This is a genomic window from Nocardioides sp. 616 (genome assembly GCF_002930065.1).
Taxonomy (GTDB): domain Bacteria; phylum Actinomycetota; class Actinomycetes; order Propionibacteriales; family Nocardioidaceae; genus Nocardioides; species Nocardioides houyundeii.
The window spans coordinates 35,021-89,335 of the sequence record NZ_POAG01000018.1; the positions used below are offsets into that span (position 1 = coordinate 35,021).

Here is a 54,315-nt window from a genome sequence, read left to right on the forward strand (position 1 = left end):
CGATGCTCTCGGCGATGGCGCGCTCGGCGGTGAGCCGGGGGAGGTTGGTGGTGACGAAGAACTGCGCCGCCGCGACCTTGCCCTCGTAGAACGCCTTGTCCGACGGCTTGACGTCGCCGCTCAGCTTGGCCAGCGCCACCTCGGCCTGGCGCAGCAGCAGCCAGGCGCAGACGACGTCGCCCAGCACCATCAGCAGGCGGGTGGTGTTGAGGCCCACCTTGTAGATGTTGCGCAGGTCGCCGCCCTCGGCGGAGGCGTCGGCCGACATCAGGTCGTTGATCATGTGACCGACGATGGCGTTGGCGTCCTCGAGCGCGGTGGCCAGCAGGGCGCGCTCGTTCTTCAGGCGACCGTTGCCCGCCTCGGACTTGACGAAGCTCTCGATCTCGCCGGCCAGGTGGCCCAGGGCGCGGCCCTGGTCCTTGACGATCTTGCGGAAGAAGAAGTCCTGGCCCTGGATCGCCGTGGTGCCCTCGTAGAGGGTGTCGATCTTGGCGTCGCGGACGTACTGCTCGACGGGGTACTCCTGCAGGAAGCCGGAGCCGCCGAAGATCTGCAGCGACTCGGTGCCCAGCAGCACCCACGAGCGCTCGGAGCCGTAGCCCTTGACGATCGGGAGCAGCAGGTCGTTGACCGCCGCGGCGAGCTTGTCGTGCTCGCCGTTGTGCTCGGCGATCATGATCTGGTCCTGCCAGGTGGCGGTGTAGATCACCAGGGCGCGCATGGCCTCGGCGAACGACTTCTGCACCATCAGCGAGCGACGCACGTCGGGGTGGTGGGTGATCGTGACGCGGGGGGCGGTCTTGTCGGCCGACTGGGTGAGGTCGGCGCCCTGCACGCGCTCCTTGGCGTACTCCAGCGCGTTGAGGTAGCCGGTGGACAGGGTCGCGATGGCCTTGGTGCCCACCATCATCCGGGCGTTCTCGATGACGTCGAACATCTGCGCGATGCCGTTGTGCACCTCGCCGAGCAGCCAGCCCTTCGCGGGCTCGCCGCCACCGACCTGCGGGTCGCCGAAGGTGACCTCGCAGGTGTTGGAGACCTTGATGCCCATCTTGTGCTCGACGTTGGTGACGTAGACGCCGTTGCGCTCGCCGGTCAGCTCGCCGGTCTCGTGGTCGAAGTGGTGCTTGGGCATCCAGAAGAGCGAGAGGCCCTTGGTGCCCGGGCCGCCGACGCCCTCGACGCCCTCGGGGCGAGCGAGCACCAGGTGCATGATGTTCTCGTTGAGGTCGGACTCGGCCGAGGTGATGAAGCGCTTGACCCCGGTGATGTTCCAGGAGCCGTCCTCGTTGGGGGTGGCCTTGGAGCGGCCCGCGCCCACGTCGGAGCCGGCGTCGGGCTCGGTGAGCACCATGGTGCAGCCCCACTCGCGCTCGACCATGATCTGGGCGACGCGCTTGTCGCGCTCGTTGCCGTTGGCGTAGACGACGCCCGCGAACGGGGCGCCGGCGGCGTACATGTGGACCGGGGCGTTGGAGCCGAGCACCATCTCGCACATCGCCCAGTTGAGGCTGGAGGGGGCGGGGGTGCCGCCGAGCTCCTCACGGATCTGGAGACGCCAGAACTCGGCGTCGATCCAGGCCCGGTAGCTCTTCTTGAACGACTCCGGCACAGGGGCGGTGTGGGTCTTGGGGTCGAAGACCGGCGGGTTGCGGTCGCTGTCCTCGTAGGACGCGGCAATCTCCTCGCGAGCGAGGCGGTCGACCTCGGCCAGCACCTCGCGGGCAGTGTCGGCGTCCACCTCGGCGAACGGACCCTGGCCCAGGACCTCGTCGCGACCGAAGACCTCGAAGAGGTTGAACTCGATGTCGCGCAGGTTGCTCTTGTAGTGGCTCACGGACCCACCTGTCTGTTTCGGAGTGACCGGTTCCGGACGGAAGACCAGTCCTTGCGTTTTGGATCGTGTCGGTGCGGGTAGACGGGCCAGGACCTGTCGGCCTACGCACGTGACTGGCGCGTAGCACGCGCGTGCTACCCGCCAGTAACCGTAATGGTGCCTTGCCGCCCGCCTGTCGCGCAAGCAGACGTGTCAGTGATCTATGCAACGAGGCGCAATCCTACCTTTTCCAGCGAAGTCGCTGCGGCGAAGACCCAAGTGCACTAGTTCGGTCGACTCGTCTGACAAACTGGGCCCATGCGAGTCTCTGCCAAGTCCGATTACGCCCTGCGAGCGCTGATCGAGCTGGCACGGAGCAACGACGGCCCGGTCAGCGCCGAGGAGCTGGGTCGCCGCCAGGAGATCCCGCACGGGTTCCTCCAGGCGATCCTGGCCGACCTGCGTCGGGCGGGGGTCGTGGTCTCCCAGCGGGGACAGTCCGGTGGCTGGCGGATGGCGCGCGCCGCCGAGGAGGTCTCGGTGGCCGACGTGATCCGCGCCGTCGACGGGCCGCTGGTCTCGGTCTACGGGCTCCGTCCCGAGTCCGTCTCCTACAACGAGAAGGCCGCGGTGCTCCAGCACGTGTGGATCGCCGCCCGGCACTCGCTGCGCGACGTCTTCGAGCACGTCTCGATCGCGGCGCTCGCGACAGGCGCGCTGCCCGAAGAGGTCACCTCGCGCACCTCCGACGAAGACGCCTGGCAGCCGCACTGAGCGTGCTGGACCTCCCGGCTCGGTGCCTCAGCGTTGGGGCGCGGCCGCGTGCTTCGCGACCCACTCCACCAGCGGGCGCAGGGTCCGCCAGTCGGTGCGGACCCGCTCGACCAGGTCGGGGCCGATGGCGTCGGCCTCGAACCCGTAGTCCCGGCCCACGATGATCTGCTTGTGCCGGAGCAGCTCGATCCGGGGATGGTCGGCGTCGTAGCCGCGCGGTGAGGTCTTGAGGCGCTCCCCGCCGACCTCCCAGCCGCTCTTCTCGTACTTCTTCAGCAGTCGCTCCAGCGCCGGGCCGGTCTCGTCGTCCGCCATCGCGTCGCGGATCGCGGCTAGCCGTGGGCCGCTGGCGTCGTAGAAGCCCGCGCCCGCCCGGGTGCCCCGTGGTGAGAGCTCGAAGTACCACCCGGTCGCCGGGCCGGCGGCGACGAACGCGCCCTGATGCGTCTTGTACGGCGTCTTGTCCTTGCTGAACCGCACGTCGCGGTAGGGCCGGAACACCTTCGCCGCCCCGAACTCCGGCTCCAGGGCCGCCATCAGCGCATCCATCGGGCCACGCACCGCCTCGGCGTACACCTGCTTGTGGGCCTCCCAGAAGGAGCGGGTGTTGTCGACCTCGAGGTCGTCGTAGAAGTCGAGGGCAGCGACGGGGAATCCGGTGAAGCTCACGCAACGACGCTAACCGACCATCGTGTGACGCTCACAAGCCGGGCGACTGTCGGAGGAGGCCCGTAAGAATTGCTTGGCATGGCAGATCGGGACGAGCAAGGTCTTCGGGGTCCCGCCCTCGGGCAGATCACGCCACGCAACCTGGTCCAACAGCGGGAGACGTCGCCTCGACCAGACACCTCCTAGGGATCAGGCTCCATAGGACTCATGCATGCCCCCTGGTACACCTGGTAGTCGGCGTCCGGTGACTCCGAGGGTGACGGACAGGAAGCCTCGACCGGGCCTGGTGCGCCGCAACCAGTTCCGCTGTCTACCGACCACCCGCTGGCTTCACGTACGACCAAGTAGGAACCGGTTTCCGCGCTTGCCCCCTTCGTCACGGAAACGAGTACCTGGTCGTCTGAGTTTCCAGGCTCAGTGGCGGTGATCGCGAGGGCCGTGCCAATCTCGTCAGCAAACTCCAATACAGCGTTCTCAGGGTTCGCGGCCTTCTCGAACTCGCGATCCGGACCTACGTAGCGATCCCAAACCGGTACCGGTGGGCATTCGTTCGTAGGGTCTACTCCAGGATCAGACGCAGAGGAAGGGGCGTCGGACTGTCCACAGCCTGCTACTCCCAGTATGAGCGTCGCAGCTGCTAAGGAAACACCCCGGCCTAGACGCCTCAGCATTGGACGTTGGCTGCCCGTGATCGTGGCAACAAGTCGCATTGCAGCACTCCTAATTGCGGCCACGTGTCGAAGAATTCGAGCGTATCGCGGCTGATGTAATCAGCGATAGGTAGATCGTGTGTTGCTCCGCGGCGGGTCCATCAATCTGAAGTTGCGAATTGTTCAAGACATACTCTTTCGACCGATTGCGGACCTGCACGAGGTATCTACCTGCAGCCTGTCACCCCACCGGTGCCCAGAGCTGCTCGTCGCCGTCCTCGCTCAGCACGGTCAGGTTGAGGACGTCGCCCGCGCACTGGAGTGCAGAGACGAAGCCGCGTCCGGTGCCGGTCGAGCGGTACGCCACCGCCACCTCGCCGCCGGGCCGCCACGTCAGCACCTGCGTCGGCTCGCCACGGGCCGGGGCGGCGGCGAAGTAGACCGCGCTGCCGCACGGGGTCAGGGTGCCGGTCGCCGCGACTCCCAGCTCGGTCACGGTGCCCTCGTCCAGGGCCAGGACGTGTCCCCGGCTCACCTGGCGCTCGTCGCGCACCTCCGACCACACCGCCCCGGACCCGGTCGCCGCCACCTCCCAGCCCCGGCACGGGGTCGCCTCCTCGACGGGGACGACCCGGCCGTCGACCAGGAGCCCCGGGGTGCGGCAGGAGGTGGGGCGACGGTCGTCGAAGGTGAGCATGGCGGTACCGGCCGCGGAGATCGTGACCTGCGAGAAGCCCTCGCCGGTGCCTGCGCAGTGGTCGAGCCGCGCCCGGCCGGAAGGCAGGTCGCGCAGGGCCAGGCAATAGGCGCCACGTGGGCCGGTGGCCGGGTAGCGGAGCTCGTCGCCCTCCATCGCCCAAGCGCCGCCGGCGGCCGGGACCGGGCTCCGCACCTCGGTCCGGTCCCCGCTGGCCAGGTCGACGACGGTCCCTGCGGTCGGGCCGGTCTCCGCCGGTGGCGGGGAGACCACGACGGCCCGGGCGTCGTCCAGCAGCACCTGGGAGATGAGGCGGTCGCGGGGTGCGCGGACCACGATCTCCTGGGGAGCCGCTCCGGCTGCCGTGCGGCGCAGCGTCGCCCGGCGTCCGTCGGGGGACACCACGGCTTGCCACCCGCTGCTCACCACCACGGTGGACGTCGGCGCCTCGCCGGTCGGGCGCCAGTCCAGCGGTGTCGCCGGGCCCGAGGTGGTCTGCGACTTGGGGGAGGCCTGGGTGGACTCGCCTGTCCGGGTGTCGCCGGGGGAGTCCTGGGTGCAGGCCGAGAGGGTCAGGACCAGTCCGAGCGCAGCGCCCTGGACGGCGTACCGGGGGAGCATCAGACGCCGAGGTTGTGCTGGAAGTGGGCCTGGTTGGCGCGGTACTGCTGGTAAGCCGAGTGCCACTGGTTGCGGTCGATGAAGGGCTCCGAGGGGTCGAAGCGCTGCTGGTTCCACGGCTCGAAGTAGCCCAGCTGGGGGTCGCCGTCACCGGTGCGCTTGAAGCCGCGGCCCACCTGGAAGTGGCCCGAGGCGTCGTCGTCGAGGTAGGGGTAGAAGCGCTTCTCCAGCACCGGGTGCAGCACCACCGGCGCGCGGTAGTCCTCGATGTGGCGCATCATCAGCCGGAACCACTGACGGAACGTGAAGTCGTCGATATCAAGCACGACGTAGTCGTCGGCGTAGGCCTTGCGGTCGTAACCGGTGTTGTTGTTGACCACCCGCACCAGGTCGGTGATCGCGGTGCCGGCGCGGGTGGTGCCTAGGCGCTCGGCCCACACGCGCTGGTCTTGGCGCCGCTTGCGCCACCCCCAGACGATGGACTGGGCCGTGGCCGGTCCGCACCAGTAGGTCTGGTTCTGCTCCCGGCTCCGCCGACTCGTCAGGATCGAGGCACGTCTGGCGTGCTCGCGGGCCTTCTTCGGGCGCCCCAGCGTCCCGTCTGGCAGCGGGCGGCCCTGGACCTCGGCGCGCAGCAGCCGCACCTTGTCCACGGCCCGGGCCGCCGCCTCCAGCTCCTGGCGGTCGGCTGCGGCGCGCTCCGTCGGTGTCATCCGGCGCCGGCGCTCCAGCAGCCCCGCGGCGTCCAGGTCGCCGGTCCGCTCGACCTTGTCTCCTGCGGCCCGGCGCCCGTGCTGACCCGCGTCCTGGCCGGCCTCCGCGAGCCGGACGCCCACCTCGGCCTCCGACGCCGTCGTCCAGCCCAGGCCCAGGCAGTAGCGCTCCCTGGCGAACACGGCGCAGCGGGCGGCCTCCGCCACTGCCCGGCGGCCGGTGAGAGCGCCGGTCTCGACGACACGGTCGATCTCGGCCCGCATCGCAGGCGTGATTCGACCGTGGGTGCGCCAGTCCACCTCGGCGCTCGTGTGCGCCGCTGCCGCCGCGGGAGCGGCAGCGGCGGGGGAGGGCTCGGCGTCGCGCGGTACGAACGGTGCGACCGCGAGCAGTAGGGCCAGGGCGCAGAGCGCCAGCTGCCAGCGTCGGGAGTGAATGGGGGAGCGAGCCACGAGAGCGCCTTCGGGTGGGGGAGTCGACCGTGAACGGGTCGATGTCGCCCCACTGTTCCCGACTGTCACTTCAGTCGCAAGGGCCACAGGGAGGCAGGTGTGCCTGTGCGCAGTTGGGGGACCGCAGCAGGCCGGGCTGGCCGAGAGGAGGGCCGGCAGAAGGGTCGAGGTGTGCCCACAGGAGGGCCGGGATGGAAGTGCGTGGAGCGGACGACGAGACTCGAACTCGCGACATCGACCTTGGGAAGGTCGCGCTCTACCAACTGAGCTACGTCCGCATGCCGTCCCGGATCTCTCCGGCCGACGACGGTGGATGCTACCCGATCCGCTCCAAGGTGGGGTGCTTGGGCGTCAGGCCGTCGCCCGAGGACCGGCCGGTGACCCGCCGGTGCACCCACGGCCCGAGGAACTCCCGCGTCCAGCGGACGTTCTCCCGCAGCTGCTCGCGGCGGCGCAGCTCGGCCAGTGGCTCCACCGGGAGCCGCTCCAAGGGGTGCGGGACGCCGAGGGTGTCCAGCACCTGGATCGCCATGTACTGGTGCCCCGCGGAGTTGAGGTGCATCCGGTCGGGATCCATGTGGCTGGGCAGGTCCGGGGTGCGCATCCGCCACATGTCGACGATGGTGGCGTCGTGCTTCTCCGCGATCTCGCGCACCCACTCGTTGAAGATCGCCATCCGGCCTCGCACGGCGGCGTAGATGCCGGAGGAGCCGGGGTCCACGATGGTGAACATCACGACCTTGGCGCCCGTCGCGGTGAGGCGCCCGATCGCCTCGTCGTACGCCGTGGCCAGGCCGTCCAGGTCCACCCGGGGGCGCAGCACGTCGTTGCCTCCGCCGTGGATCGTCACCAGGTCCGGCTTCAGGGCGATGGCCGGCTCGACCTGCTCGGCGATGATGGCCGGGAGCTTGCGCCCGCGGATCGCGAGGTTGGCGTAGCCGAAGTCGTCGGTCTCGCGGGCCAGGTGCTCCGCGACGCGGTCGGCCCAGCCGCGCAGTCCGTTGGGCCGGGCCGGATCGGGGTCGCCGACTCCCTCGGTGAAGGAGTCGCCCAGGGCCACGTAGCGGTGAAAGCTCATGGGGCAGATTCTCCCGGCCCCCTCAAGTCCCGTCGAAGGTAGGGTGCCTGCGTGCTGCTCTCCGACCGTGACATCGCCGCCGAGATCGACTCCGGACGGATCGCTCTCGACCCCTGGGAGCCGTCGATGCTCCAGCCCTCCAGCGTGGACATCCGGCTGGACCGCTACTTCCGCGTCTTCGAGAACCACCGCTACCCGCACATCGACCCGGCCGCGGACCAGTCCGACCTGACGCGCGTGGTGGAGCCGGAGGGTGACGAGGCCTTCATCCTGCACCCGGGCGAGTTCGTGCTGGGCTCGACGTACGAGGTCTGCTCGCTGCCCGACGACATCGCCGCCCGGGTGGAGGGCAAGTCCTCCCTGGGCCGCCTCGGACTGCTCACCCACGCCACGGCCGGCTTCGTGGACCCGGGGTTCTCCGGGCACGTCACCCTCGAGCTCGCCAACGTCGCGACCCTGCCGATCAAGCTCTACCCGGGGATGAAGATCGGCCAGCTCTGCTTCTTCCGGCTCTCCTCGCCCGCGGAGCACCCCTACGGCTCCGCCAAGTACGGCTCGCGCTACCAGGGCCAGCGCGGCCCGACCCCGTCGAAGTCCTACGCGAACTTCCACCGCACCCAGATCTGACGGGCGCCGCCGCGGCGTACCCACCGGTGCAGCCGCACGGGTCAGCCAGACGCCCGGGGGACGAGTTCGGCTACTCATCCCGCAAGACCGGGTAGCGGAGCGTTGGGGATGGAGGCTAGCCTTCGTTAAGTAAGGCTTCCCTAACACTGAGGATCTCCATGCGTCGCACCACGATCACGGCCGCCGCGGCCGGTCTCACGCTGCTGCTCTCCGCCTGCTCCACCGGCTCCACCGACAACGCCGAGGACGAGGCTGCCCCCGTCGAGCCGTCGACGTCGGTGGACGCCGACGCCTTCCCGGTCACCGTCGAGCACGCGTTCGGGGAGACCGAGATCGAGGCCGAGCCCACCCGCGTGGTGACTATGGGCTGGTCCGACCACGACGTCGTGCTCTCCCTCGGTGTCGTGCCGGTGGGCGCGACCGAGATCTCCTGGGGCGGCAACGACCAGGGCTCGACCCCCTGGTTCGACGACGCGCTCGCCGAGCTGGACGGCGAGCAGCCGGCCCGCCTCTCCGACGTCGACGGCGCCCCCGTCGACGAGATCGCCGGGCTCGAGCCCGACCTGATCCTGGCCACCGGCTCCGGCATCACCGAGGCGGAGTACAAGAAGCTCTCCAAGGTCGCCGACGTGGTCGCCTACCCCGACGCCCCCTGGGCCACCAGCTGGCAGGACTCCCTGGAGATGGTCGGCGCCGCCCTGGGCCGCACCGCGCTGGCCGACGAGGTGCGCGCCGACACCGAGGCCTCGATCGCCGAGGCCGCCGAGGCCCACCCCGAGGTGGTCGGCAAGTCGTTCGTCTTCGCCTCGCTCACCACCACGGACATGTCGAAGATCGACTACTACACCCCCGAGGACAACCGTCCCCGGCTGCTCACCGACCTCGGCATGGTCAACGCCCCGGTGATCGAGAAGATCAGCGAGAAGGGCGCCTTCTACGGCACCCTGTCCGCCGAGCGCGCCGCCGACCTGGAGTCCGACGTCTTCATCACCTACGCCGAGTCGGACCAGGACCTGGCCACCTTCACCAAGGACCCGCTGCTGGGCCAGATCCCCGGCCTCAAGTCCGGCCACGTGCTGGCCTCGACCGACCAGACCGACGCGCTGGGTCTCTCCGCACCCTCGCCCCTCTCCATCCCGTACGCCATGGAGAAGTTCGTGCCGCTCGTCGCCGAGGCCGTCCAGGGCTCGTGACGACCATGCTCGCCGTCGCCGCCGAGCCGGACCGGGGCACCACGCCCGATCCGGCTCGGCGGCACTGGCGTGCGCTGGCGCTCGTCCTGCTGCTCGCCGCGGCGGTGGTGACCGCCTCCCTGCTGGTCGGCTCCCGCACCATCAGCCCGGCCGCCCTCTTCGACAGCTCCCACCCGCAGCACCCCATCGCCCTCGCGCGCTTCCCGCGCACCGCCCTGGCGCTGGCCGTCGGCGCCGCGCTGGCCCTGGCCGGTGCCTGCATGCAGGGACTGACCCGCAATCCGCTGGCCGACCCGGGGATCCTCGGCGTCACCGCCGGCGCCTCGTTCGCCATGGTGGTGGCCATCTCGTTCGTGGGCGTCTCCACGCTCACCGGACGCCTCTTCTTCGCGCTGCTGGGGGCCGCGCTGGCCGCAGTGCTGGTGCACGCGCTGGCCGGGCTGGGCCGCGACGGCGCCACCCCGGTCAAGCTGGCGATCGCCGGTGCCGCCCTGACCGCCGCCCTCACCAGCTGGACCTCGGGCATCCTGCTCTCGGACCGTCGCACCATGGAGGTCTTCCGCTTCTGGCAGGTCGGCACCGTCGGCGGCCGCGGCTGGGACGTGCTGGCCGCCGGCGCCCCGTTCCTGGTCCTCGGCGTGCTGCTGGCGGCGTACGGCGCCCGGGTGCTGGACCTGCTCGCGCTGGGTGACGACCTGGCGCGCGGCCTGGGCCGCCGGGTCTGGCTGGACCGCGCGGTGGTCGGCCTGGCCATCGTGCTGCTCGCCGGCGCCGCCACCGCGCTGGCCGGACCCATCGCCTTCGTCGGTCTCGTGGTCCCGCACGCCGTGCGCGCCCTGGTCGGATCGCACCACACCCGGCTGCTGCCGTGGTCGGCCGTGGGCGGCGCGCTGCTGGTCACCGCCGCCGACACCCTGGGACGGGTGGTCCTGCCGCCCACCGAGGTGCAGGTCGGGATCATGACCGCCGTGGTGGGACTGCCCTTCTTCTTCCACCTGATCCGCCGCGGCCGGGTGAGTGGCCTGTGACCGCCATGCTGGCGCGCCCGAGGGCCGGGACGGTCCGCCCGACCGGGGACCCCGCGCTGGTACGACGGGTGCGGCGCGGCACCCGCCGCCGTACCCGGCTGGTGGTGGGCGGGCTCGCCGTCGCCCTGCTGCTGGCCCTCGGGGCCCGGGTGCTGCTCGGCGACTACACCGTGACCATCCCCGACTTCCTGCGCATCCTGGGCGGGGAGGACATCCCCGGCGCCAGCTTCATCGTGATGGAGTCCAAGCTGCCCCGGGCGCTGCTCGGGGCGATGGTGGGCGCCGCGTTCGGACTCGGCGGCGCCATCTTCCAGGCGACCCTGCGCAACCCGCTGGCCAGCCCGGACATCCTCGGCATCAGCGTCGGCGCGAGCGCCGCGGCCCTGGTCGCGATCATCGAGCTGGACCTGGCGGGCCTGGCGGTCTCGGGGTTCGCCGTGGCGGGAGCCATCAGCGTCGCGCTGGTGATCCGCCTGGTCGCCGGCGACATCGGCGGCAACCGGTTGGTGCTCATCGGCGTCGGCCTGGCCGCCGCGCTCCTGTCCGTCATCCACTACCTGTTCACCCGCGCCGACGTGTACGACGCCCACGTCGCCCTGCGCTGGCTCACCGGCAGCGTCAGCTCCGCCGACTGGCCGACCATCCGGTTGCTCGCCGCGGCCCTCGTGGTCGTCGTACCGGTGGTGGCGTGGCTGGCGCGCAGCCTGCCCGTCACCGAGCTGGGGCCCGACACCGCGACCGCGCTGGGGGTGGACCGCTGGCGCTCCGAGGCGCTGCTGCTGGGTGCCGTGGTGCTGGTCGCCCTCGCCGTGGCCGCCTCGGGACCGGTCGCGTTCGTGGCCTTCCTCGCCGGGCCCATCGCCCGGGTGCTCAACGCCGGGCGCACCTGCCTGACCGGCGCTGCCCTGGTGGGGGCGGTGCTGGTGGTCGGCGGCGACTACGTGGCGGACTACCTGATCGCCGACGTGAACTTCCCCGTCGGCGTCGTCACCGGCGCCTGCGGCGCCCCGTTCCTGCTCTGGCTGATCGCCAGCGGCCGCACCGGAAGGAGAGGCGCATGAGCGCCACCCCGCTGACCGCCCCGTCGACCCGTCTGGCCACCCGCCAGGTCTCCCTGGGGTACGGCGACCGCGTGGTCGTGGACTCCTTGACCGTGCAGATCCCGGACCACGCCGTCACGGTCATCGTGGGTGCCAACGGCTGCGGCAAGTCGACGCTGCTGCGTGGCATGGCACGGCTGCTGCGGCCCTCGGCCGGCACGGTGCTGCTGGACGGCGAGGCGATCCACCGCCGCTCCACCAAGGACGTGGCCCGCAACCTCGGCCTGTTGCCGCAGAACCCGGTCGCGCCCGAGGGCGTCACCGTCGTCGACCTGGTCTCGCGAGGGCGCAACCCGCACCGCGGTGCCCTGCGCCGCTGGTCGACCGCCGACGACGCGGCGGTCGCCGAGGCGCTGGCCCTGACCAGCACCGAGTCGGTGGCCGACCGCCTGGTCGACGAGCTCTCCGGCGGCCAGCGCCAGCGGGTGTGGATCGCGATGGCGCTGGCACAGGGGACCGACCTGCTGCTCCTCGACGAGCCGACGACCTACCTCGACGTGGCGCACCAGGTCGAGATGCTCGACCTGCTCGCCGACCTCAACCAGTCCCGCGGCACCACCATCGTGATGGTCCTGCACGACCTCAACCTCGCCGCCCGCTATGCCCAGCACCTGCTCGCCATGCATGAAGGACACGTCGTGGCCGAGGGGAGCCCCGCCACGGTCGTGACCGAGACGGTCGTCCACGACGTCTTCGGGCTCCGCTGCCGGGTCATCGACGACCCGGTCTCCCACACCCCCTTGGTGGTCCCCCTGGGCCGCCACCACCACTGAACGGACCGCCATGACCGTGACCAGCCCCCAAGCCCTGCCGCTGATCCTCGACGTCGTCGAGGTGGTCGACGTGCACCGCCTCTCCCCGTCGTTCGTGCGCGTCGAGCTGGGGGGCGCCTGCCTGGCCGACTTCGGCACCGGCGGCCCCCTGCTCGACCAGCGCTTCAAGCTGGTCTTCCCGGGCGACTCAGGCGAGCTCCCGGACTTCTCCGGAGCGACGGAGTCCTGGTTCGCCTCGTGGCTGGACATCCCCGCCGAGAAGCGCGGCCACATGCGCACCTACACGGTGCGGGAGGTCCGCGGCAGCGGCCCGGAGACCCGGATCGTGGTCGACATCGTGCTCCACCTCGGTGCCGGGGAGCACGGTCCCGGGGCCGACTGGGCCGCCCAGGCCAAGCCCGGTGACCGTCTGGTGACCCTCGCACCGCGTGCCGGTCAGGCGTTCGGCGGCGTGGAATTCGTGCCGGGCGAGGCCACCGAGCTCCTGCTGGTCGGCGACGAGACCGCCGTCCCCGCCATCGCGGGCATCCTGCGCGACCTGCCGGCCGGGGCCCGCGGGGCGGCGTTCCTGGAAGTGCCCGTGGCGGCGGACTTCCTCGAGGACATCATCGCCCCCAGCGGCATCGAGCTGGTGTGGATCGCGCGGGACCAGGCGCCGCACGGCGAGCAGCTGCAGGCCGCCGTGCTGGCCCACCTGGGGACCGAGGGGCAGTCCGCCGCCTTTCTGGCCGCCGAGCCCGACGAGATCGACCCCGACCTGTGGGAGACGCCGACCTACTCCTCCTCCGGCGAGGCGATCGAGGAGATCGCCGGCGCGGGGGAGGCGCCGGTCCTGCCGCACGCCGGCCTCTACGCCTGGATCGCCGGCGAGTCCGGCATGGTCACCGGGCTGCGCCGGGCGCTGGTGCGAGGGCTGGAGATCGACCGCCGCCAGGTGGCGTTCATGGGCTACTGGCGTCGCGGCGTCGCGATGCGGTCCTGATGCGTTGGGTCCTGATGCGGTGGGTCCTCAGGCGCAGCTGACGCAGGTCCGCGCGGTGGGGCGCGCCTCCAGCCGGGCGTCCGGCACCCGGGCGCCGCACACCTCGCAGACGCCGTACGTGCCGGCGGCCAGGCGCTCCTCGGCGGCCTGGATCTCGTCCAGCTGGCGCCGCGCCTGCCCGACCAGCGCGTCCACCTGGGAGCGCTCGAAGGCGATGGTGGCGCCCTCCGGGTCGTGCTCGTCGTCGGCGTTGGTGTCGAGCGAGGCCGCGACGATGGAGTCGAAGTCGCCGGTCAGGTCGGCCAGTCGGCGTAGCGTCCGGTCGCGCTCGGCCGCGAGGAGCGCAGTCGCCTGGGTCGGGGTCATGGTGCCTAGTGTCGCTCGACCCGGACCCTCAGTTGTCGATCCCGGCGAACCGGCGAAGCTGGCCGGCGAGCTGCGCGCGGCGTCGTACGGCGGGGGGCCGGGGGCGCTGCTCGGTGCGGGCGCGCGCCTTGTTGCGAGCGACCAGCTCGAGGTCGGTGGGTGAGTCGAACAGCTCGAACCACATGGTGTCCTCCAAGGGTGGCCGATGTGCGGTCGGAAAACTGGGGGCGCTCGATCAGAGCTGGGTGAGCACGACGTCGCCGGAGACGGTCTTGGCGCGGACCTCGACGTGGTCCTGACCGTCGGCCGGTTCGCCCGTCGGCGGCAGGTCGGAGCGGATGGCGCCGGAGAGGGTGGTGATGTCGGTCCACACCGGGGTGCCGCCGGGGATGCCGAGGCGGACGTCGCCGGAGGCGCCGCGCACGCCGACCCGCCCTCGCTGCACCTTCGTCAGGCGTACGTCGCCGCTCCCGGTGGCCATGCTCAGGTCGGCAGCCGCGTCGGTGACGGTGAGGTCCCCGGAACCCGTCTTGACGGCCAGCTCCGCCTCGACGGTCTGGACCGTGACGTCCCCGGATCCGGTGGAGAGGGTGGCCGGGGCAGAGACCAGGCCGAGGACGATGTCGCCGGAGCCGCTCTTGGCTTGGAGCTCGCCCGCGACCACGTCGATCCTGATCTGGCCGGAGCCTGTCTCCAGCAGGGCCTGTCCGGCGAGCCTGCCCACCTCCACCTCCCCGGAGCCGCTCTTCACGGCGAGGGTGGCGAGCGAGCCGGTGACCTTCGTCCGGGCGCTGCCGGTGCGCAGCACCGCGTCGCTCCCGGTAGGCAGCACCACGGTGACGTGGAGCGACTGCTCGTCGGCGGATTCGAAGCCGAAGCGCGGACGTGGGGCGAGCACCGAGATCTGGTCGCCGTGCTGGGTCACCTCCACCAGGTCGGAGTGGGGACCCTCGACGTCCACCCTGGTCTCGCCCTGGGCGCGGGCCTCGTCGGTGGCGTCGATCGTGAGGGTGCCGCGGCCGACCTCAGCGCGGAGCTGGATGGGGTTGGGGGTGTGGAAGCGGTGGTTCATGGCGTCTCCAGGGTGTGCTCGTCCGCGGCGTCGGCGTGGCCGGCTCCGGAGGGGTGGGTGCTGTCGGTGGGGGCTGAGTGGCCCCGGAGTGCAGTTGGTCAGATCCAGCCGGTCATGTGCTTGGTGCCACGGCCGGAGCGGCCCGGGCGACCGAATGGGTCGGCACCCCCGAGGAACGGGATGCTCGACAGGTCGAGGTCGATGTTGATGGCGTTGTCGTTGGTCGCGTGGCGGACCACGTTGACCAGCCAGGTGTTGAGGCTGTGCCCGGACTGTGCCGCCTGCTCCTCCGCCTTCGCCTTGACCGACTCCGGCAGTCGGAGAGTGACCCGGGCCAGGCCCTCGTCGGGGTCCTCGGGGCCGGGCGGCAGCGGGGCAGGAGTGGGGGCCGCCACGACTCCTGCCGGCGGGGCCTGCTCGACGACGAAGTCCAGCTCGCGCCCGTTGAGCCTGACGTCGACACTGCCGTTGGGCATCTCGGTGGTGATCTCGGCGGCAGCCTGGCTGATCGCCTCCATCAGCGCTAGTCGGGCGGCAGGGTCGAGGGCGTAGGCGAGCCGCTCTGCGGCGGCCTGGAGCTCCTCGCCGCCGGCCTGTGCCGCGGCCGTCAGGTCCCGGCGCAGGTGGTCGACGTACGGCGTGATGTCCATGCGCACCACTATGACGTCATAGTGACGTCATAGTCAATGGATGTGGCGTCGTGGTGATGTCAGTGCATGCGCCCTGGCCGACACCCCGTCCCGGACGCAGAACAGCCGCAACTGCGCAGGTGCGCGGTTGCGGCTGTTCGGTGAAGCGGGGATCAGAGGTCGAAGAGCGAACCCGATCCGTGGATGTCGACATCGGTCTTCGGCTGGTGCGCCTCTCCGTTGGATGCGGGGGGCGTGCTCGCGGCGGGAGCTGCGGGCTTCTCCTCGGCGGGCTCCTCGGCAGGCTCCTTGGCGGGAGCCTCGGTGGTCTCCTCCGTCGGTGATGCGTCGGACCCTGCCTCAGCGGCTTCTACGGCGCCTGAGTCCACCGTGTCCGAGTCCGCAGCGGCCTGGGTCGCAGCGGCGCTCAACGCAGCCCCGTCGGGCGCGGCCGGGGCCACGCGGTCCCCGGCGGGGGACTCGGTCGAGGTTGATGCCTCGGCGACCGGCTCGGTTGCCGCCTCGGCAGGCGCCTCGGTGGCTGCCGAAGCAGTTGCCGGGGCAGGCTCCGGAGCGACGATGTCGAAGAGCGAGCCACCGTCCGGGATCGACTGGGCAGGTGCCGCAGCCGGGGCAGCGGCAGCCGGCGGGGCCGGCGTCTCTGCCTGCGGCTCACCTGCCTGCGGCTCGGACGCCGTCTCCGTCTCGGCAGCCTCGGGCGCGACCTCGACCTCAGGCTCGGTCTCCGGCTCCGTCTCGGCGGCCTCCGGGGCAGCCTCGACCTTCTGCTCGGCGACGGGTGCGGGCTCCGGGGTGGCGATGTCGAACAGCGAACCGCTGCCGATCTCGCTGGCCGGGGCGGCCGGGGCCGGCTCCGCCTGAGCCGCCGGAGCGGAGTCGGCCGCAGCCGGCTCTGCCTCGGCCGTCTCCTCCGGCTCCGGCTCGGCCGCCGGAGCAGCCGGCTCGGTCGCCGCCGCCGGAGCAGGCGCGGCGGGAGCACTCAGGTCGAACAGCGATCCACCCGATCCCAGGTCCGCAGCAGGCTCCGCCTTGGGGGCCTCCGCCTTGACCTCCGTCTTGGGGGCCTCCGCCTTGGGGGCCTCCGCCTTGGCCTCGGGTGCCGGGGTGTCGAAGAGCGACCCGCTCGTCTCCTGCTTGGCCGCGGGAGCCGGGGCCTCGGGGGCGGGGGTGTCGAACAGCGACCCGCTCGTCTCCTGCTTGGCCGCGGGAGCCGGTGCCGGGGTGTCGAAGAGCGACCCGCCCGTCTCCTGCTTGGCTGCGGGAGCCGGGACCTCGGCAGCGGGAGTGTCGAAGAGCGACGACCCGCCGCTGGCCTTGGCGTTCGGACCTACGTCGGCGGTCTCGGTGACGGTGTCCTCGGTCTGGGTGACGTCCCCGACCTCGGGCTCGTCCTTGACCGCCTCGTCGCCGGCGGCGACCGTGGCCGCGGTGGCGCCGGCTGCGGCTGCCTTCTTGGCGGATCCGGGGGCCGCCTTGGTGGCCGACTCGCCCTTGACCGAGGCGAGCAGCATCTGCGCGACGTCGAGGACCTCGACCTCCTCGCGGGCGTTGCCCTTGGCCTGCTCGGAGGTGAGCCCGTCGGCCAGCATCACCCGGCAGAAGGGGCAGCCCACGGCGATCTGGTCGGCGCCGGTGCCCACGGCCTCCTGGGTGCGGTTGACGTTGATCCGCTCCCCGATGTTCTCCTCCATCCACATGCGGGCACCGCCGGCGCCACAGCAGAAGGACCGCTCGGAGTTGCGCTCCATCTCGACGACCTCGGCGCCGGGCAGGATCTGCAGCAGCTCGCGCGGGGGCGTGTAGACCTCGTTGTGCCGACCCAGGTAGCAGGGGTCGTGGTAGGTGATCGAGCGCTTCGCGGCGCCGGCGCCCTCCTTGACCGGGGTCAGCTTGCCCTCGCGGACGAGCCGGTTGAGCAGCTGCGTGTGGTGCACGACCTCGAGCTCGATGCCGAAGTCCTTGTACTCGTTCTTGAGGGTGTTGAAGCAGTGGGCGCAGGTCGAGACGACCTTCTTGACCTTGTACTCCTTGAAGGTCTCCACGTTCTGCATGGCCAGGCCCTGGAAGACGAACTCGTTGCCGGCGCGGCGGGCAGGGTCTCCGGTGCAGGTCTCGCCGTTGCCGAGCACGCCGAAGCTGATGCCGGCGATGTCGAGCAGCTCAGCGACCGCGCGGGTGGTCTTCTTGGCGCGGTCCTCGTAGGCGCCTGCGCAGCCGACCCAGAACAGCCAGTCCACCTCGTCGAGGGACTCGATGGTCTCGCCGACGACGGGCACCTCGAAGGGCAGGTCCTTGGCCCAGTCCATCCGCGCGTTCGGCGACATGTTCCAGGGGTTGCCCTTGTTCTCCAGACCCTTGAAGAGCTGGTTGAGCTCGGCGGGGAAGTTCGCCTCCACCAGCACCTGGTAGCGGCGCATGTCCATGATGTGGTCGACGTGCTCGATGTCGACGGGGCACTGCTGGACGCAGGCGCCGCACGAGGTGCAGTTCCACAGCACCTCCGGGTCGATGACCGCGGAGCCGTCCTCGGGCATGTAGAACCAGCCCTCGCCGGTGTCGCCGACCATCGGGCGGTTGACCTCGCGGGCGAGGTCCTCGTCGTTCTCCAGCAGAGCGGTGGCGGCCTCGCTGCCCTCGCCTCCGGCCTGGACGTACGGCGCCTTCGCGTAGGCGTGGTCGCGCATCGCGGTGATGAAGAGCTTGGGGGAGAGGGGCTTCTCGGTGTTCCACGCGGGGCACTGCGACTGGCAGCGGCCGCACTCGGTGCAGGTGGTGAAGTCGAGGATGCCCTTCCAGGAGAAGTCCTCGATCTTGCCCACGCCCAGCACCGAGTCCTCGTCAAGGTCGTCGATGTCGTCGAGGGTGATGGCCTTGCCCTCGGAGGTGAGCGGCTTCATCGCGCCCAGCGCCGTACGGCCGGAGGGCTCACGCTTGAAGAAGATGTTGAAGAACGCGGTGAAGCGGTGCCAGGCGACGCCCATCGTGAGGTTCAGCGAGATCGTGATCATCCAGGTGAAGGAGATGACGATCTTCAGCATCGCGACGAAGTAGATGAGGTTCTCGATGGTGCCGACGGACAGGCCGCTGAACAGCTCGCCCAGCCAGAACGTGAAGGGGAAGTGCAGGGCGCTGGCGTTGTCGGCGTACTCGTGGCCGTCCAGGTCCAGGAGGGCGTACTCGAGGCCGCGCAGCGTGAGGATGCACAGGCCGACGCCGAGGATGACGCTCTCGACGAAGTAGGCCTGCCACATGGTGGAGCCGAAGAAGCGGCCCTTGGCGCCGCGGGTGCGCTCCTTGGGGCGGGTGGCGCGGTAGATGATGAAGGCCACGATCGCCACCACCATGACCACGGTGAACAGCTCCGAGATCCACTCCCAGAGGAAGAAGTGGCCGATGAGCGGCAGCGCGAAGTGGGGGTCGAAGAGCTGGCCGAACGCGGTGAGCAGGGTGAAGAAGAGCAGGCCGAAGCCGACGAAGACGAACCAGTGGCCCGCACCCATCCAGGTCCACTGGAGCATGCGGGTGTGCCCCAGCGTCTCCTTGGCCAGGGTCAGGCCGCGACCCACCGGGTTGTCGGTCCGTCCGAGCGTCGGCTGGCCCATCCGGACGACCGCGAGGATGCCGCGGATGGCCCGGACGAACAAGGCGATGCCCACCGCCGCGATGGCGAGGGAGACGATGATCGCGATGGTCTGCATGAGACTTTGCTCCTCGTGGCTGTGAAGGACGTCGCCGTGCTGTACGACGTGACGCCAGGGTGAGCCTATGCGAGGGGTTTGCCTACATCCGCTCCATCCCGTACGGAGCAGCGTACCCGGCGGTAACTTCCGGTTCAGCGGGCCAGTGGTCCACCTGCTGAGAAGAGGTTAGGCATACCTAATTAGTGGCTGCTACCGTCACCGCGTGGCCAAGACCAAGGACCAGGCCCGCAAGCTCCCCAAGCGGGAGTGCTGCGAGTCCAAGACGAAGTGCGGCAGGTGCCCCCTGCGGATGCTGAAGGAAGGCACCCTGCCCGAGGGGTATACGGTCAAGAAGCGCAAGCTCGTCCGGGTCGACGGCAAGAAGGTCACCAAGAAGCGGCTCTCCGAGGTCGCCTGAGTCGCGGCTGCGTCCCATGCCAGCCGACGTACCAGGAGCCCACTGATGCCCGCCGCCCGCTTCGCCGATCAGCTCAACGTCCAGATCGGCAACGAGCTCGCCGCGCACAACCAGTACCTGGCGTGCGCCGTGTACTACGACGCCCAGACGATGCCGCGGATGGCCGCCTTCTTCTACGCCCAGGCGCTCGAGGAGCGCGAGCACGCGCTGATGATGGTGCAGTACCTGCTCGACACCGACGCCGAGGTGACGGTCCCCGGTGTCGGGGCCCCGGTCTCGGCGTTCGACGACGTGGTCGCGCCGGTCGCCCTGGCCCTGGCCCAGGAGAAGCGCGTCACCGAGCAGATCAACGGCCTGCTGCGGATCGCCCGCGAGGAGTTCGACTTCGCCTCCGAGCAGTTCATGCAGTGGTTCATCAAGGAGCAGGTCGAGGAGGTCGCCACGATGACCGACCTGCTGGCCGTGGTCACCCGCAACGTCGACGACATCGAGGACATCGAGGAGTACGTCGCGCGCGAGCAGGCCGCGGGCGGCGCCGACCCGACCGCGCCCCGGGTCGCCGGCGCCTGACTCAGCCCGTGCGGTCGATCCGCACGAAGACGTCGTCGAGGCGGCCGTGGAGCTGGTCGTTGTCGATGCTGGTGACGTCCTTGCCCCCGAGCCGCACCGGCGCCGCGCTGCTCAGATTGCCCGTCGGTGTCGCGCTGCTGGCCACCACGCTCCCGTCGACCACCAGCACCACCCCTGACGGCGTACGACGGCAGGTCAGCCGGTGCCACGCGCGATCGGCGATGCTCGCGGTGGAGCCGAGGAGCACCCGGCCGGACGACCCCGAAACCACGCAGCTGGGCACTCCCTGGTCGACCTGCAGCTTGTACTGGCCGCCGGGCTCGTCGTGGTAGCCCTTCTGCATCACGTTCATGGAGTGCGTGGCCTGCCCAGGCCCGATCCGCACGGAGGCGCCGAAGGCGAAGGTGTCGCTGCGCGGGTCCAGCGAGCTGCGGTCGCCCACCTCCAGGACGGCCCGCCCGCAGCCCGCGCACGGGAACTCCACACCTCGGCCCCGGGCCCCCGGTCGGCGCCGGAGCTGCCCCACGCCGTCGGTGACCACCTGTGCGCTCGCCCGGGCCGGGCTCCCGGTCACCGAGGTGCCCGGGGTCAGCGTCCGTACCTGGTCGAAGTCCAGACGCAGCCGGGTCTGGCCGGCGGGTGCCGCCGCGGCGGGCAGGGCGGTGAGCGCCAGCAACGCCGCCGCGACGACCTGGACGCTCACCCGTGACCTCATGGCGCACACCCTAGGGTTCGTGGGCATGGCGATCATCCACGAGGCGAACCTGACCCCGACCAAGCCCGAGCTCCTCGAGACCTGGCTGGACCGGCAGCCGTGGGGCGGCTCCGGACCGGTGGACCTGGTGGGCGGCTACCGCTTCGACGACCCGGCCGGCGAGGTCGGCGTCGAGGGGCTCGTGGTACGCCGGGGCGAGCGCACGCTGCACGTCCCGCTCACCTACCGCGGGGCGCCCCTGGCCGGCGCCGAGGAGCACCTGGTCTGCACCATGCAGCACTCCGCCCTGGGGCAGCGCTGGGTCTACGAGGCCGGCCACGACCCGGTGGGCGTGGACTGCTTCGTGCGGGCGCTGCGCGGCGAGCAGCAGCAGGCCGTCGTCGAGGTGTGGCACGGGGAGACCTTCGCCGGGACCCGTGAGCCAGCCGTGCGGGTGGTGCGCGAGGGTCCGGTGCCGGTCCAGGGCGGCAGCCTCGTGCTGGTCGGCGACCTGGACCCGGCAGGCCTGGGGGAGGCCCCTCAGGGCGAGGTGCGCCTGGTGGCCTCCTGGGACGGGGGCACCGCGGTGGTGGCCGCCCTGGCGGTGCCGACGCGCTGAAGGCCGGCCCCGTCAGCGCGGGGCGGTCAGGCGGCCGGGCGGGAGGCCTGCATGATGCGCGCCCCCGGCTCGGTGGCCATCGTGATCTTGGTGACCAGCTCGATGTTGCTGGTGTAGAACTCGATGGTGTCGCGGCCGCCGGGGCGGACGGTGGTCCGGATGGGCTCCGTGATCTGGACGCCGGAGCCGGCGCGCAGCGCGGCGGTCACGAAGACCCCGCGGCCGCTGGGAGTGTGGATGATGACGTCGTGCACCGAGTTCATGGGCGAACGGTGTCACGAGGCCCCATCGGCCCTGGTCGCCGGGGCCGTACCTGCGGGTAGCTCCAGGGCTGTCGGGAGCAGGTCCTAGAGTGCGGAGTGTGATCACGCGATGAGCAAGATGGACAACCTGCGCGCCATGCGCGAAGCCCGGTACGCCGAGAGCCAGGCGCGCACCAAGCAGGCCGGGACGACGCCGCGCGCGACCAAGTCGGCGGCGGCGGCTGAGAAGCCTGCTGCGCGCAAGGCGGCGGCGCCGCAGGCCGCCCCCGCAGCCGAGGCGCCGGGGGCTGCCGAGGAGCTGTGCGGCCACCGCAACATGAGCGGCCGCAGCTGCACCCGGGAGAAGGGCCACGCCGCCAAGAGCCACCGCTACTCGTAGACGCACCACAGGGATGCCGGAGCGATCCGGCATCCCTGCGGTTACTGACGAGCTGACTGGGCTCAGGCGTACTGGATGAGCTTGGTCTCGAGGAACGCGCTCAGACCCTCGACGTTGCCCTCCCGGCCGAGGCCGGACTGCTTGTAGCCGCCGAAGGGCTGCACCACGCACATGCCCCAGGTGTTGATCGAGATCTGACCGGTGCGCACCTGGCGGGCGATGCGCTCGGCGAGCTCGACGTCCTCGGCGTACACCGCGCCCGAGAGGCCGTAGTCGGAGTCGTTGGCGATCTGGATCGCCTCCTCCACGGTGTCGAACGGGATCACGCAGACCACCGGACCGAAGATCTCCTCCTGGGCGATGCGCATGTCGTTGCGCACGTCGGCGAAGATCGTGGGCTTGACGTACCAGCCGGAGTCCAGGTCCGAGGGCCGGTCGCCGCCGGTGACCAGGCGGGCGCCCTCCTCGACGCCGATCTGGATGTAGCCCTCGACCCGCTCGCGCTGACGCTCGGCGGCCAGCGGCCCGATGACGGTGTCGCCCTCGCGGGGGTCGCCGACCTTGAGGCCCTCGAAGATGCCCTTGAGCGCCTCGACCACCTCGTCCTGGCGGTGCCGGGGCACCACGATCCGGGTGATGGCCGCGCAGACCTGGCCTGAGCTGCCGATGCCGGCGAAGGCCAGCGTCGGCAGGACCTGGTCGAGCGGGATGTCGTCGGCGATGATCCCGGCCGACTTGCCCCCGAGCTCGAGGGTGACCCGAGCGATTCGCTCGCCCGCCAGGCTCATGATGCGGCGACCGGCGGCGGTGCTGCCGGTGAAGGAGATCTTGTCCACGTCGCGGTGCTTGACGAGGTACTCACCGACCTCGCGCCCCCCGGGCAGCAGGCTGATGACGCCCTCGGGCAGCCCAGCGGCCTCCAGTGCCTCGGCCAGGATCATCGTGCTGACCGGACCCTCGGGGGCCGGCTTGAGCACCACGGTGCAGCCGGACGCGAGTGCCGGGGCGATTTTGAGCGAGGCCGTGGCGACGGGCCCGTTCCACGGGATGATCACCGCGACCACGCCGATGGGCTCGCGCACCACCTTGCCGTGGCCGTCGGCCCAGGTGCGCTCCTCCTCGAACTCGAACCGCTCGTGCAGCGTGGCGGCGTCGCCCCACATCTTGATCGCGTTGTCGTGGAAGGCCTCGCTGACCGCGGCCGGGGCACCGATCTCGGCGGTGAACGCCTCGATCATCTCGGGGAGTCGGGCCTCCACCTCCTTGCCGACGCGGGTCAGCACCTCGGCCCGCTCGGCGGGCGACATCCGGGGCCACGGGCCCTCGTCGAACGCCTTGCGAGCCGCGGCCACGGCGCGGTCCATGTCTGCCTCGGCGGCTGCGGGGACGGTCGCGATCACCTGCTCGGTGATGGGCGAGACGACCTCGATCTTCGCCTCGGTGCTGGGCTCGACCCAGTGCCCGCCGATGAAGAGCTTGTCGAAGCTCCGGATGTTTGTCTCAGTCATGGACTTCTTCCTCGATCTCTGGTGTCTCGGGCGGCACGACCGTGCCGCCCATGGCCTCGACCAGCCGGATGGGGTCGAAGAACTCGGTGAGCTCCGCGATCTGCCCTTCCGCCACGGTCACCTTGGTGATGTAGGTGTTGCGGTACGACGTCCCCGTGGCGCGCATCGACGCGTCCGAGGTGTACTCCGCGACGTACTCGCCAGGCGTCTCGGTGGCCTGGATCCGGTAGTCGGAGAAGTTGAGCGCCCCGATCATCTGGGGCAGCGCCTCGTAGTAGTCGCCGATCGCCGGCCGCCCCGCCACCTCCTGGGGGATGCCCAGGGGTGCGTAGGGCAGCAGCACCCGGCCGTCCTCGTGGAACAGCGGAGCGACGTCGGCGACCCGGAGCGAGCCGACGGCGTCGAGGTAGGCCTCGATCACCTGCTTGTCGCCCAGGTGGCGGTCGATCGTCGTCATACCTCGAACCCCTCCATCTCCGGGGTCGTGAGCGGGCTGATCACCCGGCTGGCGATCCGCCATCCCTGGGGAGTGCGGACATAGGTGTCCTCGTTGAGCGCGATCGCCTTGAACGTCGCCCCGGTCCGCGTCTCGCCCTCGGAGAAGACGTAGTTGGTGCCGCGGGCATGGTCGGCGTCGTCGAAGGCGACGATGTGGTTGGTGAGGATGTGGAACTGGCGCGCGATCGCCTTCGCGTCGTTCTCGAAGAAGGCCCTGATCTGCTCGTGACCCTCGTAGCGCTCCAGTCCCACCGCCGTGGCGTCCCACACCGCGTCGGCTGCGAACGCCGACAGGGCGAGCTCGGGCTCGAAGCGGTCCAGCCCCAGCGCGTAGGTGTGGGTCGCCCGCACGATGTCGAGCTCGTCCTGCGTCGTCGTGGTCATCGGTTGGCCGATCAGTCCTCGTAGACGATGACGCCGCGGACGTTCTTGCCCTCGCGCATGTCCTGGAAGGCGGTGTTGATGTCCTCGAGCTTGTACTCCTTGGTGATCAGCTCGTCGAGCTTGTGCTCGCCCCGGCGGTAGAGGTCGGCGATCAGCGGGATGTCGATCTGGGCGTTGGTGGTGCCGTAGAGCGTGCCCTGGATCCGCTTGCCGGACATGGCGAAGGTGTAGAGGTCCAGCTGGATGTCGCGCTGGGTGACCGGGGCGGCGGAGGTCACCACGATGGTGCCGCCGCGCTTGGTCATCTCCTGGGCGGGCTGGAGGATCTCCGGGGTCAGCACGCCGACGGTGATGATGACGACGTCGGCGCCCTGGCCGTTGGTCATGCCCGCGACCAGCTCGGCCGCCTCGGCGAAGTCGGCTGCGCTGTGGGTGGCCCCGAGCTGCTTGGCCAGGTCGCGCTTGAACTCCACCGGCTCGACCGCGATCAGGTTCTTCGCACCCTTCTGCCGGGCGCCCTGCACGGCGTTCATCCCGACGCCGCCGGTGCCGATCACGACCACGGTGTCGCCGAGCTCCATGCCGGCCGCCCGGACCGAGGAGCCCCAGCCGGTGGGCACGCCGCAACCGATCAGGGCCGCGGACTTGAGCGGGATGTCCTTGTCGATCTTGACCAGCGCGTTGGTCGGGACCGTCACGTAGGGGGCGAAGGTGCCCAGGTAGGACATCGCGCCGATGCCCTTGCCGCGGGCGTGGATGCGGTGCGTGCCGTCGGGCGAGGTGCCGGCCAGGACGCCCGCGCCCAGGTCGCACATGTTGGCCCGGCCGCTCACGCACATGGGGCACTTGCCGCAGCTGGGCAGGAACGAGAGCACCACGTGGTCGCCGACCTCGATGCCCTCCACGCCCTCGCCGACCTCGGTCACCACGCCGGCACCCTCGTGGCCGCCGAGCACCGGGGCCCAGTCGAGCGGGATGTCGCCGGTGTCCAGGTGGTCGTCGCTGTGGCAGATGCCGGACGCGGCCAGCTTGACGGTCGCCTCTCCGCGCTTGGGCGGGTCGAGCTCGATCTCCTCGACGGTCCATCCGGACTTGGTGCCGGGCTCCCACAACAGTGCGCCTTGGATCTTCATCTCTGCTCCTCAAGTCATAGTCAATCGCCCGAATTATCCGATTGATGAATATGATCTTGCACACGCGAGGGCCGGAAAGGCAAGGCGACGTCGGGGAGTGCACAGCGTCGGGCGGCCCCACCGGCCGGCGTGGCGGGTGAGGGGGCGCTAGGGCCGCGAGAGTGCGGAGAGCGCCGAGAGTCCCTGCTCCAGCAGTGCGGTGAGGTCGCGCGCGGGGTCGTCGAGCCACAGCTCGTACGCCGTCATCGCCAGGGCCAGGCCCACGTGGCCCAGCAGTCGGGGCTCGAGCGCGTCGGGCTCGAGGTCAAGTCGTGCGGCGGCGTACTCGGCGATCACCCGGCGCCACTCGCCGTACCGCAGGGCGGAGTGCGCCTGCAGTGCGGGCGTCTGGAGGATCAGCCGCATCCGCTCCACGTGTGGCGGCGAGGCGTCGGCGGGGAAGCGGTTGAACTCCACGATGCCCCGGCCCACGGCCTGGTAGACGCTCAGGTCCGCGGGCGTCTCGTCCAGGATCTGGCGGAAGCCGGCCAGGGTGCGGTCGAACTGGCCCCAGGGGATGTCGTTCTTGGAGCGGTAGTAGCGGAACAGGGTGCGGCGCCCCACCCCGACGGCGCCGGCGATCGCCTCCAGGGTGGTGGCCTCGAAGCCGCGCTCGCGGAAGAGCGCGAAGGCCGCCTGCTCGATGGCAGCGTGGCTGGTCACCTCGGGGCGACCCGCCGACGTTCTCCTGGACACGAGTGCAATGTAGGCCCTTGCATTACTGCCACGAGTGCACTTATTGTGAGGCTCACGTCACACCCCCCTTCGGAAGGACCTGTCATGACCCCCGAGAACGCCACCATCGCAGAGCAGACGGCCCCGCAGTCGGCAGAGCAGCTCACCGCCGAGAGCCTGATCGAAGAGGTCTCCATCGACGGCATGTGCGGCGTGTACTGATGCTCGACGAGGCCTGGACCCTGTCACCGTCGGTGGCGCTGCGCCCCGAGCCCTTCGGTGCGCTGGCCTACCACTTCGGCAACCGCAAGCTCACGTTCCTCAAGCGGCCCGAGCTGGTGGCAGTGGTCCGGGCACTCGGTGAGCAGCCCGACGTCCGCTCGGCGCTGGTCGCCGCCGGCGTCCCCGAGACCCAGCACCTGGCGTACGCCGACGCACTCGCCGGCCTCGCCCGCACCGACATGATCCGCCCCCGCGAAGGAGTGGCCGCGTGACCATCGCGCCCGAACGTCCCATCACCGGTTCGCTCGTCGAGCAGTTCGAGCTCGGCCTCGACGCCCCGATCTGCCTGACCTGGGAGCTCACCTACGCCTGCAACCTGGAGTGCGCCCACTGCCTGTCCAGCAGCGGCCGTCGCGACCCTCGTGAGCTCACCACCGAGCAGTGCGAGGCGGTCATCGACGAGCTGCAGCGGATGCAGGTCTTCTACGTCAACATCGGCGGCGGGGAGCCCACGATCCGCCCCGACTTCTGGCACCTGCTCGAGTACGCCGTGAACCACCAGGTGGGAGTGAAGTTCTCCACCAACGGCGTCCGGCTCACCCCCGAGCGCGCTGCGTTCCTGACCAGCCCGGCCTGCGCGGGCTACGTCGACGTGCAGATCTCCCTGGACGGCGCGACCGCCGAGGTCAACGACTACGTCCGCGGCCCCGGCTCCTACGACACCGCCCTCACCGCGTTGGCGAACCTCCAGGACGCCGGCTTCACCGACGCCAAGATCTCGGTCGTCTGCACCCGGCAGAACATCGGCCAGCTGGACGAGTTCAAGGCACTCGCGGACCGGTTCGGTGCCACCCTCCGGCTCACCCGGCTGCGCCCCAGCGGCCGCGGCGCCGACGTCTGGGACGAGCTGCACCCGCTGCCCGAGCAACAGCGCGAGCTCTACGACTGGCTGATGGCCCACGGCGAGGGGGTGCTGACCGGCGACTCGTTCTTCCACCTCGCCGCGTTCGGCGAGCCGCTGCCCGGCCTCAACCTGTGCGGCGCGGGCCGCGTGGTCTGCCTGATCGACCCGATCGGCGACGTCTACGCGTGCCCCTTCGCGATCCACGACAACTTCCTGGCCGGCAACCTGCTGGCCGAGGGCGGCTTCCAGCGGGTCTGGCAGACCTCCGAGCTGTTCACCGAGCTGCGCTCCCCGCAGACCGGCGGGGCCTGCGCCAAGTGCACCTTCTACGACACCTGCCGGGGCGGCTGCATGGCCGCCAAGTTCTTCACCGGCCTGCCGCTCGACGGGCCCGACCCCGAGTGCGTGCAGGGCTACGGCGAGACCGCCCTGGACCAGCTGGCGCAATCTGGCGGACGGGTCATCCCCGCCGCCAGCCAGGACCACTCCAAGGCCAACCCGACCCGCAACCAGCCGGTGATGCTCACGCTCAGCCGCCGTCCCGACCAGCTGACCCTGCCCAGCGCGCCGCCCGTGTCGGCCTGCGCCGAGGACCCGCTGGCCGGCTTCATCCCGCTCACCAAGTAGAGGAAACCCCGATGTCGAAGCCCCAGTGGCTGCAGAACCCCTGGAAGCCGAACCCCTGGTTCGAGTCCGTCGCCGTCGCCCAGGAGCGCGCCCGCAAGCGGCTGCCCGCCCCCGTGTACGGCGCCCTGGTCGCCGGGTCCGAGCGCGGCCAGACGGTCGGCGACAACCAGGCCGCCTTCGCCGAGCTGGGGGTCGCCCCGCACGTCGCCGGCCAGCAGCCGGTGCGCGAGATGGCCACCTCGGTGATGGGGCAGCCGATCTCGCTGCCGGTGCTGATGAGTCCCACCGGCGTCCAGGCGGTGCACCCCGACGGCGAGGTCGCGGTCGCCCGCGCGGCGCACTCGCGCGGCACGGTGGTGGGCCTGTCGAACTTCGCCTCCAAGTCCATCGAGGACGTGGTCGCCACCGGCGCCACCACCTTCTTCCAGATGTACTGGACCGGGGACCGCAACGTGGTGGTGCAGCGGATGCAGCGCGCCCACGCCGCCGGCGCCGTCGGCCTGATCGCCACCCTGGACTGGTCCTTCTCGATGGGTCGCGACTGGGGCAGCCCGGAGATCCCCGAGAAGGTCGACCTGAAGACGATGGTGCGGATGGCGCCCAAGGTCGTCACCAAGCCGCGGTGGCTGTGGGAGTTCGGCCGCACCGGCCAGATCCCCGACCTGACCGCCCCCAACCTGGCTCCGCCCGGCGGCGATGCGCCCACGTTCTTCGGTGCGTACTACGAGTGGATGACCACCCCGCCGCCGTCCTGGGAGGACGTGGCCTGGATGCGCGAGCAGTGGTCGCAGATCAGCGGCGGCAAGCCGTTCATGCTCAAGGGCGTCTGCCGGATCGACGACGCGCTGCGGGCCCGGGACGCCGGCGCCGCCGCCATCTCGGTCTCCAACCACGGCGGCAACAACCTCGACGGCACCCCCGCCGCGATCCGCATGGTGAAGCCGATCGCGGACGCTGTGGGACACGACCTCGAGGTCGTGATGGACGGCGGCATCCGGCGCGGGTCGGACGTCGTCAAGGCGGTCGCCCTGGGTGCTCGCGCGGTGATGATCGGTCGCGCCTACCTGTGGGGCCTCGCGGCCAACGGCGAGACCGGCGTGGGCAACGTGCTCGACGTGCTGCGCTCGGGGATCGACTCGGCCCTGCTCGGGCTGGGGGTCTCCTCGATCGACGAGCTCACCCCCGAGCACCTGCTGGTGCCTGACGGCTTCCACCGCGCGCTCGGCGCGACCAGTCCGGCCGGCGCGCACGTGGCCACCGGCACCCGGGGCTGAGGATGCCCCGGCCCGGGCCGCCCTCGGGACCGGTGCCCGGGTTGCTGGCCGAAGCGACGTCCCGCGAGTCGGCCGGCGCCAGCCTGGTGCTGGTGCCGGTCGGCTCGACCGAGCAGCACGGCCCCCACCTGCCGTTGCAGACCGACACCCTGATCGCGACGGCGGTCGCCGAGGGCGTCGCCGAGCGCCTGGGCGGTCCCGGCGCCGGGGTGTGGGTGGCGCCGGCCCTGGCCTACGGCTCCAGCGGGGAGCATCAGTCCTTCCCCGGCACCGCCTCCATCGGCACCGAGGCGCTGCGGTTCCTGGTGGTCGAGCTGGTCCGCTCGCTGCGCACCTGGAGTGAGCGCGTCGTCCTGGTCAACGGGCACGGCGGCAACCTCACCGCACTGCGCGCCGCGGTCGACCAGCTGGTGGTCGAAGGGCACGACGTGGCCTGGGTGGCGTGCGCCACCGAGGACGTCGACCTGCACGCCGGTCGCACGGAGACCTCGCTGCTGCTGCACCTGGCCCCCGCTCTGGTGCGCCTCGAGCTCGCCGAGGCCGGCGACTGCCGCCCGCTCACCGAGATCCTCCCCGACCTGGTCCGGGGCGGCGTGGCCGCAGTCTCGGCCAACGGGGTGCTCGGCGACCCCGCCGGCGCCTCCGCCGACGAGGGCCGGGCGGTGCTGGCCGCGATGACCACCGACGTGCTGGCCCGGCTGTCGCCGGTCGCGCCATGAGTCAGTCCCCGGCGACACCCCTGGCCCCACCCCCGGCCCGGACCGCGCTCGTCACCGGGGCGGCCCGGGGCATCGGTGCCGCCACGGTGGCGCGGCTGGTGGCCGACGGCTACCGGGTGATGGCGCTGGACTCCTGCCAGGGCCCGCCCCTGGCGGACCGCGAGCAGCTGGACGCCCTCGCGGCGGAGCACGGCGACCGAGTGCGCTGCCGGGTGGTCGACGTCCGGGACCGCCCGGCCCTGGAGCTGGCCGTCGCCGAGACGGTCCGGCTCTGGGGACGGCTCGACGTCGCGGTCGCGGCCGCCGGCATCATCCTCGGCGGCCGGCCGCTGTGGGAGACCCCCGACGCGGTGCTCGACGACCTGTGGGACGTGGTGGCCAAGGGCGTGTGGAACACCGCCGCGGCGTGCGTCCCCGCCATGCTCGCCGGCCCGGAGCCCGGGACCTGCCGCTTCGTGGCCGTCGCCTCGGCCGCCGGCAGCCACGGCCTGTTCCACCTGGCCGGCTACAACGCCGCCAAGCACGCGGTGGTCGGCATCGTGAAGGGCCTGGCCGCCGACCTGGTGGGCACCGGCGTCACCGCCAGCGCCGTCTCCCCGGGCTCGACCGACACCGACCTGCTGCGCACCACGGCCGCCCTGTACGACGTACCGGTCGACGAGCTGGCGCAGCACCAGCTGATCCGCCGCGCGATCGACCCGGCCGAGATCGCCGCCGCCATCGCCTTCTGCGCCTCCCCGGCCGGGGGCGTGGTCAACGGCACCGTGCTGCACGCCGACGGCGGGTTCGGGGCGTGAGATGACGTCGTTGCAGGCCCCCGCCCCCGCGTCCGCGCGCGGCCTCCCGGCCGGGTTCGTGGTCGAGCTGGACCCGGCGGCGCTGGTCCTCGACCGGGGGCGCCTGCTGGTCGGCGGCTCACCGCTCACCGTCATGCGTCTCGCCGACGCGGCGCGGGCCCGGCTCGTCGGCGACCGGCTGGTCGTCACGGACGCCGCCTCCGCGGAGGTCGCGGAGCGGCTGCTGGCCACCAACCTCGCCCGTCCGGTGCTCGATGCCTCGGCCGAGGTGGCGGTCGAGGACCTGACCGTGGTGGTGCCGGTGCGTGACCGCCCCGCCCAGCTGGACCGGTGCCTGGCCGCGCTGGGTCCGCTGTCGGTCGTCGTGGTCGACGACGCCTCGCGGGACCCGGCCGCCGTGGCCGCCGTCGCGCGCCGGCACGGGGCCGTCGTCGTCGCCCTGGAGACCAACCTCGGACCCGCCGGCGCCCGCAACGCAGGGCTGGCGCAGGTCACCACCCCGGTGGTCGCCTTCGTCGACTCCGACGTCCAGGCCTCGGCGGCCGACCTGCTGCGGCTCTCGCGTCACCTCGCGGACCCGACCGTGGCGATGGTCGGGCCCCGGGTGGCCGGGCACGTCCCGCGTGCCGACCCCCGGTGGTTCGAGCGCTACGACGCAGCCGCCTCGTCGCTGAGCCTGGGCCCCAAGCCGTACGCGGTGCGCCCCGGCGCCGGGGTCGCCTGGCTGCCCAGCGCCTGCCTGGTCGCCCGCACCGACCACCTCGGGGCCGGCTTCGACACCGACCTGCGCGTCGGCGAGGACGTCGACCTGGTGTGGCGGCTGGTCGGCGCCGGCAGGCGGGTGCGCTACGAACCGGCGGTCACCGTGCGTCACGACGTACGTCCCACGGTTCGCGGCTGGCTCGGTCGCAAGGTGCTCTACGGGTCCGGCGGCGCCGGGCTGGCCCAGCGGCACGGTGCCCACGTGGCGCCGGCCGTGCTCTCGCCCACCCTGGCGCTGGCCGGAGCGGCGGTGCTGCTGCGCAGCAGGTGGTCGCTGCCGGTGCTGGGCGCCGCAGCGGTGCACGCGAGCGTCTCGGTGGCCCGGGCGCTGCCCGCGGACGTGCCGCTCGGCACGCGGACCCGGGTGTCGGGGGCGCTGGCGGTCAAGGGAGTGGGCTGGTCGGTCCGCCAGGAGTCCGCGCTCCTGCTCCGGCACTGGTGGCCGCTCGGCGCGCTGGCCTGCTGCTTCGCCCCCGGCCGGCGTGCGGTGGCCACCGCCCTGGTCGTGGACTCGGTGGTCGCGGCCACCGAGCACCACGACGCCGACCTGGACCTCGTGACGCTGGTGCTGGGGCGTCGGCTCGACGACCTCGCCTACGGCACCGGTCTGTGGTGGGGCGCCCTGCGGGGCCGCTCGCCGGCGGCCCTGCGGCCGCGTCGACCCGGGGCTTCCCGGGCGCCTCGCTCAGGTCAGCTCCGGCAGCTCCTGCGCCGCGCCCAGCAGCACCCGGAACGGGTCGCCGACTGACTCCAGCCGGTCGAGCACCGTCCGGATGGTCCACCGGTCCGGACGCAGCTCGGGGTCGTCCAGCTCGTCCCAGCCGATCGGCACCGACACCGGGGCTCCGGCCGCCGGCCGTGGCGAGTACGGCGCCACCAGGGTCTTGTTGATCGCGTTCTGGGTGTAGTCGAGCCGGGCCAGGCCGCCCCGGGCCTTGACCTCCCACTTCCAGCTCACCAGCTCGGGCACCACCTTGCCGACGGTGCGTGAGATTCCCTCCACCCAGGCGCGGGTGTCGTCGAAGGTGTAGCCCGGCACCACCGGCACCCAGATCTGGATCCCGCGCTGCCCGGTCACCTTCGCGCCGGCCGTGACGCCCAGGTGCTCCAGTGCGGTGCGGTGCAGCCGGGCCAGCACCAGCAGCTCCTCCCAGGTGGTCCGCTCGCCGGGGTCCAGGTCGATCACCACGTACGTCGTGGTCTCGTCCTCGTCGGCGTCCGGGTTGTCCCAGGCGCCCAGCCACGCGGGCGCGTGCGCGGGGCGCTGCTTGTGCCAGAAGCCCTTCGACCCGGCGCCGTCGGGAAAGCGGTGCAGGTTCACCGGGCGACCCCGCAGGTAGGGCAGCGAGGTCGGCGCGATCCGGGCCGCGTAGGCGAGGAGCTCGCGCTTGGTGACGGGCGGGTCGCCGGGAAACAGCACCTTGTCGAGGTTGGTGACCTTGAGACGGCGCCCGAAGACCTCCCAGGTGCCGTGGGTGCCCAGGGCCGCCAGCTCGTCGATCGCCTCGGTAGGCAGCGGCTCGGGAACCAGGGAGACGCTCGCCCGGTCCGCCGGCGCGTCCGAGCGCCAGAGCCGGTCCGGGTCAGCCTTGACCTCCTCGTTGGTGCGGCCGCTGAGCACCGATCTCGGGTGGTCCTCGGGGTCCCAGCCGGTGACTGCGTGCTCGTCGTGCTTGTGCAGCAGCATCCACTGCTGGTCGTCGGTGCCCCGGCGCACCAGCACCAGCCGACCCTGCAGCTTCTCCCCGTGCATCTCGACGTGCAGCTCTCCGGCCGCGATCGCGGCCGCCGGGTCGTCGGTATGCACCGGCTCGTAGGTGCCGGTGTCCCAGACGATGACGTCGCCGCCGCCGTACTCCCGCGACGGGATGACTCCCTCGAAGAGCAGGTACTCCACCGGGTGGTCCTCGACGTGGACGGCCAGGCGCCGGGCCGCCGGGTCCAGGGTGGGGCCCTTGGGCACCGCCCAGCTGACCAGGACCCCGTCGATCTCGAAGCGCAGGTCGTAGTGCAACCTGCTGGCCCGGTGGCGCTGGACCACGAACCGCGCTCCGCTCATGCCGACGTTGTCGGCGGGGACGGGCAGGATGACGGGGTGAGCATGATGATCAGGCCCCCGCACTCGGTGCTCCTCGTGGTGGGCCGGGAGGACTTCGTGCCTCCGACGACCTTCGGGGGCGCCACCTGTGTGGCGACGCCGGACTGCGTGGCCGTGGCGGTCATCGACGTGACCCAGTCCCCGACGCGGATCGCGCTGTCGCCCTCACCGGGGCACGACCTGCGCAAGCTCGGGGAGTTCTGGATCGAGTCCGAGGGTCTGGTGTCGATCCGCGACATCTTCGGCCGGGAGCACGACACGATGGGGGTGCCGCCCGGGCTGACGCTGGTCACCATCTGGGGCGACCGCGATGACGCGCCCCGAGACGTGGCGGTGCAGATCACCCGCTGACCACGCCGGCATCGACGTGGGCAGCGGGCGAGCGGGTCAGGCGCGGTGCTGGGGCGAGCCGGGGTCGGCGTCCGTCCCGGTGGTGCCCGTGGTGTCGCTGGTGCTCGTCGTCTCGGTGGTCCCCTCGCCCGAGGTCGTGGTCGTCACCTCGGTGGTGCTCCGCTCGGTCACCGTCTCGTCGGTGCTGGTCCGGTCGGCGCCCGGGGTGTAGCTGCCGGACGTGTGGTCGACGTTGGGGTCGACCCGGTCCGCCTCGCGGAGCTTGTCCTCGTAGCGGGCCTCCTGCTGCTGGTAGTCGGTCTGCGCGACCTGAGCCCGCTCCTCGGCCCGCTCGGCCTCGCGGCGCAGCTTCTCGGCGCGGACCTCCTCCTCCTTGGCGCGCAGCTCGGCGTCCGGGAGGACGGCCGCGTGCTGGTCGGCGTGCTGACGCAGCTCGCTGGCGCGCTCGGTGCGCTCGCGCATCTCCTGCTCCTGCTTCTGCTTCTTCCGCTTGCTGAGCAGCCAGGCCGCGAGGCCGGCGAGCAGCAGGAGGACCACGACGGCGACGACGATCCAGGTGACCTCTTCATTGTCCATTCCGGTGATGTACCCCCGAGGGTGCAGCCAAAACCCTGGGCCGCCGGGCTCGCCCGCTGAGCGACTGGCCGTCGAGGGGCCGGGCATGACGAAGGCCCCCGAGCGATGTCGCTGGGGGCCCTCGTCAAAGCGGTGCTACACGGTGCTCAGGTTGGTTTTCGACTACCAGACCCGGCGGGAGTTCCCGCCGATCGGGACGAAGTTCAGGATCAGACCAACGACCAGCAGGATGCCGCCGATGGTGGTGAGGACAGAGATGTCGGCAACGAGGCCGACGATGAGCAGAATCAGGCCGAGGACGACCATGGTTCCCTCCTTCGTCATGGTCCGCGGGGGTCACGGACGGTTAGTGGATGGTTACCCGCGTGCTTGAGGCTTAAACATCTTTCCTGAATTTTTTGTGAATTCTTCGGATTTTCCCAGATCCGGGTGCTACTGACGTGCTGTCACCGCGGTGACTGCTCAGCCCTGCAACGCCTGGATCGCCTCGTGGATCGTCAGGGTACGAGTGGCGGACTCCACGTGCAGGTTCTCCACCATCCGGCCGTTGTAGGTCACCACCCCGCTGCCCTTGCCATCCTCGAACGCCTGGATCAGCCCTCGGGCGTCGGCCACCGCCTCCGCCGACGGGGCGAAGGCGGTGTTGGCGCCCTCGACCTGCCCGGGGTGGATCAGCGTCTTGCCGTCGAAGCCCAGCTGCCGGCCCTGCTCGCACTCGGCAAGGAAGCCGTCGGTGTCCTTGACGTTGTTGTAGACGCCGTCGATCACCGCGATCCCGGCGGCCCGGCCGGCCAGCAGCACGGTGTGCAGGCTGGGCAGGATCGGTGCGCGACCTGGCACGTGCTCGGCGTACAGCTCCTTGACCAGGTCGTTGGTGCCCAGCACGAAGGCGGTCAGCCGCTCCGAGGCCCGGGCGATCGAGAGCACGTCGAGGATCGCCACCGGGGTCTCGATCATCGCCCACAGCTTGGTGTGCTCCGGTGCGCCGGCGGCCTCCATCGCCGCGACCAGCCCGCGCACCTCCTCGGCGCTGTTGACCTTGGGCACCACGATGGCGGCCGGCCCGGCCTTGCTGGCGGCCGCGATGTCGGCGTCGTGCCACTCGGTGCCGATCCCGTTGACCCGGATCGTCACCGTGCGGCGGCCGTAGTCGCCGGAGGCCACCGCGGCGCAGGCCGCGTCCCGGGCTGCCGGCTTGGCGTCGGGTGCGACGGCGTCCTCGAGGTCCAGGATGAGCCCGTCGCAGGCGATGGACTTGGCCTTCTCCAGCGCCCGCTCGTTGGAGCTGGGCATGTAGAGCACCGAGCGCAGGGGAGTGAACTCGCTCATGGTCAGGCCACCTCTCCGTCGACCTGGATCGCGTCGTAGGACTTCTTGAGCTCGGGGTCGATGGCGGCCAGCTCCTCGGCGAGGGCGACCATCACCTGGCACTGCTTCACCGAGGCGTCGTCCTCCATCTTGCCGTCCAGCATCACCGCGCCGGTGCCGTCGCCCATCGCGGCGATCACCCGGCGGGCGTGGGTGACGTCCTCGACGCTGGGGGAGAAGACCCGGTTGGCGATGGCGATCTGCTTCGGGTGCAGGCTCCACGCGCCCACGCAGCCCAGCAGGAAGGCGTTGCGGAACTGGTCCTCGCAGGCCACGACGTCGGTGATGTCGCCGAACGGGCCGTAGTAGGGGTAGATGCCGTGCATCGCGCAGGCGTCGACCATCCGCGCGATCGTGTAGTGCCACAGGTCCTGCTGGTACGTCGTCCGCTCGGCGTCGTACTGCGTCTCGCCGGAGGCGTTCTTCGGGGCGTCGGCGCGCACCAGGTAGCCCGGGTGCCCGCCGCCGACGCGGGTGGTCTTCATCCGCCGGTCCGCGGCCAGGTCGGCCGGGCCCAGCGAGAGGCCCTGCATCCGCGGCGAGGCGGCGCAGATCTCCTCGATGTTGGCCACGCCGCGCGCGGTCTCCAGGATCGCGTGGATCAGGATCGGGCGGGTCAGCCCGGCCTTGGCCTCGAGCTGGGCCAGGATCCGGTCGACGTAGTGGATGTCCTCGGCCCCCTGGACCTTGGGCACCATGATGACGTCGAGCTTGTCCCCGATGGCCGGCACCAGCGTGGTCAGGTCGTCGAGCACCCACGGGCTGTCCAGGGAGTTGATGCGGGTCCAGAACTGGGTGGGCCCGAAGTCTGTCTCCTGGCCGATCTTCACCAGACCGGCGCGAGCCGTCTCCTTGTTCTCGGCCTTGACGGCGTCCTCGAGGTTGCCCAGGAGCACGTCGACCTTGCCGACCATGTCGGGGACCTTGGCGGCCATCTTGGGGTTGCCCGGGTCGAAGAAGTGGAGCGCCCGGCTGGGGCGAGCGGGCACCTCGCGCACCGGCGCGGGGGCGCCGACGGCGAGCGGGGCGAAGAAGTCCTTGGCAGAGCGCATGGGCCGGAATTTAACAGCGCGGCAGCCCGGCTCCCCATGGTGGCCGCGCCGGTGGACCGCCTCAGGCCTGCTCGGGTCGCCGCCGGCGGCCCGGCCACCAACGCCGGGACCGCGGCTGCTGCGCCGCCCGGCGCGCGGACAGGGCCCGACGCTGGGCCTCGCGCTGGGCCTCGCGCCGCGCCGTACGTCGTTCGAGCCACCGCTCGACCTCGACGTCGGGGTCGCGGGGCCGGGTGATCATCGGCGGGCCGGGCATCGGCCCGGCGGGCGGGGTGTAGAGCGCGCTCCGGACGGCCGCGTTGAACTCGGTGACCCGCTGCCGCACGCCCTCCTCGGTCGTCACCCGGTCGAGCTGGTCGTCGAGCTCGGCGTCCTCACGCCGGATCGCCAGGGCGGGCGGCAGCACCGAGATCTGCTCCCGCTCCACCAGCTTCTTGACCCACCAGTCCGGGTCGTGCTCGGCACCGAGGTCCGAGATCGGCCTCCCGGCCCCGGGGAGGTCGGCGAAGTCGCCGCGCCGCACGGCCTGCTGGATCTGCAGCTCGACCCACGAGCCCTGGTCGGAGTCTGTCATCAGCCACCTCCTGCCCTCCTCCAGCGTACGGAACGGGAGAAGGCCGGGCCGTCAGATGCCGGGCAGCACCTCGACGGACTCGGAGGAGTGCTCGAAGACGTGCTTGGGGGCCAGCAGCAGTCCGCAGGCGGCCAGCAGGGCGGCCACCGAGCAGACCGACCACACGGTCAGGTAGCCCAGCAGCGGCGCGGCGCCGGCCTCCGGCTCGGCGAGCGAACCGGTGGAGGCGAGCGCGATGGCGAAGATCGAGGAGGCGATGGCGCCGCCGACGGTCTTGGTCGCGTTGGTCATCCCGGTGGCGAAGCCGGTGCGCTCGGGCGGCGCCGCGGCGGCGGCGGCCGCCGGCAGGGCGGCGACCAGGGCGCCGGAGCCGAGGCCCGCCACGCCCATGTTGACCATGGCCTGCACCGTGGTGTCGTGGAAGGGCAGCCACAGCGCGTAGCCCACGGCCACCAGCACCGCCCCCAGGACCAGGGCGTTGCGCGCGCCGAACCAGCGTGAGGTGAGCGGCAGGGTGAAGGCACCCACCGCCAGGCTCACCACGTAGAGGCCGATCAAGGTGGAGACGAAGCCCGCGTCGGCTCCCAGCCCGTAGCCGACGACGTCGGGGTCGGTGCGCGCGAAGGTGGACATCGGGATCTGTGCCCCCAGCACGGAGAAGCCGAAGAGGAAGGCGGTCAGCTGGATCGGCCACTGCGCCGGGGTGGCGAGCAGGCGCACGTCGACCAGCGGCTCGGCGAGGCGGGCCGAGTGCCGCCAGAACGGCACCAGCACCAGCACCCCGGCCAGGATCAGCAGCCACGCCAGGAGCGAGCCGGGCCCCTCCAGCCGGATGGCCATCAGCCCCGCCATCGCCAGGCCGAGGGCGGTGGTGATGAGAGCGAAGCCGCGCCAGTCGATGCCGCCGCGGCCGGTGCCGGGCAGGTCCTCGATGCCGAGCCAGATGATGCCCAGGCAGGCCGTCACCACGATGGCCGGCAGCGAGAGCAGTGCCGGCATCGACCAGGACTCGACCAGGGCACCGCTGGTCAGGGCGCCGATGATGACGCTCAGCTCCAGGGCCCCCACCAGGATGCCCGCCGCGCGCCGGGTGAGCTGCGACTGGCGACCGGAGTCGGCGGTGCGGCGGTAGACGATCGCGACCTCGATGGGCAGCCACACCACGTAGGCGCCCTGCAGCGCCCAGCCGATGAGGAAGGTGGTGAAGGAGGGAGCCAGCACCAGGATCCAGGAGCCGATCGCGGTGACGGCCGTGGAGAGCAGCAGCACCTTCTTGTGCCCGACCAGGTCGGCCAGCCGCGCCAGCAGCGGCACGCAGAGGGCCGAGACGATCAGCTGTGCGGCCTCGAACCAGTTGACGTCGGCGTCGCCGATCGACAGGTGCTCGGCGATGTCGGTGAAGATCGGGGTGTAGAAGCCCTGGAGGATGCCGCTGGCGAACTCCACCGCCACCAGGAAGCCCACCACCAGGGTGAGGCTGTGGGCGGTGGAGGGCCTCGCGTCGCTGGCTGGACTCATCAGCGGATCCTCTCGATCAGGGTGGTGTACCAGCGCACGCCGTCGACCAGGTCGTCCAGGCCGATGCGCTCGTCGAAGGAGTGGATCGATTCCCGCTGCGCCTTGCTCATCCGGAACGGGGCGAAGCGGTAGACGCGCTCGCAGATCTCGGTGAAGTGCCGGCTGTCGGTGGCGGCCATCATCACGTACGGCGACGCCACCGCCTCGGGGAAGACCTCGGCGATCGTGGCCTCCAGCAGGGCGAACGCCGGGTCGTCGAGGAAGGGCGAGATCGGGCTCGGCTCGCCGGACTCGATGACGTCGATGTGCACGTGCTCGTCGTCGACGGCCCTGCGCAGGTGGGACAGCACCCCGGCCACGGTGTCGCCGACCATGGTCCGCACGTTGACGCCGGCCCGGGCCTGCGCGGCGATCACGTTGAGCGCCGGCGAGCCGGACAAGGTGGTGACCGCGGCCGTGGTCCGGGTCATCGCCGCGGACTCGGGGCCGGCGGCCACCAGCGCCCGGGTCAGGACGGGGGCGATCCGCGAGCCGTGGGCCATCACCGGTCGCAGCGCCCGCGGGGCGTGCGGGGCGAGCCGGCGCAGCAGCTCGACGGTGGGGGCGGGCAGGCTCGGGGCGAACGGCGTCCGCTCCAGCCGCATGATCGCCCGGGCGATCCGGGCCGTGGGGCCCATCCGGGCCGGGGTCGAGGCGTGGCCGCCGCGGCCCTCGGCGCGCAGCTCGACGGAGGTGACGCCCTTCTCGGTGACGCCGACGACCGCGACCGGCGTGGTGACGCCCGGGAACGCGCCGGAGGCGACCGCGCCGCCCTCGTCGACCACGAACCACGGGTGCACGCCGCGCTCGGTCAGCACCCGGACGGCCTCCTGGGCGGTGGAGCCCATCACCTCCTCGTCGCAGCCGAAGGAGAGCCAGAGGTCCTGGGCGGGGGTGAAGTCGCGTTCCAGCAGGGTCTCCACCGCCTCGCAGATCCCCACCACGCAGCCCTTGTCGTCCAGGGTGCCGCGGCCCCAGAGCTGGCCGTCGGCGATGACCCCGTCGAAGGCCGGGTGGGTCCAGGTCCCCTCCACAGGTACGACGTCCAGGTGGGCCATCAGCACCACCGGCCGCGCGTCGTCGGCTCCGGCCCAGCGGAAGAGCAGGCCGTGCGAGCCGACGCGGGTCAGCTCGAGCCGCTGGTGCAGCAGCGGGAACTGGCGCTCCAGCTCGCCCAGCAGGGCGTCGAAGGCCGCGACGTCGACCAGCGCCGGGTCGCGGTGGGAGACGGTGGGCAGGCGGACCAGGGCCTGCAGCTTGGAGACCGCCCGGTGTGGGACGGGCCCGGCGGTGTCCGGTGCGGCGTGATGCATGGAGGGACCCTAGAGGGGCGACGGTCTGGCGTCGTCCGTGGTCCGCGCCGTCACGTAGAATGACGGCGCAGCACCGACCATGACCAGACCACCAGGCCCTGTCTCTCCGGCAGGGCGTCCAGGGGCCTCTTCTTGCTGATCTTGCTCGCCGCGCTCTTCGGCTTGGCCGCGGCGTGCCCGTGGCTGGTCCAGGCGATGGGTCGACGGGCGTTCCTGCCCGTGGCCGTCGTACCGCTGGCGGGGACGGCCTGGCTGGCGACCCAGGCCCCTGCCGTCGCCGACGGCGAGGTGCTCACCGAGGTGCACCCCTGGGTGGGGAGCATCGGCGTCGACCTGGCGTTCACGCTCGGGCCGCTGCAGTGGCTGATGGGCGTCATCGTGCTCGGGATCGGCGCCGTGGTGCTGGCCTACTGTGCCTGGTACTTCCACGACGACAGCCTGGGGGTGCCCCGCTTCGCGGCCGTGCTGGTCGCCTTCGTCGCCGCGATGCTCGGCCTGGTGCTGGCCGACGACCTGCTGCTGACCTACGTCTTCTGGGAGCTGACCACGGTCTTCTCCTTCCTGCTCATCGGGCACGACCCGGCCCGGCGCAGCAGCCGTCAGGCGGCGATCCAGGCCCTGGTGGTCACCACCCTGGGTGGGCTGGCGATGCTCGTCGGCATGCTGGTGCTGGGCCAGAGCGCCGGCACCTACCGGACCAGCGAGATCCTGGCCGACCCCCCGGGCGGCGTCGCCGTCGTGGTCGCGGTGCAGCTGCTCCTGGTCGGCGCGATCAGCAAGTCCGCCCTGGTGCCGTTCCACTTCTGGCTGCCCGCCGCGATGGCCGCGCCGACCCCGGTCAGTGCCTACCTGCACGCCGCGTCGATGGTGAAGGCCGGCGTCTTCCTGGTCGCGCTGATGGCGCCGGCGTTCGGCGACGTCGCCGGCTTCCGGGAGGTCCTGGTCACCCTGGGCCTGGTCACGATGCTGCTCGGCGGCCTGCGGGCGCTGCGCCAGCACGACCTCAAGCTGCTGCTGGCCTACGGCACCGTGAGCCAGCTCGGGTTCCTGATGCTGGTCCTGGGGCTCGGCACCCGGAGCGCGATGCTGGCCGGGCTCGGGCTGCTGCTGGCCCACGCGCTGTTCAAGGCCACCCTGTTCCTGGTGGTCGGGATCATCGACCGCACCACCGGGACCCGCGACCTGCGCCGGCTCACCGGGCTGCGTCGCCGGATGCCGTGGGTGACCGGTGCCGCCGTGGTGGCCGCCGCGTCCATGGCCGGGCTGCCGCCGCTGCTGGGCTACGTGGCCAAGGAGAGCGTCTTCGTCGCGCTCGTCGACGTCGCCCGCGAGGGCGACGGCACCGGCCTGGGCGGACCGCTCGGCTGGGTGGTGCTGGTCGGGGTGGTGCTGGGCTCCGCGCTGACCGTGGCCTACTCGGCACGCTTCGTCTGGGGCGCCTTCGCCGACCGCGAGGTCGAGGAGAAGGTGACGGTGCGCCGGGTCCCTCCGGGCTTCGTCGCCGGCCCGGTGCTGCTGGCCGTCCTCACCGTCCTGCTGGCCTTCTTCGCCCACCCGATCACCGAGCTCCTCGCTCCGTACGTCGACCTGTTGCCGCCCGGCGTGCACCACGCCGAGCTGGCGCTCTGGCACGGCGTGGGACTGCCGCTGGCCTGCACGGCGGTGGCGGTGCTGCTGGGCCTGGCCCTGCACCTGGCCCGTGGGCCGTTCGCGCACCTCCAGGCCGGCTTCGCCCACGACCTCAGCCTCGACCGCGCCTACCGGGGCGGGATGCGGCTGCTGGACCGCACCGCCGTCGAGGTCACCGCGGTCGTGCAGCGGGGCTCCGCGGCGGCGTACCTGGGGATCATCCTGGTGGTGGTCATCGTGGCTCCCGGCTCGACGCTGATCGGCGCCTGGGACGACATGCGCGTGCGTGCCTGGGACACTCCGGCCCAGGCCGTCATCGGCGTGGTCATCGTGGCCGCGGCGCTGATGGCGGCCCGGTCCCGGCGGCGGCTGCGCGCGGTGCTGCTCGCCGGCGCCACCGGCTACGGCACCGCCGTCCTGTTCGTGCTGCACGGCGCCCCCGACCTCGCCCTGACCCAGGTGCTGGTGGAGACCCTCACCGTCGTGGTCTTCGTGCTCGCGCTGCGTCGCCTGCCGGAGTACTTCTCCGACCGGCCGCTGACCCGGCAGCGCTTCTGGCGGATGGCGCTCGGCGCCGGCGTCGGGCTGGTCGCCGCCGGCTTCATGATCGTCGGCTCCGGGGCACGCGTCGCCGAGCCCGTCTCCGTCGTCCTGCCCGAGCTGGCGGTCGACTACGGCGGCGGCAAGAACATCGTCAACGTCATCCTGGTCGACGTCCGGGCCTGGGACACCCTCGGGGAGATCTCGGTGCTGGTGGCCGCGGCGACCGGGGTGGCCAGCCTGATCTTCGTCGACGCCCGCGGCGCCGGCATCCGGCGCGTGCACGAGATCCGCTACCCGACGGCGGTGCAGAAGCAGCCCACCGGGGGCGGTCGCCGGGTGTGGCTGGCGGCGCCGCGGACCCTGCCGCCGGAGAGCCGCTCGATCATCTTCGAGGTGATCACCCGACTGATCTTCCACACCATCATCGTGTTCTCCGTCTACCTGCTGCTGGCCGGCCACAACGCTCCCGGCGGCGGCTTCGCGGCCGGGATGGCGGCCGGGCTGGCCCTGGTCATCCGCTACCTGGCCGGGGGGCGCTACGAGCTGGACGAGGCCGCACCCGTGGACGCGGGCCGGCTGATCGGCGGCGGCCTCGCGGTCGCCGCGCTGGCGGCGCTGCTGCCGCTGGCCTTCGGCGGCGACGTGCTGCAGTCGGCCGTGGTCGACCTGCACCTGCCGCTGCTGGGCGACCTGCACCTGGTCACCTCGGTGCTCTTCGACGTGGGCGTCTACCTGGTGGTGATCGGGCTGGTCCTGGACCTGCTGCGGGCGCTGGGCTCCCAGATCGACCGCCAGGTGATCCGGGAACGCCGTACCGCCGAGGAGGCCCGACAGTCATGACCGACGTCAACCTGACCCTGGTGATCATCTCCTCGTCCCTGCTCGCCTGCGGCGTCTACCTGCTCCTGGAGCGCAGCCTGTCGCGGGTGCTGGTCGGCCTGGTGATGATGGGCAACGGGGTGAGCATCGCCTTCCTGGTGGCCGGCGGACCCACCGGGGACCCCCCGATCGCCGGCCGCGGAGACGCCGCCGACATGGCCGACCCGCTGCCGCAGGCGATGGTGCTGACCGCCATCGTGATCACCCTGGCCACCACCGCCTTCGTCCTGGCCATGGCCTACCGCAGCTGGCAGCTCAACGGGCACGACGACGTCCAGGACGACGCCGAGGACGCCCTGATCCGACGGCTGGCCACCATGGACGTCACCTCCGACGCCTACGGCGCCTCCTCCGACGAGGGAGATCCGGACCAGGAGCTCGCGAGCGACTTCGCCGAGGGCGAGCTCGCCGCCGAGCAGGCGGAACAGGCAGATCAGGCGGAACAGGCAGATCAGGCAGACGGCGAGCAGGAGACCCGCACATGAGCTGGCTCGTCCCCCTTCCCGTCGCCCTGCCGCTGCTGGGTGCCGGCCTCTCCCTGGTGCTGGCCCACCAGCCCCGCGCCCAGCGGTGGCTGAGCGCGGCAGTGCTGAGCGCGATGGTGGTGGTGGCCGCGCTCCTGCTGGTGGCCGCCGACCGCGACGGGCCGCAGACGCTGTGGGTCGGCGGCTGGCCCGAGACCGTCGGCATCGTGCTCGTCGCGGACCGGCTCTCGGCGCTGATGCTGCTGGTCAGCGCGGTGGTGACGCTCGCGGTGCTGAGCTACTCCATCGGGCAGGGCATGGTCGAGGACGAGGAGGGCGCGCCGCTGTCGGTGTACCACCCGACGTTCCTGGTGCTGGTGGCCGGAGTGGCCAACGCCTTCCTGGCCGGCGACCTGTTCAACCTGTTCGTCAGCTTCGAGATGCTGCTCTTCTCCAGCTACGTGCTGCTCACCCTCGGCGGCACCGTCACCCGGATCCGCGCCGGGACGATCTACGTGCTGGTCAACCTGCTCTCCTCCACCCTGTTCCTGATCTCCCTGGCCGTGGTCTACGCCGCCACGGGCACCCTCACGCTGGCCCACCTGGCCCAGCGGATCGCCGACCTGCCCGACCACGTCTCCCTGATGCTGCAGCTGCTGCTGCTCACCACGTTCGCGATCAAGGCCGCGATCTTCCCGCTCTCCTTCTGGCTGCCCGACAGCTATCCCACCGCACCCGCCCCGGTCACCGCCGTCTTCGCCGGACTGCTCACCAAGGTCGGCGTCTACGCGATCCTGCGGGTGCAGACGCTGCTGTTCCCCGACAGCCCGCTGACCGGCCTGCTGCTGTGGGCCGCCCTGTTCACCCTGGTCATCGGCATCCTGGGAGCCATCGCACAGTCGGACATCAAGCGGATGCTCTCCTTCACCCTGGTCAGCCACATCGGCTACCTGGTGCTCGGCATCGCGCTGGGCGGCGAGCTGGGCGTCGCGGCCACCATCTTCTACGTCGTGCACCACATCACCGTGCAGACCGCGCTCTTCCTGGTCATCGGCCTGGTGGAGCGGCGGGCGGGCAGCACCTCGCTGGTCCGGATCGGCGGGCTGGCCCGGCTCTCGCCGCTGGTGGCCGTGCTGTTCTTCATCCCCGCGATGAACCTGGCCGGCATCCCGCCCTTCTCCGGGTTCATCGGCAAGGTGGGACTGCTCCAGGCCGCCGAGGCCAACGGCAGCCCCCTGGCCTGGGTGCTGGTGGCCGCGGGGGTGCTGACCAGCCTGCTCACCCTGTACGCCGTGGCCAAGACCTGGGCGGTGGCGTTCTGGCGCACCCCGCTGGAGGCCCACGAGGCACTGGAGGCGATCGTCGAGGTCGACGCCGATCCGCTGCCCGGGCACGACACCGCGCCCGTGGCGCAGCACAAGGGGCACGTGCACACCGTCACCGGCACCATCTCGCGCCAGACGCTGGAGGACGCCCGCAGGCTCGCCGACGACGGGGAGCCGGACCGCGACTTCTACGAGCTGATCGAGGCCGGTGACGACACCGAGCACATGCCGGCCAGCATGGTGCTGCCCGCCGCCGGGCTCGTCGCGGCCACGGTCGCGCTCACCGTCATCGCCGGGCCGCTGTACGCCCTGAGCGACCGCGCGGCCCACGACCTGCTGGACCGGTCGCCGTACATCGAGTCGGTGCTGGGGGGTGGACAGCCGTGAGCCCGCACCTGCGCACCCGGAGCGACGGCACGAGGCGACCCGCGCGCTACCGTGCGCTGCAGCCCGCCGCCCTGGTCTGGCTGACCCTGGTGTGGCTCGCGCTGTGGGGCGAGATCTCGCCGATGCTGGTGGTCTCCGGGGTGCTGGTGGCCGTGCTGGCCTGCCTGGCCTTCCCGCTGCCCCCGATCGACTTCGGCTCCCGGGTGCGCCCCGCGCGCCTGCTCTACCTCCTCGCGCACTTCCTGGTCGACGTGGTCCGCGCCAGCATCGACGTGTCGCGGGTGGTGCTCCGGCGTCGCCCGGTGCGCAACGCGGTGGTGGCGGTCAACCTGGAGAGCTCCTCGGACTTCGTGCTGACCGCGGTGGCCGCGATGCTGTCCCTGGTGCCCGGCTCCATCGTGGTGGAGGCGCGGCGCTCCACCCACACGCTCTACCTGCACGTGCTCGACGTCCCGGACCGCGCCGCCGCCGAGGCGTTCCGGGCCGAGGCGCTGGCGGTCGAGCAGCGGTTCCTGGCTGCCTTCCCGCCCAAGGCGCCGGCGGCCACGCCGGACGCGCTCGGCTCGGCGCAGGGGGGTGGTCGGCCATGACGGTCGTGCTGGTCGTCGCCGCGTCGCTGCTCGGGATCGCCTCGATCCTGCTGGTGGTGCGGCTGACCATCGGCCCCACGATCCTGGACCGCAGCATGGCGCTGGACGTGATGATGGCGGTGATGGTCTGCGCGGTCGCCCTGTGGTCGGCGCACACCGACGAGGTGGACCTGCTCCCGATGCTGCTGGTGCTCAGCACCGTGGGGTTCGTGGGCTCGGTCGGCATCGCCCGCTACGCCAGCGGCGTGGGCGACGTCGAGGCGGAGCTGAGCGCCGAGGACCCGGTCAGCGACCGCTCCGCCCACGAGCGTGACCGGGCCAGCGACGGGGCCCGCTACGGGGCCGACGACAGGGATGGTGAGCGATGAGCTGGACCTTGCTGCTCGACCTGCTCTCGGCCGTCCTCCTGCTGTCCGGCTCGTTCTTCGCCCTGGTGGCCGCCATCGGCGTGCTGCGCCTGCCGGACCTGCTCAGCCGGATGCACGCGGCGACCAAGCCGCAGGTGATCGGGCTGATGCTGGTCGTCGTGGGGCTGGCGCTGCGGCTGCGCGAGCCCGGGGCCCTGGGCATCCTGGCGCTGATCGTGGTGATGCAGATGGCCACCAGCGTCGTCTCGGGCCACATGGTGGGCCGGGCCTCGTTCCGGGCCGGGCAGGTGCGCGAGGACCTGCTGGTGGTCGATGAGCTCAGCGGGGAGTTCGACCAGGGTCAGGAGCCGCGCGGGGCGCCGTGAGCTGACCCCACCGGCCGTGGTGCACCACCTGGTCCGGGCCGCGTCGGGTGCGGCGAGTCGCGGAGCCGGTGGCGCCGCCCGGGGCCGGGTGCCCCACGGTGATCGCCCCGATCGGGGTGAGCTCGGCCGGCACCCCGAACTCCGCCCGGAACGGGGCCAGCCGGTCGGGCGGGATCCCGAAGAAGCACGCCCCCAGACCTTCGTCCACGCACGTCTGCAGGATCAGCAGTGCCGCCATCCCGGTGTCGACGTGCCAGTAGGGGACGGGCCAGCGGGCCTCGTCGCGGTCGGTCCAGCCCTTGTCCGGCTCGGCATAGCGGTCCAGGTAGGCCTCGCGGTTGCTCAGCGGGACGATCACCGCCGGCGCGGTCCGCATCCCGTCCAGCCAGGCGTTGCTGGCGTCGGGGTCCGGCGAGGTGGCCCGCCAGAAGCGCGCCACCTCGGCCGGCCCCTCCAGCCGCAGGAACGCCCAGCCCTGGGAGAAGCCCGCGCTGGGTGCCCGCACGGCGTGCTCGAGCATCCGGTCCAGGGCGGCCGGGTCGACGGGCTCGTCGGTGTAGCGGCGGACCATGTGGCGACGGCGTACGACCTCGCGGAACTCCATGCGCCACATCCTCGCCCAGCCGCGCGCCGGCCCGCACGGCCGGTGTCGCTGGGAGACTGGGTCCGTGACCTTCGAGCAGATGTGGCAGGACGTGGCGACGGTGGGTCGGGTCGACGGGGGCGGCTACCGACGCCAGTCCTTCGCCGGGGCCGACCTGGAGCTGCGGGAGTGGTTCGCCGCGGCAGCCGGGGAGCGGGGCCTGTCCTGCGAGGTCGACCCCTTCGGCAACCTGGCCGCGTGGTGGCGTCCGGCTGACGTCGGGACCGGGCCGGGGATGCTGACCGGGTCCCACCTGGACTCCGTGGTCGACGGCGGTGCCTACGACGGCCTGCTCGGAGTGGTCTCCGGGTTCGCCGCCCTGGACCTGCTGCGCGAGGGCGGCGTCGTGCCGGCCCGGCCGGTCGGGGTGGCCGCCTTCGCCGAGCAGGAGGGCTCCCGCTTCGGCCGGCCGAGCCTCGGCGCCGGGCTCGCGACCGGTGCCCTGGGCTGGGCCGAGGCCCGGGAGCTGTGTGACTCCGCGGGGGTCCGGCTGCCCGACGCGCTCGCGGCCGCCGGTATCGCGCCACCCGACGCCGACCCGGGCCGGGACGCCGTGGCGGCCGCGTTCCGCCGGCGCGTCGCCTGCTACGTCGAGCTGCACCTCGAGCAGGGCCGGGACCTGGCCGACCGGGACGCGCCGGTAGGGCTGGGCGGCCGGACCTGGCCGCACGGCCGCTACCGCTTCGACTTCACCGGGACAGGTGACCACGCCGGCACCGCCCGGATGGAGGACCGGCGCGACCCGATGCTCGGCTACGCCATGACCGTGCTGGCGGCCAACAAGCAGGCCCGGCTCTCGGGCCAGCGCGCCACCTTCGGGCGGGTCGAGGTGGCACCCGGCGCCGCGGACGCCGTGCCCTCGCGGGTGACCGGCTGGCTCGATGCCCGGGCCGAGGACGAGGAGGCCCTGGAGCGCCTGGTCGCCGCGATCGTCGCCCAGGGCACGGCGCGGTCGCAGCGTGACGGGACGGAGCTGGTGGTGACGCCGGAGTCCGTCTCGCCCGCGGTCGTCCTCGACCCCTCCCTCGCCGGGCGGGTCGGCGCCGGTCGCGACTGGCCCGTCGTACCCACCGCGGCCGGGCACGGCGCCGGGGTCCTCAACGCCGCCGGCGTGCCCGCCGCCATGCTGTTCGTGCGCAACCCGACCGGGGTCTCGCACTCCCCGGCCGAGCACGCCGACCTGGCCGACTGCCTGGTCGGGGTCCGGGCCCTCGCAGACACCCTGGCCCGGCTCGCGGTCTGAGGTGCCACGCGGCCGCCCTGAGGTGGCGGGGCGCCCCGGGGTGCGGCACAGATAGGGCAGGCGCCCGATGTGAGCTGCTACCTCAGCGACCGACTCTCGACTCGTCAGTCATCGCGAGAAGGAGAGCATCATGGGCGGCATCGACTACTACACCCAGGCCGAGATCGACTACCGGCTGGAGCGAGCGCGCCGGGCGTGGCCCCGGAGCCGCCGCAAGGGCCGCCGCGCGGCGACCACCAGGCGGTGGCAGGGGCCCCTGCGGGGCGCCGAGGAGATGCGCTGAGCGGCGGCGTGGCATCCATGCCCGCACTGTCGGTGGAGCACGACATGATGGACGTCGTGACCCCCAACCGGAGCGTCGACCTCGTGGGACGAGATGCCGAGCTGGCGGAGCTGTGCTCCCGGCTCGGCATCGCCGCGTCCGCGGACGGCTTGACGGCACGCACCACCTCGGTGCTCCTGGCCGGCGACGCGGGCGTCGGCAAGACCCGGCTGCTCACCGAGCTGCGGGACCGTGCCCTGACAGCCGGCTGGCACGTCGTGGCCGGGCACTGCGTGGACCTCTCGGACTCAGCCCTGCCCTATCTGCCGTTCTCCGAGATCCTGGGCCTGCTGACCGGCACCCTGCCCGAGGTCGCGGGCAGCATCCTGGCAGACCAGCCGGTGCTGCAGCGGCTGCAGCCAGGACGCCGGGTCCGCACCAGCACCGAGCATGCCGACGAGTCGCCGCTGGAGCGGGCCGATCTCTTCGAGGCGATGCATGCCCTGCTCGAGCGGGCGGCGGGGGAGGCTCCGATCCTGGTGGTGGTCGAGGACGCCCACTGGGCCGACCAGTCCACCCGCGACCTGCTCAGCTTCCTCTTCTCCCGGGGGTTCGCCGCCCCGGTGGGGCTCGTGGTCAGCTACCGCTCCGACGACCTGCACCGGCGCCACCCGCTGCGCCGCCAGGTCGCGCAGTGGTCCCGGCTGCCGGTGGCGCGGATGCAGCTGGAGCCGCTGGGCGCCAGCGACGTGCGCCAGCTGGTCCACGTGCTGCACCCCGACCCGATCGCCGAGCGCGACGTGGCCGACATCGTGGAGCGGGCCGAGGGCAATGCGTTCTTCGTCGAGGAGCTGGTGGGCGCCGCCCGGGTGACCGGCGGCGTGCCGGCTGACCTGGCCGACCTGCTGCTGGTCCGGCTGGAGCGGCTCGAGGACGGTGCCCAGCAGGTGGTGCGGACCGCCGCGGTGGCCGGGCGCAAGGTCAGCCACGCTCTGCTCGCGGCGGTCTCCGGGCTGGGGGAGCAGGAGCTCGACGAGGCGCTGCGCACCGCGGTGGAGCGGCACGTCCTCGAGCCGGTCGGTGGCGATGCCTACTCCTTCCGCCACGCCCTGCTGGCTGAGGCGGTCTACGACGACCTGCTGCCCGGCGAACGGGTACGCCGGCACGCGGCGTACGCCCGGGTGCTGCAGTCCGGCGCGGTGCCCGGGACCTCGGCCGAGCTGGCCCGGCACGCCAGGCTCGGTCAGGACGTCGCCACGGCGCTGCGGGCCAGCATCGACGCGGGCGACGAGGCGATGCGGGTGGGTGGCCCCGAGGAGGCCTCCCAGCACTACGAGCTCGCGATGCAGCTCCTCGACCACCCGGCCATCCGCGAGTCGGCCCCAGGAGTCCTCGGCCTGGCCGAGCTGGCGATGCGCACCGCCGACGCGCTCACCGCCGCCGGCCACGCGCACCGGGCCAACGCGCTGCTGGCCGAGACGCTGCAGCGGCTGCCCGCCGGCTCCTCCGACATCGACCGGGGGCTGCTGACCTCCCAGCTGGCGCTGAGCATCTTCACCATCGAGGACGAGGGCGACGAGCTGGAGCTGGCCCGCCGGGCCGTGGAGCTGCTGTCGGGGGGCACCGAGGCCCAGCGGGCGCGGTCCCTGGCCAACCAGGCACGCATCCTGGCCGGGCACCTGCGCGAGGACGAGGCCCGCCGGGTCGGCGCCGAGGCGCTGGCGATGAGCCAGCGCCTGGACCTGCCACGGCTCAGCGCCGACATCCTGACGACGCTCGCCTCGCTGCAGCGTCACAGGCTCGGCGACGACGTCGGCGACGCGCTGGCCGACGTCATCGGACAGGCCCGCAGCAGCGGCGCCGTGCACGCCGAGCTGCGCGGCCTCTACGGCCTCGGCCGGTTCCGCCAGGACCGGGGCGAGATGGACGAGGCGCTCGCCCTGTTCGAGACCTGCCGTGAACGCGGCGTCCAGCTCGGCACGCCGTGGGCGCCGTACTCCTTCGACGCGCTGGTGATGGGCGGGTCCGTGCAGTTCGTGACCGGCCGCTGGGAGGACGCGCTGCGCACCGCCGGGCAGGCCCGCAACGCCCCGTCGCCCCTGGTCGCCGGGGTGCTGCGCGGACTGGAGGCCACGGTGGCGGCCGCCCGCGGTCAGCGCGTGGCAACCCAGCTGGTGGCCGAGCTGCGGCCCCTGTGGTCGGGCGAGGGGCTCGTCGGGCTGTTCGCCGCCACCGCCGAGCTGGAGCTGGCCGAGCAGTCGGCGGACAGCAGGAGCGCGCTCGGCACCTACGCCCGCGCCGTCGAGGTGCTCGGTGCCATGTGGCGCGACCTGTTCCAGGCCCGGCTCCGGCTGGCCGCGCTCACCCTCGGGGTGCTCGGCACGGCGTCCCGGCGGGAGAGCGGCGCCGAGCGGGTCGCGGCCCAGGCCACGGCCGACCGGCTGCTCAGCGACGGGCGTCGGGTGGTGGCCCGCAACCGGGAGGACGGGCTGGTCTTCGGCCCCGAGGCGCTGGCGTGGATCCAGCGGCTGGAGGCCGAGCACCTGCGCTGGCGCTGGCTGGCGCAGGTCGACCCGCCCGCCCCGGACGAGCTCCGCGAGGCGTGGGAGCAGACCGAGGCGGCGTTCGCGCGCTACGGCCACGTGCACGAGCTGGCCCGGGTGCGTGCCCGGCTCAGCGACGTGCTGCGCGGCCTCGGCGAGCCCGAGCTCGCCCGGGCGGCCGGCGACCTCGCCCGCGCCGCCGCCCACTCGCTCGGCGCGCAGCCGCTGCTCGGTGAGCTGACGGCGCTGGGCAGCGCCCCGGCCGCCGGCCGCGAGGAGCAGGTGGGACTGACGCCGCGGGAGAGCGAGATCCTCGCGCTGGTCGCCGAGGGGCGCAGCAACGGCGAGATCGGCCAGCAGCTTTTCATCGCCACCAAGACGGTCAGCGTGCACGTGTCCAACATCCTGGCCAAGCTCGGCGCCGCCTCGCGCACCGAGGCCGCGGCCCTGGCCCGCAGGCGGGGGCTGATCGGCTGAGAGGCACAATCTCCTGCGTGAGCCAGCCGCAGACCGAGTCCCCGACGCTGCGGTGCTCCGTGGCCAGCCGCAGCACCGGCGAGCCACTGGCCGGCACCGCGCCCACGGAGACGACGTACCTGTTCCTGGAGTACGCCGGGGCCTGGGGTCGGCAGGCGCTGGAGGAGAGCCGTCTGCCCGAAGCGGTCCGGGTGCTCCTGGGCAGCCTGACCGGGGTCCGGGTGCAGCTGATCCGCAGGCACGGCGGCATCTCGGGGCCGGGGGTGCGGATCTTCACCGCCCACGTGTCGGAGTCCGCCGTACGGCTGGAGACCGCCGTGCTGGGGGATGTCTCCGAGCTGCTCGAGATGGACCTCACCCCGTTGACCGCGGGCCGCGGCCTGGACCTCACGCCGTACCCCGACGAGCTCCTGCTGGTCTGCACCAACGGGCGGCGGGACGTGTGCTGCGCCGAGCTGGGCCGGCCCGTGACGGCCGCCCTCGGGGCGCGCTGGCCAGAGGCGACCTGGGAGATCAACCACCTCGGCGGGCACCGCTTCGCCGCCACCCTGCTGGCGCTCCCCAGCGCGGTGACGTTGGGACGTCTGGACCACGAGTCGGCCGTGCTGGCCGTCGAGGAGCTCCAGGCCGGCCGACACCCCCTGGGCTTCTCCCGCGGCCGGGCCGGCGTCAGCCCAGCGGCGCAGGTGGCCCAGCTGCACGTGGTGGAGGAGACCGGGCTCGACGGGCTCGGTGACGTGGTCGTCACCGGTGAGGCCGACGGCGTGGTGAGCCTGAGCGCCGACGGCACGCCGTGGCAGGTGGGCGTCCTGACCCGCGCCGGGGAGGCCGTGCGGCAGAGCTGCGCGGACCTGCAGGGCAAGCCCGTCATGGTGCACGAGGTGGTCGCCGCGGGACCCGTCCAGGCCTGATCACCTCCTGCCGCGGGGTCCGGAGCACGACCAGATGGCGACGAAGGTGGACGCCCGCCGCTGAGATGGAACAATGGGGGCCGCCCGACCCGACCCTCCGGAGGAGAAGCGCCCGTGCCCGACCGCCCGTCACTCGAAGAGCGCCCCGTGCTCGCCGGGATCCTCGCCCTGGTGGGCGTGGCCCTGGTCGTCGGCCTGCTCGCCGGTGTCGGGGTGCTGATCGGCAGCAAGGTGCTCGGCCTCGGCGGCGACGACACGGCCTCGGCATCGGACACCAAGGTGACCTCCGGTGAGTCCCTCTACCTGCCCACCCCGTCCGAGACGGTGCGGCCCACCGGTCCCCAGATCACGCTGGACGCCACCGGCCCCACGCCCACCAGCACGGTGGTGACGCCCCTGCCCGAGTCCCCGACCACCTCGGCGCCGCCGGAGAAGGCCATCACCCTCACCGCCGGCCAGTCGACAGTGGCGGCGATGCAGCAGATCGACCTCAGCGGCTCCTACCCCCAGGGCGACGGCGCCATCCTGCAGGTGCAGCGGTTCGAGAACGGCGGCTGGGCGGCCTTCCCGGTGACGGTCTCGGTCAGCGGGGAGACCTTCGCGACGTACGTCCAGACCGGCCAGGGCGGCGAGACCAAGTTCCGGGTGCTCGACACCGACTCTGGCCTAGCCTCCAACGAGGTCGTCGTCACCGTCGGCTGAGGCTGAGGCTGCGGCTTGCGCTAGACGACCGCCGTAACCGCTCATCTGCGCCGTTGGGGCGGGCAGGTCAGGCGCCGGCCGTCCCCCGCAGTCGTACGTCGAGCTGTCGGGTCCAGTAGCCGACCCAGCCGGTGCCCAGCACCATCAGCACACCGAGCACCAGGCAGGCGGTGGCCAGCGGGGCGACGGCGGCCACGGCGCTGACCAGCAGTGGGCCACCGCTGTTGCCGATGTCGCCGCACAGCCGCCACCCGCCGAGGTACTGCGCCCGGCCGGCCAGGGGGGCGGTGTCCGCGCCGATCGTCATCACGATGCCGGAGCCCAGGCCGTTGCCGACGGCGATGAGCACCATCACCGCGGTCACCGACCAGGCGGCGGTGGCCAGGGGCAGCACGAAGCTGGCGACCGCGACGGAGGCGACCACGGGCAGCGCCACGACCATCCGGCCGTAGGTGTCCATCAGCCAGCCGCCGGGGAAGAAGAAGGCGATGTCGATCGCGCCGGCCACGGCGAAGATCAGCGACGTGGTGCTCGCGCTGAGCCCCACGTGGTCCGCCCAGAGGGGGAGCAGCCCGACCCGCAGGGAGCGGCTCACGCCGATGACGATCACCGCGACGCCGAGCGTGGCCAGCGACCGCCGTTCCGCGCGGAGCACCGAGAGCACC

Annotated in this window: 57 protein-coding genes and 1 tRNA gene (1 of these 58 running past the window's edge); 30 read left to right on the forward strand and 28 right to left on the reverse strand. The window is 72.2% G+C overall.

All coding sequences use genetic code 11. The features are described from left to right. On the reverse strand, positions 1-1,840 hold a 1,840-nt coding region (locus tag C5H89_RS10035; protein ID WP_104106907.1), incomplete at its 3' end, for an acyl-CoA dehydrogenase. Between the two features lie 297 nt (positions 1,841-2,137). Here C5H89_RS10035 and C5H89_RS10040 point away from each other — a divergent pair. Further along, positions 2,138-2,593, forward strand: a complete 456-nt coding sequence (locus C5H89_RS10040) for an Rrf2 family transcriptional regulator (protein WP_104106908.1) — start codon at positions 2,138-2,140, stop codon at positions 2,591-2,593. Between the two features lie 27 nt (positions 2,594-2,620). On the opposite strand, the gene C5H89_RS10045 is transcribed toward C5H89_RS10040, so the two are convergent. From C5H89_RS10045 to C5H89_RS10065, 5 genes are all read right to left on the reverse strand, one after another. Next, a complete protein-coding gene (locus C5H89_RS10045) occupies positions 2,621-3,262 on the reverse strand; it encodes a DUF2461 domain-containing protein (RefSeq protein WP_104106909.1) in 642 nt (213 codons plus the stop codon). An 891-nt stretch (positions 3,263-4,153) separates the two neighbouring features. Further along, on the reverse strand, positions 4,154-5,230 hold the full coding sequence (locus C5H89_RS10050; protein WP_104106910.1) for a hypothetical protein: 1,077 nt from the start codon (positions 5,228-5,230) through the stop codon (positions 4,154-4,156). After that, positions 5,230-6,396, reverse strand: coding sequence for a hypothetical protein (locus C5H89_RS10055; protein WP_104106911.1), 1,167 nt, complete (start codon positions 6,394-6,396; stop codon positions 5,230-5,232). The genes C5H89_RS10050 and C5H89_RS10055 overlap by 1 nt, the downstream gene beginning before the upstream one ends. Before the next feature lie 202 nt (positions 6,397-6,598). Continuing rightward, a tRNA-Gly gene (locus C5H89_RS10060) sits at positions 6,599-6,674 on the reverse strand. Positions 6,675-6,712: 38 nt separating this feature from the next. Continuing rightward, positions 6,713-7,474: an SGNH/GDSL hydrolase family protein gene (locus C5H89_RS10065; RefSeq protein ID WP_104106912.1), complete on the reverse strand. Its 762-nt coding sequence runs from the start codon at positions 7,472-7,474 to the stop codon at positions 6,713-6,715. A 51-nt stretch (positions 7,475-7,525) separates the two neighbouring features. Between C5H89_RS10065 and dcd the strand changes: the two genes are divergently transcribed. The 6 genes from dcd to C5H89_RS10095 all read left to right on the forward strand — a co-directional run bounded on the left by dcd (position 7,526) and on the right by C5H89_RS10095 (position 13,177). Continuing rightward, positions 7,526-8,101 carry a dCTP deaminase gene (dcd, locus tag C5H89_RS10070; protein WP_104106913.1) on the forward strand — a complete coding sequence of 192 codons (576 nt, stop codon included), beginning with the start codon at positions 7,526-7,528 and terminating at the stop codon, positions 8,099-8,101. 158 nt (positions 8,102-8,259) lie between these two features. Continuing rightward, positions 8,260-9,294, forward strand: coding sequence for an ABC transporter substrate-binding protein (locus tag C5H89_RS10075; RefSeq protein WP_104106914.1), 1,035 nt, complete (start codon positions 8,260-8,262; stop codon positions 9,292-9,294). A 5-nt stretch (positions 9,295-9,299) separates the two neighbouring features. Beyond that, on the forward strand, positions 9,300-10,322 hold the full coding sequence (locus C5H89_RS10080; protein ID WP_104107105.1) for an iron ABC transporter permease: 1,023 nt from the start codon (positions 9,300-9,302) through the stop codon (positions 10,320-10,322). Positions 10,323-10,327: 5 nt separating this feature from the next. Next, complete coding sequence (locus C5H89_RS10085) at positions 10,328-11,383, forward strand: iron chelate uptake ABC transporter family permease subunit (protein ID WP_104107106.1); 1,056 nt, start codon at positions 10,328-10,330, stop codon at positions 11,381-11,383. Beyond that, a complete protein-coding gene (locus tag C5H89_RS10090; protein ID WP_104106915.1) occupies positions 11,380-12,195 on the forward strand; it encodes an ABC transporter ATP-binding protein in 816 nt (271 codons plus the stop codon). The genes C5H89_RS10085 and C5H89_RS10090 overlap by 4 nt, the downstream gene beginning before the upstream one ends. Before the next feature lie 10 nt (positions 12,196-12,205). Continuing rightward, positions 12,206-13,177 carry a siderophore-interacting protein gene (locus C5H89_RS10095; RefSeq protein WP_104106916.1) on the forward strand — a complete coding sequence of 324 codons (972 nt, stop codon included), beginning with the start codon at positions 12,206-12,208 and terminating at the stop codon, positions 13,175-13,177. 27 nt (positions 13,178-13,204) lie between these two features. Here C5H89_RS10095 and C5H89_RS10100 read toward each other — a convergent pair whose 3' ends face one another. The 5 genes from C5H89_RS10100 to C5H89_RS10115 all read right to left on the reverse strand — a co-directional run bounded on the left by C5H89_RS10100 (position 13,205) and on the right by C5H89_RS10115 (position 18,963). After that, positions 13,205-13,543: a TraR/DksA C4-type zinc finger protein gene (locus C5H89_RS10100; protein ID WP_104106917.1), complete on the reverse strand. Its 339-nt coding sequence runs from the start codon at positions 13,541-13,543 to the stop codon at positions 13,205-13,207. A 28-nt stretch (positions 13,544-13,571) separates the two neighbouring features. Further along, positions 13,572-13,727 carry a hypothetical protein gene (locus tag C5H89_RS18935; protein ID WP_162799319.1) on the reverse strand — a complete coding sequence of 52 codons (156 nt, stop codon included), beginning with the start codon at positions 13,725-13,727 and terminating at the stop codon, positions 13,572-13,574. 51 nt (positions 13,728-13,778) lie between these two features. Then, positions 13,779-14,615 carry a DUF4097 family beta strand repeat-containing protein gene (locus tag C5H89_RS10105; protein WP_104106918.1) on the reverse strand — a complete coding sequence of 279 codons (837 nt, stop codon included), beginning with the start codon at positions 14,613-14,615 and terminating at the stop codon, positions 13,779-13,781. 98 nt (positions 14,616-14,713) lie between these two features. After that, entirely contained in the window at positions 14,714-15,265 is a 552-nt protein-coding gene (locus C5H89_RS10110; RefSeq protein ID WP_104107107.1) for a toxin-antitoxin system HicB family antitoxin, read from the reverse strand. Positions 15,266-15,417: 152 nt separating this feature from the next. Further along, positions 15,418-18,963: a (Fe-S)-binding protein gene (locus C5H89_RS10115; RefSeq protein WP_104106919.1), complete on the reverse strand. Its 3,546-nt coding sequence runs from the start codon at positions 18,961-18,963 to the stop codon at positions 15,418-15,420. A 205-nt stretch (positions 18,964-19,168) separates the two neighbouring features. On the opposite strand from C5H89_RS10115, the gene C5H89_RS10120 reads away from it, so the two are divergent. After that, positions 19,169-19,363, forward strand: a complete 195-nt coding sequence (locus C5H89_RS10120; RefSeq protein ID WP_101523265.1) for a hypothetical protein — start codon at positions 19,169-19,171, stop codon at positions 19,361-19,363. Positions 19,364-19,408: 45 nt separating this feature from the next. Beyond that, complete coding sequence (locus tag C5H89_RS10125) at positions 19,409-19,933, forward strand: ferritin (RefSeq protein WP_104106920.1); 525 nt, start codon at positions 19,409-19,411, stop codon at positions 19,931-19,933. Position 19,934: 1 nt separating this feature from the next. Here C5H89_RS10125 and C5H89_RS10130 read toward each other — a convergent pair whose 3' ends face one another. Further along, complete coding sequence (locus C5H89_RS10130) at positions 19,935-20,648, reverse strand: LamG-like jellyroll fold domain-containing protein (protein WP_162799320.1); 714 nt, start codon at positions 20,646-20,648, stop codon at positions 19,935-19,937. Between the two features lie 25 nt (positions 20,649-20,673). Between C5H89_RS10130 and C5H89_RS10135 the strand changes: the two genes are divergently transcribed. Beyond that, positions 20,674-21,246, forward strand: coding sequence for a hypothetical protein (locus tag C5H89_RS10135; RefSeq protein WP_104107108.1), 573 nt, complete (start codon positions 20,674-20,676; stop codon positions 21,244-21,246). A 26-nt stretch (positions 21,247-21,272) separates the two neighbouring features. On the opposite strand, the gene C5H89_RS10140 is transcribed toward C5H89_RS10135, so the two are convergent. Continuing rightward, a complete protein-coding gene (locus C5H89_RS10140) occupies positions 21,273-21,509 on the reverse strand; it encodes a hypothetical protein (protein WP_104106922.1) in 237 nt (78 codons plus the stop codon). Between the two features lie 109 nt (positions 21,510-21,618). Here C5H89_RS10140 and C5H89_RS10145 point away from each other — a divergent pair, with 109 nt between their 5' ends. Then, a complete protein-coding gene (locus tag C5H89_RS10145; protein WP_104106923.1) occupies positions 21,619-21,888 on the forward strand; it encodes a hypothetical protein in 270 nt (89 codons plus the stop codon). 62 nt (positions 21,889-21,950) lie between these two features. Here the strand turns inward: C5H89_RS10145 and C5H89_RS10150 are convergent, their stop codons facing one another. The 5 genes from C5H89_RS10150 to mftR all read right to left on the reverse strand — a co-directional run bounded on the left by C5H89_RS10150 (position 21,951) and on the right by mftR (position 26,146). Next, on the reverse strand, positions 21,951-23,396 hold the full coding sequence (locus C5H89_RS10150) for an aldehyde dehydrogenase (protein ID WP_104106924.1): 1,446 nt from the start codon (positions 23,394-23,396) through the stop codon (positions 21,951-21,953). Next, entirely contained in the window at positions 23,389-23,853 is a 465-nt protein-coding gene (locus tag C5H89_RS10155) for a nuclear transport factor 2 family protein (RefSeq protein ID WP_162799321.1), read from the reverse strand. Before C5H89_RS10155 ends, C5H89_RS10150 begins: the two co-directional genes overlap by 8 nt. Next, the gene (locus tag C5H89_RS10160) at positions 23,850-24,278 is read right to left on the reverse strand and encodes a nuclear transport factor 2 family protein (RefSeq protein ID WP_104106926.1); all 429 of its coding nucleotides are present in this window, start codon (positions 24,276-24,278) and stop codon (positions 23,850-23,852) included. Before C5H89_RS10160 ends, C5H89_RS10155 begins: the two co-directional genes overlap by 4 nt. Before the next feature lie 11 nt (positions 24,279-24,289). Then, a complete protein-coding gene (locus tag C5H89_RS10165; RefSeq protein ID WP_104106927.1) occupies positions 24,290-25,411 on the reverse strand; it encodes an NDMA-dependent alcohol dehydrogenase in 1,122 nt (373 codons plus the stop codon). Positions 25,412-25,558: 147 nt separating this feature from the next. Then, positions 25,559-26,146 carry a mycofactocin system transcriptional regulator gene (gene mftR / locus C5H89_RS10170; protein ID WP_205304974.1) on the reverse strand — a complete coding sequence of 196 codons (588 nt, stop codon included), beginning with the start codon at positions 26,144-26,146 and terminating at the stop codon, positions 25,559-25,561. A gap of 84 nt (positions 26,147-26,230) precedes the next feature. Between mftR and mftA the strand changes: the two genes are divergently transcribed. From mftA to mftF, 7 genes are read left to right on the forward strand one after another with little or no spacing between them, the layout of a single operon-like run. Next, on the forward strand, positions 26,231-26,347 hold the full coding sequence (gene mftA / locus C5H89_RS10175) for a mycofactocin precursor MftA (RefSeq protein WP_104106929.1): 117 nt from the start codon (positions 26,231-26,233) through the stop codon (positions 26,345-26,347). Then, complete coding sequence (gene mftB / locus C5H89_RS10180; protein WP_101523276.1) at positions 26,332-26,619, forward strand: mycofactocin biosynthesis chaperone MftB; 288 nt, start codon at positions 26,332-26,334, stop codon at positions 26,617-26,619. Before mftA ends, mftB begins: the two co-directional genes overlap by 16 nt. Beyond that, entirely contained in the window at positions 26,616-27,878 is a 1,263-nt protein-coding gene (gene mftC / locus C5H89_RS10185; RefSeq protein WP_104106930.1) for a mycofactocin radical SAM maturase, read from the forward strand. Before mftB ends, mftC begins: the two co-directional genes overlap by 4 nt. An 11-nt stretch (positions 27,879-27,889) precedes the next feature. After that, the gene (gene mftD, locus C5H89_RS10190; RefSeq protein ID WP_104106931.1) at positions 27,890-29,152 is read left to right on the forward strand and encodes a pre-mycofactocin synthase MftD; all 1,263 of its coding nucleotides are present in this window, start codon (positions 27,890-27,892) and stop codon (positions 29,150-29,152) included. 2 nt (positions 29,153-29,154) lie between these two features. Then, the gene (mftE, locus tag C5H89_RS10195) at positions 29,155-29,871 is read left to right on the forward strand and encodes a mycofactocin biosynthesis peptidyl-dipeptidase MftE (protein WP_104106932.1); all 717 of its coding nucleotides are present in this window, start codon (positions 29,155-29,157) and stop codon (positions 29,869-29,871) included. Beyond that, positions 29,868-30,668 (forward strand): mycofactocin-coupled SDR family oxidoreductase, encoded by an 801-nt coding sequence (locus tag C5H89_RS10200; RefSeq protein WP_104106933.1) that lies wholly within the window; start codon positions 29,868-29,870, stop codon positions 30,666-30,668. The genes mftE and C5H89_RS10200 overlap by 4 nt, the downstream gene beginning before the upstream one ends. A gap of 1 nt (position 30,669) precedes the next feature. Further along, positions 30,670-32,178 (forward strand): mycofactocin biosynthesis glycosyltransferase MftF, encoded by a 1,509-nt coding sequence (gene mftF, locus C5H89_RS10205; RefSeq protein WP_104106934.1) that lies wholly within the window; start codon positions 30,670-30,672, stop codon positions 32,176-32,178. Here mftF and C5H89_RS10210 read toward each other — a convergent pair. Further along, positions 32,116-33,489, reverse strand: a complete 1,374-nt coding sequence (locus C5H89_RS10210; protein ID WP_104106935.1) for a DNA polymerase ligase N-terminal domain-containing protein — start codon at positions 33,487-33,489, stop codon at positions 32,116-32,118. The two genes, mftF and C5H89_RS10210, sit on opposite strands and share 63 nt — an antisense overlap. Before the next feature lie 36 nt (positions 33,490-33,525). Here C5H89_RS10210 and C5H89_RS10215 point away from each other — a divergent pair, with 36 nt between their 5' ends. After that, entirely contained in the window at positions 33,526-33,879 is a 354-nt protein-coding gene (locus tag C5H89_RS10215; protein WP_104106936.1) for a hypothetical protein, read from the forward strand. Positions 33,880-33,915: 36 nt separating this feature from the next. On the opposite strand, the gene C5H89_RS10220 is transcribed toward C5H89_RS10215, so the two are convergent. From C5H89_RS10220 to C5H89_RS10245, 7 genes are all read right to left on the reverse strand, one after another. Next, positions 33,916-34,455: a hypothetical protein gene (locus tag C5H89_RS10220; RefSeq protein WP_104106937.1), complete on the reverse strand. Its 540-nt coding sequence runs from the start codon at positions 34,453-34,455 to the stop codon at positions 33,916-33,918. Between the two features lie 162 nt (positions 34,456-34,617). Continuing rightward, positions 34,618-34,761 carry a hypothetical protein gene (locus C5H89_RS19140; protein WP_205304975.1) on the reverse strand — a complete coding sequence of 48 codons (144 nt, stop codon included), beginning with the start codon at positions 34,759-34,761 and terminating at the stop codon, positions 34,618-34,620. A 156-nt stretch (positions 34,762-34,917) separates the two neighbouring features. Next, positions 34,918-35,784, reverse strand: a complete 867-nt coding sequence (locus C5H89_RS10225; protein WP_104106938.1) for a CoA ester lyase — start codon at positions 35,782-35,784, stop codon at positions 34,918-34,920. Between the two features lie 2 nt (positions 35,785-35,786). Beyond that, positions 35,787-36,875, reverse strand: coding sequence for a CoA ester lyase (locus tag C5H89_RS10230; protein WP_104106939.1), 1,089 nt, complete (start codon positions 36,873-36,875; stop codon positions 35,787-35,789). A gap of 61 nt (positions 36,876-36,936) precedes the next feature. Beyond that, positions 36,937-37,449 carry a DUF1992 domain-containing protein gene (locus C5H89_RS10235; RefSeq protein WP_104106940.1) on the reverse strand — a complete coding sequence of 171 codons (513 nt, stop codon included), beginning with the start codon at positions 37,447-37,449 and terminating at the stop codon, positions 36,937-36,939. Between the two features lie 51 nt (positions 37,450-37,500). Next, complete coding sequence (locus C5H89_RS10240) at positions 37,501-38,967, reverse strand: MFS transporter (protein WP_104106941.1); 1,467 nt, start codon at positions 38,965-38,967, stop codon at positions 37,501-37,503. Next, on the reverse strand, positions 38,967-40,319 hold the full coding sequence (locus C5H89_RS10245) for a M20/M25/M40 family metallo-hydrolase (protein ID WP_104106942.1): 1,353 nt from the start codon (positions 40,317-40,319) through the stop codon (positions 38,967-38,969). The genes C5H89_RS10240 and C5H89_RS10245 overlap by 1 nt, the downstream gene beginning before the upstream one ends. Positions 40,320-40,451: 132 nt before the next feature. Between C5H89_RS10245 and C5H89_RS10250 the strand changes: the two genes are divergently transcribed. The 6 genes from C5H89_RS10250 to mnhG are packed head-to-tail and all read left to right on the forward strand — an operon-like array spanning position 40,452 to position 46,869. Continuing rightward, the gene (locus C5H89_RS10250) at positions 40,452-43,331 is read left to right on the forward strand and encodes a Na+/H+ antiporter subunit A (RefSeq protein WP_104106943.1); all 2,880 of its coding nucleotides are present in this window, start codon (positions 40,452-40,454) and stop codon (positions 43,329-43,331) included. Next, complete coding sequence (locus tag C5H89_RS10255; protein ID WP_104106944.1) at positions 43,328-43,855, forward strand: Na(+)/H(+) antiporter subunit C; 528 nt, start codon at positions 43,328-43,330, stop codon at positions 43,853-43,855. Before C5H89_RS10250 ends, C5H89_RS10255 begins: the two co-directional genes overlap by 4 nt. Next, entirely contained in the window at positions 43,852-45,546 is a 1,695-nt protein-coding gene (locus tag C5H89_RS10260) for a Na+/H+ antiporter subunit D (protein ID WP_104106945.1), read from the forward strand. Before C5H89_RS10255 ends, C5H89_RS10260 begins: the two co-directional genes overlap by 4 nt. Then, the gene (locus C5H89_RS10265) at positions 45,543-46,136 is read left to right on the forward strand and encodes a Na+/H+ antiporter subunit E (RefSeq protein ID WP_104106946.1); all 594 of its coding nucleotides are present in this window, start codon (positions 45,543-45,545) and stop codon (positions 46,134-46,136) included. Before C5H89_RS10260 ends, C5H89_RS10265 begins: the two co-directional genes overlap by 4 nt. Then, positions 46,133-46,504, forward strand: a complete 372-nt coding sequence (locus C5H89_RS10270; protein WP_104106947.1) for a monovalent cation/H+ antiporter complex subunit F — start codon at positions 46,133-46,135, stop codon at positions 46,502-46,504. The genes C5H89_RS10265 and C5H89_RS10270 overlap by 4 nt, the downstream gene beginning before the upstream one ends. Beyond that, positions 46,501-46,869 (forward strand): monovalent cation/H(+) antiporter subunit G, encoded by a 369-nt coding sequence (mnhG, locus tag C5H89_RS10275; RefSeq protein WP_104106948.1) that lies wholly within the window; start codon positions 46,501-46,503, stop codon positions 46,867-46,869. The genes C5H89_RS10270 and mnhG overlap by 4 nt, the downstream gene beginning before the upstream one ends. On the opposite strand, the gene C5H89_RS10280 is transcribed toward mnhG, so the two are convergent. Beyond that, positions 46,823-47,473 (reverse strand): nitroreductase family protein, encoded by a 651-nt coding sequence (locus tag C5H89_RS10280; protein WP_104106949.1) that lies wholly within the window; start codon positions 47,471-47,473, stop codon positions 46,823-46,825. The two genes, mnhG and C5H89_RS10280, sit on opposite strands and share 47 nt — an antisense overlap. A gap of 64 nt (positions 47,474-47,537) precedes the next feature. On the opposite strand from C5H89_RS10280, the gene C5H89_RS10285 reads away from it, so the two are divergent. From C5H89_RS10285 to C5H89_RS10300, 5 genes are all read left to right on the forward strand, one after another. Further along, the gene (locus tag C5H89_RS10285) at positions 47,538-48,755 is read left to right on the forward strand and encodes an allantoate amidohydrolase (protein ID WP_240181802.1); all 1,218 of its coding nucleotides are present in this window, start codon (positions 47,538-47,540) and stop codon (positions 48,753-48,755) included. A gap of 130 nt (positions 48,756-48,885) precedes the next feature. Beyond that, positions 48,886-49,038, forward strand: a complete 153-nt coding sequence (locus C5H89_RS18940; RefSeq protein ID WP_162799322.1) for a hypothetical protein — start codon at positions 48,886-48,888, stop codon at positions 49,036-49,038. A gap of 17 nt (positions 49,039-49,055) precedes the next feature. After that, a complete protein-coding gene (locus C5H89_RS10290; protein ID WP_104106950.1) occupies positions 49,056-52,037 on the forward strand; it encodes a helix-turn-helix transcriptional regulator in 2,982 nt (993 codons plus the stop codon). A 17-nt stretch (positions 52,038-52,054) separates the two neighbouring features. Then, positions 52,055-52,948, forward strand: a complete 894-nt coding sequence (locus C5H89_RS10295; RefSeq protein ID WP_104106951.1) for a sucrase ferredoxin — start codon at positions 52,055-52,057, stop codon at positions 52,946-52,948. A 114-nt stretch (positions 52,949-53,062) separates the two neighbouring features. Further along, a complete protein-coding gene (locus C5H89_RS10300) occupies positions 53,063-53,650 on the forward strand; it encodes a hypothetical protein (RefSeq protein WP_104106952.1) in 588 nt (195 codons plus the stop codon). Positions 53,651-53,717: 67 nt separating this feature from the next. On the opposite strand, the gene C5H89_RS10305 is transcribed toward C5H89_RS10300, so the two are convergent. After that, positions 53,718-54,315: the end of an MFS transporter gene (locus C5H89_RS10305; protein ID WP_240181803.1), read on the reverse strand. Its footprint extends 608 nt past the window's final position; only the last 598 of its 1,206 coding nucleotides appear in the window; its start codon lies beyond the right edge, outside the window; its stop codon occupies positions 53,718-53,720.

Excerpts from the sequence above, each read along its gene's own strand:
- C5H89_RS10095 (WP_104106916.1), top strand. The coding sequence starts at position 12,206 with ATGACCGTGACCAGCCCCCAAGCCCTGCCGCTGATCCTCGACGTCGTC.
- mnhG (WP_104106948.1), top strand. The coding sequence starts at position 46,501 with ATGAGCTGGACCTTGCTGCTCGACCTGCTCTCGGCCGTCCTCCTGCTG.
- C5H89_RS19140 (WP_205304975.1), bottom strand. The coding sequence starts at position 34,761 with ATGGTCGTCCTCGGCCTGATTCTGCTCATCGTCGGCCTCGTTGCCGAC.
- C5H89_RS10145 (WP_104106923.1), top strand. The coding sequence starts at position 21,619 with ATGAGCAAGATGGACAACCTGCGCGCCATGCGCGAAGCCCGGTACGCC.
- C5H89_RS10130 (WP_162799320.1), bottom strand. The coding sequence starts at position 20,648 with ATGAGGTCACGGGTGAGCGTCCAGGTCGTCGCGGCGGCGTTGCTGGCG.
- C5H89_RS18940 (WP_162799322.1), top strand. The coding sequence starts at position 48,886 with ATGGGCGGCATCGACTACTACACCCAGGCCGAGATCGACTACCGGCTG.
- C5H89_RS10240 (WP_104106941.1), bottom strand. The coding sequence starts at position 38,967 with ATGAGTCCAGCCAGCGACGCGAGGCCCTCCACCGCCCACAGCCTCACC.
- C5H89_RS10150 (WP_104106924.1), bottom strand. The coding sequence starts at position 23,396 with ATGACTGAGACAAACATCCGGAGCTTCGACAAGCTCTTCATCGGCGGG.
- C5H89_RS10260 (WP_104106945.1), top strand. The coding sequence starts at position 43,852 with ATGAGCTGGCTCGTCCCCCTTCCCGTCGCCCTGCCGCTGCTGGGTGCC.
- C5H89_RS10245 (WP_104106942.1), bottom strand. The coding sequence starts at position 40,319 with ATGCATCACGCCGCACCGGACACCGCCGGGCCCGTCCCACACCGGGCG.
- mftE (WP_104106932.1), top strand. The coding sequence starts at position 29,155 with ATGCCCCGGCCCGGGCCGCCCTCGGGACCGGTGCCCGGGTTGCTGGCC.
- C5H89_RS10155 (WP_162799321.1), bottom strand. The coding sequence starts at position 23,853 with ATGACGACGATCGACCGCCACCTGGGCGACAAGCAGGTGATCGAGGCC.
- C5H89_RS10040 (WP_104106908.1), top strand. The coding sequence starts at position 2,138 with ATGCGAGTCTCTGCCAAGTCCGATTACGCCCTGCGAGCGCTGATCGAG.
- C5H89_RS10115 (WP_104106919.1), bottom strand. The coding sequence starts at position 18,963 with ATGCAGACCATCGCGATCATCGTCTCCCTCGCCATCGCGGCGGTGGGC.
- C5H89_RS10140 (WP_104106922.1), bottom strand. The coding sequence starts at position 21,509 with ATGAACTCGGTGCACGACGTCATCATCCACACTCCCAGCGGCCGCGGG.
- C5H89_RS10110 (WP_104107107.1), bottom strand. The coding sequence starts at position 15,265 with ATGGACATCACGCCGTACGTCGACCACCTGCGCCGGGACCTGACGGCC.
- C5H89_RS10065 (WP_104106912.1), bottom strand. The coding sequence starts at position 7,474 with ATGAGCTTTCACCGCTACGTGGCCCTGGGCGACTCCTTCACCGAGGGA.
- C5H89_RS10100 (WP_104106917.1), bottom strand. The coding sequence starts at position 13,543 with ATGACCCCGACCCAGGCGACTGCGCTCCTCGCGGCCGAGCGCGACCGG.
- C5H89_RS10125 (WP_104106920.1), top strand. The coding sequence starts at position 19,409 with ATGCCCGCCGCCCGCTTCGCCGATCAGCTCAACGTCCAGATCGGCAAC.
- C5H89_RS10235 (WP_104106940.1), bottom strand. The coding sequence starts at position 37,449 with ATGACAGACTCCGACCAGGGCTCGTGGGTCGAGCTGCAGATCCAGCAG.
- C5H89_RS10210 (WP_104106935.1), bottom strand. The coding sequence starts at position 33,489 with ATGAGCGGAGCGCGGTTCGTGGTCCAGCGCCACCGGGCCAGCAGGTTG.
- C5H89_RS10135 (WP_104107108.1), top strand. The coding sequence starts at position 20,674 with ATGGCGATCATCCACGAGGCGAACCTGACCCCGACCAAGCCCGAGCTC.
- C5H89_RS10200 (WP_104106933.1), top strand. The coding sequence starts at position 29,868 with ATGAGTCAGTCCCCGGCGACACCCCTGGCCCCACCCCCGGCCCGGACC.
- C5H89_RS10220 (WP_104106937.1), bottom strand. The coding sequence starts at position 34,455 with ATGGACAATGAAGAGGTCACCTGGATCGTCGTCGCCGTCGTGGTCCTC.
- C5H89_RS10225 (WP_104106938.1), bottom strand. The coding sequence starts at position 35,784 with ATGAGCGAGTTCACTCCCCTGCGCTCGGTGCTCTACATGCCCAGCTCC.
- C5H89_RS10050 (WP_104106910.1), bottom strand. The coding sequence starts at position 5,230 with ATGCTCCCCCGGTACGCCGTCCAGGGCGCTGCGCTCGGACTGGTCCTG.
- mftF (WP_104106934.1), top strand. The coding sequence starts at position 30,670 with ATGACGTCGTTGCAGGCCCCCGCCCCCGCGTCCGCGCGCGGCCTCCCG.
- mftD (WP_104106931.1), top strand. The coding sequence starts at position 27,890 with ATGTCGAAGCCCCAGTGGCTGCAGAACCCCTGGAAGCCGAACCCCTGG.
- C5H89_RS10105 (WP_104106918.1), bottom strand. The coding sequence starts at position 14,615 with ATGAACCACCGCTTCCACACCCCCAACCCCATCCAGCTCCGCGCTGAG.
- C5H89_RS10165 (WP_104106927.1), bottom strand. The coding sequence starts at position 25,411 with ATGAAGATCCAAGGCGCACTGTTGTGGGAGCCCGGCACCAAGTCCGGA.
- C5H89_RS10290 (WP_104106950.1), top strand. The coding sequence starts at position 49,056 with ATGCCCGCACTGTCGGTGGAGCACGACATGATGGACGTCGTGACCCCC.
- C5H89_RS10230 (WP_104106939.1), bottom strand. The coding sequence starts at position 36,875 with ATGCGCTCTGCCAAGGACTTCTTCGCCCCGCTCGCCGTCGGCGCCCCC.
- mftA (WP_104106929.1), top strand. The coding sequence starts at position 26,231 with ATGACCCCCGAGAACGCCACCATCGCAGAGCAGACGGCCCCGCAGTCG.
- C5H89_RS18935 (WP_162799319.1), bottom strand. The coding sequence starts at position 13,727 with ATGTGGTTCGAGCTGTTCGACTCACCCACCGACCTCGAGCTGGTCGCT.
- C5H89_RS10280 (WP_104106949.1), bottom strand. The coding sequence starts at position 47,473 with ATGGAGTTCCGCGAGGTCGTACGCCGTCGCCACATGGTCCGCCGCTAC.
- C5H89_RS10090 (WP_104106915.1), top strand. The coding sequence starts at position 11,380 with ATGAGCGCCACCCCGCTGACCGCCCCGTCGACCCGTCTGGCCACCCGC.
- C5H89_RS10160 (WP_104106926.1), bottom strand. The coding sequence starts at position 24,278 with ATGACCACGACGACGCAGGACGAGCTCGACATCGTGCGGGCGACCCAC.
- C5H89_RS10255 (WP_104106944.1), top strand. The coding sequence starts at position 43,328 with ATGACCGACGTCAACCTGACCCTGGTGATCATCTCCTCGTCCCTGCTC.
- C5H89_RS10075 (WP_104106914.1), top strand. The coding sequence starts at position 8,260 with ATGCGTCGCACCACGATCACGGCCGCCGCGGCCGGTCTCACGCTGCTG.
- C5H89_RS10270 (WP_104106947.1), top strand. The coding sequence starts at position 46,133 with ATGACGGTCGTGCTGGTCGTCGCCGCGTCGCTGCTCGGGATCGCCTCG.
- C5H89_RS10080 (WP_104107105.1), top strand. The coding sequence starts at position 9,300 with ATGCTCGCCGTCGCCGCCGAGCCGGACCGGGGCACCACGCCCGATCCG.
- C5H89_RS10085 (WP_104107106.1), top strand. The coding sequence starts at position 10,328 with ATGCTGGCGCGCCCGAGGGCCGGGACGGTCCGCCCGACCGGGGACCCC.